The 50,872-nt window shown below is 32.4% G+C and carries 62 protein-coding genes, 3 tRNA genes and 1 pseudogene; 36 read left to right on the top strand and 30 right to left on the bottom strand.

Annotated features, from left to right (window positions below; genetic code table 11):
- The 4 genes from HA149_RS06235 to HA149_RS06220 form a co-directional block, all read right to left on the bottom strand.
- Positions 1 to 1,601 (bottom strand): M10 family metallopeptidase C-terminal domain-containing protein (locus tag HA149_RS06235; protein WP_209114061.1); only part of this gene is annotated, 1,601 nt, incomplete at its 3' end.
- Between the two features lie 59 nt (positions 1,602 to 1,660).
- On the bottom strand, positions 1,661 to 2,677 hold the full coding sequence (locus tag HA149_RS06230; RefSeq protein ID WP_209114059.1) for an HlyD family efflux transporter periplasmic adaptor subunit: 1,017 nt from the start codon (positions 2,675 to 2,677) through the stop codon (positions 1,661 to 1,663).
- Positions 2,677 to 5,646, bottom strand: coding sequence for an ABC transporter transmembrane domain-containing protein (locus HA149_RS06225; RefSeq protein WP_209114057.1), 2,970 nt, complete (start codon positions 5,644 to 5,646; stop codon positions 2,677 to 2,679). The genes HA149_RS06230 and HA149_RS06225 overlap by 1 nt, the downstream gene beginning before the upstream one ends.
- Before the next feature lie 8 nt (positions 5,647 to 5,654).
- Positions 5,655 to 6,365 (bottom strand): peptidylprolyl isomerase, encoded by a 711-nt coding sequence (locus tag HA149_RS06220; RefSeq protein WP_209114055.1) that lies wholly within the window; start codon positions 6,363 to 6,365, stop codon positions 5,655 to 5,657.
- A gap of 307 nt (positions 6,366 to 6,672) precedes the next feature.
- Here HA149_RS06220 and HA149_RS06215 point away from each other — a divergent pair, with 307 nt between their 5' ends.
- Complete coding sequence (locus tag HA149_RS06215; RefSeq protein ID WP_209114053.1) at positions 6,673 to 6,840, top strand: hypothetical protein; 168 nt, start codon at positions 6,673 to 6,675, stop codon at positions 6,838 to 6,840.
- 385 nt (positions 6,841 to 7,225) lie between these two features.
- Here HA149_RS06215 and HA149_RS06210 read toward each other — a convergent pair whose 3' ends face one another.
- The 3 genes from HA149_RS06210 to HA149_RS06200 are packed head-to-tail and all read right to left on the bottom strand — an operon-like array spanning position 7,226 to position 9,207.
- Positions 7,226 to 8,101: a S1C family serine protease gene (locus HA149_RS06210; protein WP_209114051.1), complete on the bottom strand. Its 876-nt coding sequence runs from the start codon at positions 8,099 to 8,101 to the stop codon at positions 7,226 to 7,228.
- On the bottom strand, positions 8,102 to 8,797 hold the full coding sequence (locus tag HA149_RS06205; RefSeq protein WP_209114049.1) for a hypothetical protein: 696 nt from the start codon (positions 8,795 to 8,797) through the stop codon (positions 8,102 to 8,104).
- A 2-nt stretch (positions 8,798 to 8,799) separates the two neighbouring features.
- Positions 8,800 to 9,207: a hypothetical protein gene (locus tag HA149_RS06200; RefSeq protein WP_209114047.1), complete on the bottom strand. Its 408-nt coding sequence runs from the start codon at positions 9,205 to 9,207 to the stop codon at positions 8,800 to 8,802.
- A gap of 141 nt (positions 9,208 to 9,348) precedes the next feature.
- Between HA149_RS06200 and HA149_RS06195 the strand changes: the two genes are divergently transcribed.
- On the top strand, positions 9,349 to 10,152 hold the full coding sequence (locus HA149_RS06195; RefSeq protein WP_209114045.1) for a CsgG/HfaB family protein: 804 nt from the start codon (positions 9,349 to 9,351) through the stop codon (positions 10,150 to 10,152).
- 11 nt (positions 10,153 to 10,163) lie between these two features.
- Here the strand turns inward: HA149_RS06195 and HA149_RS06190 are convergent, their stop codons facing one another.
- Both HA149_RS06190 and HA149_RS06185 read right to left on the bottom strand, forming a co-directional pair.
- Positions 10,164 to 10,922, bottom strand: a complete 759-nt coding sequence (locus HA149_RS06190) for a hypothetical protein (protein ID WP_209114043.1) — start codon at positions 10,920 to 10,922, stop codon at positions 10,164 to 10,166.
- 5 nt (positions 10,923 to 10,927) lie between these two features.
- Positions 10,928 to 11,731, bottom strand: a complete 804-nt coding sequence (locus HA149_RS06185; protein ID WP_209114041.1) for a hypothetical protein — start codon at positions 11,729 to 11,731, stop codon at positions 10,928 to 10,930.
- A gap of 536 nt (positions 11,732 to 12,267) precedes the next feature.
- Between HA149_RS06185 and HA149_RS06180 the strand changes: the two genes are divergently transcribed.
- The 4 genes from HA149_RS06180 to HA149_RS06165 all read left to right on the top strand — a co-directional run bounded on the left by HA149_RS06180 (position 12,268) and on the right by HA149_RS06165 (position 14,046).
- On the top strand, positions 12,268 to 12,483 hold the full coding sequence (locus HA149_RS06180) for a hypothetical protein (protein ID WP_209114038.1): 216 nt from the start codon (positions 12,268 to 12,270) through the stop codon (positions 12,481 to 12,483).
- Positions 12,484 to 13,119: 636 nt separating this feature from the next.
- On the top strand, positions 13,120 to 13,452 hold the full coding sequence (locus HA149_RS06175; RefSeq protein WP_209114036.1) for an AIR synthase: 333 nt from the start codon (positions 13,120 to 13,122) through the stop codon (positions 13,450 to 13,452).
- Positions 13,453 to 13,546: 94 nt separating this feature from the next.
- A complete protein-coding gene (locus HA149_RS06170; RefSeq protein WP_209114034.1) occupies positions 13,547 to 13,798 on the top strand; it encodes a hypothetical protein in 252 nt (83 codons plus the stop codon).
- Positions 13,798 to 14,046 carry a DUF1651 domain-containing protein gene (locus HA149_RS06165; RefSeq protein ID WP_209114032.1) on the top strand — a complete coding sequence of 83 codons (249 nt, stop codon included), beginning with the start codon at positions 13,798 to 13,800 and terminating at the stop codon, positions 14,044 to 14,046. Before HA149_RS06170 ends, HA149_RS06165 begins: the two co-directional genes overlap by 1 nt.
- On the opposite strand, the gene HA149_RS06160 is transcribed toward HA149_RS06165, so the two are convergent.
- A complete protein-coding gene (locus HA149_RS06160) occupies positions 14,043 to 14,243 on the bottom strand; it encodes a hypothetical protein (protein WP_209114030.1) in 201 nt (66 codons plus the stop codon). The genes HA149_RS06165 and HA149_RS06160 overlap by 4 nt on opposite strands.
- A 530-nt stretch (positions 14,244 to 14,773) precedes the next feature.
- Here HA149_RS06160 and HA149_RS06155 point away from each other — a divergent pair.
- Genes HA149_RS06155 through HA149_RS06135 form a run of 5 tightly spaced genes read left to right on the top strand, consistent with a single transcriptional unit; the run spans position 14,774 to position 17,190 of the window.
- Positions 14,774 to 15,787 (top strand): DUF3427 domain-containing protein, encoded by a 1,014-nt coding sequence (locus HA149_RS06155; protein ID WP_348535642.1) that lies wholly within the window; start codon positions 14,774 to 14,776, stop codon positions 15,785 to 15,787.
- The gene (locus HA149_RS06150; RefSeq protein WP_209114026.1) at positions 15,784 to 16,101 is read left to right on the top strand and encodes a hypothetical protein; all 318 of its coding nucleotides are present in this window, start codon (positions 15,784 to 15,786) and stop codon (positions 16,099 to 16,101) included. The genes HA149_RS06155 and HA149_RS06150 overlap by 4 nt, the downstream gene beginning before the upstream one ends.
- Positions 16,098 to 16,409 carry a hypothetical protein gene (locus HA149_RS06145; RefSeq protein ID WP_209114024.1) on the top strand — a complete coding sequence of 104 codons (312 nt, stop codon included), beginning with the start codon at positions 16,098 to 16,100 and terminating at the stop codon, positions 16,407 to 16,409. Before HA149_RS06150 ends, HA149_RS06145 begins: the two co-directional genes overlap by 4 nt.
- Complete coding sequence (locus HA149_RS06140; protein ID WP_209114022.1) at positions 16,406 to 16,936, top strand: hypothetical protein; 531 nt, start codon at positions 16,406 to 16,408, stop codon at positions 16,934 to 16,936. The genes HA149_RS06145 and HA149_RS06140 overlap by 4 nt, the downstream gene beginning before the upstream one ends.
- Entirely contained in the window at positions 16,927 to 17,190 is a 264-nt protein-coding gene (locus tag HA149_RS06135; protein ID WP_209114020.1) for a hypothetical protein, read from the top strand. The genes HA149_RS06140 and HA149_RS06135 overlap by 10 nt, the downstream gene beginning before the upstream one ends.
- Positions 17,191 to 17,830: 640 nt before the next feature.
- Here HA149_RS06135 and HA149_RS06130 read toward each other — a convergent pair.
- Positions 17,831 to 18,199 (bottom strand): hypothetical protein, encoded by a 369-nt coding sequence (locus HA149_RS06130; protein WP_209114018.1) that lies wholly within the window; start codon positions 18,197 to 18,199, stop codon positions 17,831 to 17,833.
- A gap of 220 nt (positions 18,200 to 18,419) precedes the next feature.
- Between HA149_RS06130 and psbF the strand changes: the two genes are divergently transcribed.
- The 3 genes from psbF (at position 18,420) to HA149_RS06115 (ending at position 19,926) form a co-directional block, all read left to right on the top strand.
- Positions 18,420 to 18,716, top strand: a complete 297-nt coding sequence (psbF, locus tag HA149_RS06125; protein WP_209114016.1) for a cytochrome b559 subunit beta, long form — start codon at positions 18,420 to 18,422, stop codon at positions 18,714 to 18,716.
- 12 nt (positions 18,717 to 18,728) lie between these two features.
- Positions 18,729 to 18,914 (top strand): hypothetical protein, encoded by a 186-nt coding sequence (locus tag HA149_RS06120; protein WP_209114014.1) that lies wholly within the window; start codon positions 18,729 to 18,731, stop codon positions 18,912 to 18,914.
- 493 nt (positions 18,915 to 19,407) lie between these two features.
- Entirely contained in the window at positions 19,408 to 19,926 is a 519-nt protein-coding gene (locus tag HA149_RS06115) for a hypothetical protein (RefSeq protein WP_245154704.1), read from the top strand.
- 103 nt (positions 19,927 to 20,029) lie between these two features.
- On the opposite strand, the gene HA149_RS06110 is transcribed toward HA149_RS06115, so the two are convergent.
- Positions 20,030 to 20,105, bottom strand: a tRNA-Pro gene (locus tag HA149_RS06110).
- 111 nt (positions 20,106 to 20,216) lie between these two features.
- On the opposite strand from HA149_RS06110, the gene HA149_RS06105 reads away from it, so the two are divergent.
- Both HA149_RS06105 and HA149_RS06100 read left to right on the top strand, forming a co-directional pair.
- The gene (locus HA149_RS06105; RefSeq protein ID WP_162512805.1) at positions 20,217 to 21,485 is read left to right on the top strand and encodes a hypothetical protein; all 1,269 of its coding nucleotides are present in this window, start codon (positions 20,217 to 20,219) and stop codon (positions 21,483 to 21,485) included.
- Positions 21,485 to 21,715, top strand: a complete 231-nt coding sequence (locus tag HA149_RS06100) for a hypothetical protein (protein ID WP_245151931.1) — start codon at positions 21,485 to 21,487, stop codon at positions 21,713 to 21,715. The genes HA149_RS06105 and HA149_RS06100 overlap by 1 nt, the downstream gene beginning before the upstream one ends.
- A gap of 69 nt (positions 21,716 to 21,784) precedes the next feature.
- Here HA149_RS06100 and HA149_RS06095 read toward each other — a convergent pair whose 3' ends face one another.
- Both HA149_RS06095 and HA149_RS06090 read right to left on the bottom strand, forming a co-directional pair.
- Entirely contained in the window at positions 21,785 to 21,955 is a 171-nt protein-coding gene (locus HA149_RS06095) for a hypothetical protein (RefSeq protein WP_187151526.1), read from the bottom strand.
- A gap of 179 nt (positions 21,956 to 22,134) precedes the next feature.
- Positions 22,135 to 22,389, bottom strand: a complete 255-nt coding sequence (locus HA149_RS06090; RefSeq protein WP_079323697.1) for a poly-A polymerase — start codon at positions 22,387 to 22,389, stop codon at positions 22,135 to 22,137.
- A gap of 220 nt (positions 22,390 to 22,609) precedes the next feature.
- Between HA149_RS06090 and HA149_RS06085 the strand changes: the two genes are divergently transcribed.
- The 5 genes from HA149_RS06085 to HA149_RS06065 all read left to right on the top strand — a co-directional run bounded on the left by HA149_RS06085 (position 22,610) and on the right by HA149_RS06065 (position 25,535).
- Positions 22,610 to 22,762, top strand: coding sequence for a hypothetical protein (locus tag HA149_RS06085; RefSeq protein ID WP_158078493.1), 153 nt, complete (start codon positions 22,610 to 22,612; stop codon positions 22,760 to 22,762).
- A 7-nt stretch (positions 22,763 to 22,769) separates the two neighbouring features.
- Complete coding sequence (locus tag HA149_RS06080; RefSeq protein ID WP_162512804.1) at positions 22,770 to 23,171, top strand: hypothetical protein; 402 nt, start codon at positions 22,770 to 22,772, stop codon at positions 23,169 to 23,171.
- Between the two features lie 97 nt (positions 23,172 to 23,268).
- Positions 23,269 to 23,436 carry a hypothetical protein gene (locus HA149_RS06075; protein ID WP_157806745.1) on the top strand — a complete coding sequence of 56 codons (168 nt, stop codon included), beginning with the start codon at positions 23,269 to 23,271 and terminating at the stop codon, positions 23,434 to 23,436.
- A gap of 216 nt (positions 23,437 to 23,652) precedes the next feature.
- On the top strand, positions 23,653 to 24,381 hold the full coding sequence (locus tag HA149_RS06070) for a response regulator transcription factor (RefSeq protein WP_209114012.1): 729 nt from the start codon (positions 23,653 to 23,655) through the stop codon (positions 24,379 to 24,381).
- Positions 24,382 to 24,383: 2 nt separating this feature from the next.
- Complete coding sequence (locus tag HA149_RS06065; RefSeq protein ID WP_245154703.1) at positions 24,384 to 25,535, top strand: sensor histidine kinase; 1,152 nt, start codon at positions 24,384 to 24,386, stop codon at positions 25,533 to 25,535.
- A 67-nt stretch (positions 25,536 to 25,602) separates the two neighbouring features.
- On the opposite strand, the gene HA149_RS06060 is transcribed toward HA149_RS06065, so the two are convergent.
- Complete coding sequence (locus HA149_RS06060) at positions 25,603 to 26,916, bottom strand: carbohydrate porin (RefSeq protein WP_209114008.1); 1,314 nt, start codon at positions 26,914 to 26,916, stop codon at positions 25,603 to 25,605.
- Between the two features lie 350 nt (positions 26,917 to 27,266).
- Here HA149_RS06060 and pstS point away from each other — a divergent pair, with 350 nt between their 5' ends.
- Positions 27,267 to 28,253: a phosphate ABC transporter substrate-binding protein PstS gene (gene pstS, locus HA149_RS06055; RefSeq protein WP_209114063.1), complete on the top strand. Its 987-nt coding sequence runs from the start codon at positions 27,267 to 27,269 to the stop codon at positions 28,251 to 28,253.
- Positions 28,254 to 28,299: 46 nt separating this feature from the next.
- Here the strand turns inward: pstS and chrA are convergent, their stop codons facing one another.
- From chrA to HA149_RS06040, 3 genes are read right to left on the bottom strand one after another with little or no spacing between them, the layout of a single operon-like run.
- Positions 28,300 to 29,526: a chromate efflux transporter gene (gene chrA / locus HA149_RS06050; protein WP_209114006.1), complete on the bottom strand. Its 1,227-nt coding sequence runs from the start codon at positions 29,524 to 29,526 to the stop codon at positions 28,300 to 28,302.
- Positions 29,527 to 29,556: 30 nt separating this feature from the next.
- Positions 29,557 to 30,816, bottom strand: coding sequence for an organoarsenical effux MFS transporter ArsJ (arsJ, locus tag HA149_RS06045; RefSeq protein ID WP_209114004.1), 1,260 nt, complete (start codon positions 30,814 to 30,816; stop codon positions 29,557 to 29,559).
- A gap of 11 nt (positions 30,817 to 30,827) precedes the next feature.
- On the bottom strand, positions 30,828 to 31,850 hold the full coding sequence (locus HA149_RS06040) for an ArsJ-associated glyceraldehyde-3-phosphate dehydrogenase (protein ID WP_209114002.1): 1,023 nt from the start codon (positions 31,848 to 31,850) through the stop codon (positions 30,828 to 30,830).
- Positions 31,851 to 32,015: 165 nt separating this feature from the next.
- Between HA149_RS06040 and HA149_RS06035 the strand changes: the two genes are divergently transcribed.
- Positions 32,016 to 32,288, top strand: a complete 273-nt coding sequence (locus tag HA149_RS06035; RefSeq protein ID WP_162512603.1) for an ArsR/SmtB family transcription factor — start codon at positions 32,016 to 32,018, stop codon at positions 32,286 to 32,288.
- 18 nt (positions 32,289 to 32,306) lie between these two features.
- On the opposite strand, the gene HA149_RS06030 is transcribed toward HA149_RS06035, so the two are convergent.
- The 8 genes from HA149_RS06030 to HA149_RS05995 all read right to left on the bottom strand — a co-directional run bounded on the left by HA149_RS06030 (position 32,307) and on the right by HA149_RS05995 (position 35,994).
- Complete coding sequence (locus HA149_RS06030) at positions 32,307 to 32,513, bottom strand: hypothetical protein (protein WP_025890999.1); 207 nt, start codon at positions 32,511 to 32,513, stop codon at positions 32,307 to 32,309.
- Between the two features lie 114 nt (positions 32,514 to 32,627).
- Entirely contained in the window at positions 32,628 to 32,873 is a 246-nt protein-coding gene (locus tag HA149_RS06025; protein WP_162512596.1) for a hypothetical protein, read from the bottom strand.
- Positions 32,874 to 33,217: 344 nt separating this feature from the next.
- Positions 33,218 to 34,501: a VapE domain-containing protein gene (locus HA149_RS06020; protein WP_162512597.1), complete on the bottom strand. Its 1,284-nt coding sequence runs from the start codon at positions 34,499 to 34,501 to the stop codon at positions 33,218 to 33,220.
- The gene (locus HA149_RS06015) at positions 34,494 to 34,934 is read right to left on the bottom strand and encodes a hypothetical protein (protein ID WP_162512598.1); all 441 of its coding nucleotides are present in this window, start codon (positions 34,932 to 34,934) and stop codon (positions 34,494 to 34,496) included. Before HA149_RS06015 ends, HA149_RS06020 begins: the two co-directional genes overlap by 8 nt.
- Positions 34,922 to 35,179, bottom strand: a complete 258-nt coding sequence (locus HA149_RS06010; protein WP_162512599.1) for a hypothetical protein — start codon at positions 35,177 to 35,179, stop codon at positions 34,922 to 34,924. The genes HA149_RS06015 and HA149_RS06010 overlap by 13 nt, the downstream gene beginning before the upstream one ends.
- A complete protein-coding gene (locus tag HA149_RS06005; RefSeq protein ID WP_079330318.1) occupies positions 35,179 to 35,451 on the bottom strand; it encodes a hypothetical protein in 273 nt (90 codons plus the stop codon). Before HA149_RS06005 ends, HA149_RS06010 begins: the two co-directional genes overlap by 1 nt.
- The gene (locus tag HA149_RS06000; RefSeq protein WP_156858212.1) at positions 35,420 to 35,656 is read right to left on the bottom strand and encodes a hypothetical protein; all 237 of its coding nucleotides are present in this window, start codon (positions 35,654 to 35,656) and stop codon (positions 35,420 to 35,422) included. Before HA149_RS06000 ends, HA149_RS06005 begins: the two co-directional genes overlap by 32 nt.
- 266 nt (positions 35,657 to 35,922) lie before the next feature.
- Positions 35,923 to 35,994 (bottom strand) — tRNA-Pro (locus HA149_RS05995).
- A gap of 141 nt (positions 35,995 to 36,135) precedes the next feature.
- On the opposite strand from HA149_RS05995, the gene HA149_RS05990 reads away from it, so the two are divergent.
- From HA149_RS05990 to HA149_RS05970, 5 genes are all read left to right on the top strand, one after another.
- A complete protein-coding gene (locus tag HA149_RS05990; RefSeq protein WP_209114000.1) occupies positions 36,136 to 37,437 on the top strand; it encodes a hypothetical protein in 1,302 nt (433 codons plus the stop codon).
- A 215-nt stretch (positions 37,438 to 37,652) separates the two neighbouring features.
- Complete coding sequence (locus HA149_RS05985) at positions 37,653 to 37,814, top strand: hypothetical protein (RefSeq protein ID WP_209113998.1); 162 nt, start codon at positions 37,653 to 37,655, stop codon at positions 37,812 to 37,814.
- Between the two features lie 5 nt (positions 37,815 to 37,819).
- On the top strand, positions 37,820 to 38,059 hold the full coding sequence (locus HA149_RS05980; RefSeq protein WP_209113996.1) for a hypothetical protein: 240 nt from the start codon (positions 37,820 to 37,822) through the stop codon (positions 38,057 to 38,059).
- Positions 38,056 to 38,457 carry a hypothetical protein gene (locus tag HA149_RS05975; RefSeq protein ID WP_209113994.1) on the top strand — a complete coding sequence of 134 codons (402 nt, stop codon included), beginning with the start codon at positions 38,056 to 38,058 and terminating at the stop codon, positions 38,455 to 38,457. Before HA149_RS05980 ends, HA149_RS05975 begins: the two co-directional genes overlap by 4 nt.
- A gap of 448 nt (positions 38,458 to 38,905) precedes the next feature.
- On the top strand, positions 38,906 to 41,182 hold the full coding sequence (locus tag HA149_RS05970) for a PriCT-2 domain-containing protein (protein WP_209113992.1): 2,277 nt from the start codon (positions 38,906 to 38,908) through the stop codon (positions 41,180 to 41,182).
- Between the two features lie 386 nt (positions 41,183 to 41,568).
- On the opposite strand, the gene HA149_RS09590 is transcribed toward HA149_RS05970, so the two are convergent.
- Both HA149_RS09590 and HA149_RS05965 read right to left on the bottom strand, forming a co-directional pair.
- Complete coding sequence (locus HA149_RS09590; RefSeq protein WP_280634146.1) at positions 41,569 to 41,694, bottom strand: hypothetical protein; 126 nt, start codon at positions 41,692 to 41,694, stop codon at positions 41,569 to 41,571.
- On the bottom strand, positions 41,681 to 42,271 hold the full coding sequence (locus HA149_RS05965; protein WP_209113989.1) for a tyrosine-type recombinase/integrase: 591 nt from the start codon (positions 42,269 to 42,271) through the stop codon (positions 41,681 to 41,683). The genes HA149_RS09590 and HA149_RS05965 overlap by 14 nt, the downstream gene beginning before the upstream one ends.
- Before the next feature lie 620 nt (positions 42,272 to 42,891).
- Between HA149_RS05965 and HA149_RS05960 the strand changes: the two genes are divergently transcribed.
- Genes HA149_RS05960 through HA149_RS05945 form a run of 4 tightly spaced genes read left to right on the top strand, consistent with a single transcriptional unit; the run spans position 42,892 to position 44,277 of the window.
- Complete coding sequence (locus HA149_RS05960) at positions 42,892 to 43,365, top strand: hypothetical protein (protein WP_209113986.1); 474 nt, start codon at positions 42,892 to 42,894, stop codon at positions 43,363 to 43,365.
- 10 nt (positions 43,366 to 43,375) lie between these two features.
- The gene (locus tag HA149_RS05955; RefSeq protein WP_209113984.1) at positions 43,376 to 43,558 is read left to right on the top strand and encodes a hypothetical protein; all 183 of its coding nucleotides are present in this window, start codon (positions 43,376 to 43,378) and stop codon (positions 43,556 to 43,558) included.
- Positions 43,551 to 43,991 (top strand): hypothetical protein, encoded by a 441-nt coding sequence (locus HA149_RS05950; RefSeq protein WP_209113982.1) that lies wholly within the window; start codon positions 43,551 to 43,553, stop codon positions 43,989 to 43,991. The genes HA149_RS05955 and HA149_RS05950 overlap by 8 nt, the downstream gene beginning before the upstream one ends.
- A gap of 37 nt (positions 43,992 to 44,028) precedes the next feature.
- Positions 44,029 to 44,277 carry a DUF1651 domain-containing protein gene (locus HA149_RS05945; RefSeq protein WP_209113980.1) on the top strand — a complete coding sequence of 83 codons (249 nt, stop codon included), beginning with the start codon at positions 44,029 to 44,031 and terminating at the stop codon, positions 44,275 to 44,277.
- Between the two features lie 97 nt (positions 44,278 to 44,374).
- Here HA149_RS05945 and HA149_RS05940 read toward each other — a convergent pair.
- Positions 44,375 to 44,448 (bottom strand) — tRNA-Pro (locus HA149_RS05940).
- Positions 44,449 to 44,715: 267 nt separating this feature from the next.
- Between HA149_RS05940 and HA149_RS05935 the strand changes: the two genes are divergently transcribed.
- From HA149_RS05935 to HA149_RS05925, 3 genes are all read left to right on the top strand, one after another.
- Entirely contained in the window at positions 44,716 to 46,398 is a 1,683-nt protein-coding gene (locus tag HA149_RS05935; RefSeq protein WP_209113978.1) for a hypothetical protein, read from the top strand.
- 468 nt (positions 46,399 to 46,866) lie between these two features.
- Positions 46,867 to 47,379: an adenine phosphoribosyltransferase gene (locus tag HA149_RS05930; protein ID WP_209113976.1), complete on the top strand. Its 513-nt coding sequence runs from the start codon at positions 46,867 to 46,869 to the stop codon at positions 47,377 to 47,379.
- Between the two features lie 351 nt (positions 47,380 to 47,730).
- The gene (locus tag HA149_RS05925; protein ID WP_209113974.1) at positions 47,731 to 47,901 is read left to right on the top strand and encodes a hypothetical protein; all 171 of its coding nucleotides are present in this window, start codon (positions 47,731 to 47,733) and stop codon (positions 47,899 to 47,901) included.
- 89 nt (positions 47,902 to 47,990) lie between these two features.
- On the opposite strand, the gene HA149_RS05920 is transcribed toward HA149_RS05925, so the two are convergent.
- The gene (locus HA149_RS05920) at positions 47,991 to 50,156 is read right to left on the bottom strand and encodes a tetratricopeptide repeat-containing sulfotransferase family protein (RefSeq protein ID WP_209113972.1); all 2,166 of its coding nucleotides are present in this window, start codon (positions 50,154 to 50,156) and stop codon (positions 47,991 to 47,993) included.
- A 337-nt stretch (positions 50,157 to 50,493) separates the two neighbouring features.
- Between HA149_RS05920 and HA149_RS05915 the strand changes: the two are divergent.
- A pseudogene (locus HA149_RS05915) lies at positions 50,494 to 50,872 on the top strand (porin); the annotation flags it as partial.

Here is a 50,872-nt window from a genome sequence, read left to right as displayed (position 1 = left end):
TCTACATTATTAGATGCTGTGTAGGTGACAGAAGATTGAATTAAATCTGTTCCGGCAGAGGAACCTTCTGTTACTGTATCGCTGGTACTGTCTACAACATAAGTGTCATTGCCAGCTCCTCCGACTAAAGTATCATCTCCGCTGCTGCCATCAAGAGTGTTATTCCCAGAGTTTCCGGTAAGGGTATTATCTAAAGTATTACCTGTTCCATCAATATTCCCAGAACCAGTAAGAGTTAAATTCTCTACATTATTAGATGCTGTGTAGGTAACAGAAGATTGTATTAGATCAGTCCCTTCTGATGCAGATTCAGTAACGGTATCACTGATGCTATCAACGACATAAGTATCATCACCTGTGCCTCCGATTAAAGTATCGTTTCCAGTCCCACCATTTAAAGTATCATTTCCGGCTCCACCGGTAAGAGTGTCATTCCCAGCACCGCTTTGCAGGTTATTATTCTTGTCATTTCCAATTAAAGTATCGTTCCCATGCCCAGTAATACAATTTTCAATATAAGTATCAGCAGCGATATGGAGGTTTCCTGTTAATCCAGCTATGTCAGAGGTATAGAGCTTTGTGCTATCTTTATCTGTCGGACGTAAATCGACTTTATCATTAGAAGTCATCTCACTAAGATCTAAAGTATCAGTACCAGATCCATCAACTATGCAATATGAATTAGTCCGTATTTTGGAAGAAAAAGTGCTCCAAATTTCACTTGTTGAGGAACTTATATTTGTGTTAAAACCAAAAGTGGTATCCCCACTAAATGCATTAGATACGCCGTAACCAGAGTAATCACTATAAATATCATCAAGGGCTATCCAATCTACTGCGCTGGGCGTCATCAAATAAATTCCAGAGGCACTAATTGAGGTATTCTGAGTTTGACTAAAATATGACATCATAGTTGCTTGCCAAGAGTCATTTACATATTTCGCATCTGAAGAATATGATCCGGTTCCGTTGTAATTTCCTTGATGTCCTAAACCTAAAACATGACCTATCTCATGATGAATAGTTTGGAGATAATAACCTCCTTGGTAAACACTAGCCCAACCTGGTTGAATATTTATTCCCGCCCAAGAAATTTTTCCATTAGTTGATGTGGATACAGCCCAAGCACCAGTATAGTATTCATCTACAATGTCTATATCTGCAGTATTCCCTGACCAGTAATTTAATTCGTGAAAATCAATACCTAAGGTTTCTTCATATAACTTGAACGATTCCCTATAAAGGTCAGCTACTCCGTAATAAAGACGATCGTAATCATAAGAATTATATCCCAAATTGTATGTAATCTTGCCTGGATATGAGCCACTTCCTAATTTAGGATGATCTCCTGAGGTACTTAAATTCCATTCTCTTGTTGAAGATGAGTTTTCTGTCCAAAAACCAGATGTTAAATAGTTGGCCATTGTTTGAAAACTTGCTTCGCTCAATGAAGAGCTAGAAGTACTGCCTATATCTACTTCTTCTCTTAAAGAACAGCATCGACAATTTACCCCATGAATTAAATCTGGTAATTTATCCAAGTTGTATGTTTTGGATTCACCTAAACTTATTTTTTTTGACTTTGAAGAATATTTAATCAATCAAAAGATTTTAAACTCCTTACTAATGATTCTACCTAAAAAATTTGTTACTAGAAATTTTATTTACGGTCTGATTTTATTCCCCGTAAAGAATCAATTGCTTTCTCTATTGAATTAGTTAATAAAGTTATAACTGGTTTATCTCGGACAATAAGATTAACTGAAATACTTTGACCTGATTTTAATTCATATTTATTTCCATTTAATTCTATGTCTTGTTCATCCAATTTTACTAAAGCTGGAAAACGGGGTTGAGAATTTTGTTGGTCTACAGGTAATGCCTCTGCACCAACTGAATGCAACACGCCTTTTATTGAACCAAATTGCGTGTAGGGAAAAGCATCTACTCTAATTTCTGCGTTCATATTTGGTTTTACATAACCAATATCTTTGTTTGTGAGGAATATTTTAGCCTCTAAGTCACCCTCAGGTATTATTAATAAAATAGTTTCTCCACCGGTTACAAAATAATCAATATTTGATGGAATTAGATTAAAAACTGTACCGTTAATAGGCGATGATAATTTGGCTTTTATTAATTTAACCTCTAGTTCTTTAATTTTTGATTTTATAACAGAAATCTCAGACTCAATCTCCTCTAATAAACCTTTTTTCTCAAGATAATAGATCAAGGAAATTGCTCCTTTTTCTTTAATTTGATATAACTTTTCAACAATTTCTTTTTTGATTTTTCTTCTATTTTTTAGACTTATTAAGTTAGCTTTTAAACCTTCAATTTGCGCTTCAATTTCCCTAGTATCCAATTCAATTAGAGTTTGGCCTTTTTTAACTCTTTCGCCTTCTTTCACTTTAATTGATTGAATTATGCTGTTGAAGGGAGCTTTTATAGGCCGTTCCGCACCTTTCGCTTGCAGCTCGCCTCTGACGTTGACTACTTCATCTATTCGAGCGATAAAAGAAAAAATTACTCCAAATCCAACACTCCCAATTATTGCCCAAAGAAGTGCACTGCTCCAAAAAAGTGAAGATTGGTAGCGAATCTCTCCCACGCTAAATTCTTTTGAATTTTTCTCCGAGATAGGTGAATTATTTTTCTCGTTTTTGTTATTGTTCACTAAATATTTGCTTTTTGCTGTCGATAAATTGTTGCATAACGACCATTTGCATTCATTAATTCATAATGGCTTCCCTGCTCAACTATTGCACCTTGGTGTAAAACTATTATCTTATTTGCCATAGTTAAACTGCTAAGTCTATGGGTAATGAATAAAACTGTTTTCTCCTTAAAAAATTGTGCTAAATTACCAATTACTTTTTGCTCAGTATCGATGTCTAATGCACTCGTCGCTTCATCTAAAATTAGTAATTTTGGACTTTTAAGTACCACTCTGGCAATAGCTATTCTTTGACGTTGCCCACCGGAAAGATTTGCACCTCTCTCACCTACTGAACTGCTGTAACCTGCACTCATCTGTTGTATAAAATCATGCGCACATGCAATTTTTGCAGCCTCTTTTATTTCTTCAAAACTAGCATTAGGTCTTGATAAAGCAATATTTTCCTGAATTGAACCATCAAATAGTAAACAATCTTGTGGAACAATTCCTATTTGAGACCGTAATGAATAAAGGTCTATTTTTGAAATATCTTGTCCATCAATGTAAATTACTCCTTCAATAGGATCATAAAATCTTGTTAATAACTTCATCAAAGTACTTTTGCCAGATCCACTACTCCCTACTATCCCAACAAAGCTACCAGCGGGCATATCAAAATTAATATTTGAAAGTTGTAATGCTCCATGAGAACCAAACCGAAAATTTACATCTTTGTAGCTAAGACTGCCTTTGATGGGTGTTAATGGAGGTAGATTTTCTCCTGTAATTTCTATCTCTTCTTTTTGGTCAACAATGTCAGATAATCGTTCAAGTGAAATTATAGTTTCCTGGAAATTTTGCCATAAACTTGCAATTCTTAATAAAGGGCCAGTTACATAGCCAGAAAGAATCCTAAATGCTATTAATTGTCCTATGCTCATCTTTCCTTCCAACACAATTAAAGCGCCTGCCCAAATGACTACAAGTCCTGAGAGTTGTTGCAGAAATGTACTTGCTGCCCCTGCTGAAGTACTTGTAATAGTATTGCGAAATCCAGCTTGAATTTGACTCCCATAAAACTTTTCCCATCTCCATTCACTTTGTAATTCCATTCCTTGGCCCTTTAAAGTTTCCATACCTGTAAGGCTTTCAACTAAATGGCTATTTACGCGAGCACTTGATTCGGCCTTTTTTCTAAGTTGTTTTCTTATGATAGGGGAAACAATCAAGCTTAAAAGTATAAAAAATGGGACGACTCCTAAAGAAAAAAAAGTAAGTTTCACCGAATAAGTTAACATTACGACTATATAAATAACTGAAAAAATCGCATCAAGGATAACCGTCAAGGCTGTTCCAGTAAGAAAATTCCTAATCTTTTCTAATTCATTAATTCGACTGCTAACTTCACCTACGGGACGCTTTGAAAAATAGCTTAGAGGTAGTCTCAATAAATGATGAATGATTTTGGAACCTAGGGAAATATCTATTCTATTAGTTGTGTCTGCGAATAAATAAGTACGAAGAGAGCCCATTAAAGCCTGAGCAAATGCCATTGCGATTAGAAGAGTTCCAAGAACATTGAGACTTTGGATATTTCCTTGATTGATAGCAGCATCTATGATTTGTTGAATTAATAGAGGATTAAATAAACCTAGTAATTGTACAAAGAAACTAGCTATCACAACTTGAATTAGGCTATTTTTATGTTTTTTAATAGCAGGGAGAAACCATTTCAATCCAAATCTTGCTTTTGGAGAAGTTAAAGTTTTTTCTATAAATAAAATTGAAATTTGATCGTTTTTATTTACATCTAATATTTCTTCAGTGTTCTTCCAATTTTGGCCATTTATAGGATCACCTAAAAGAATTTTCTTAGCTTTTCTCTCCCATAAAACTACTGGATGATTATCTTTAATTATTAGAGATGGTACAGGTATCCTTTTTATCAATTGCTTTGAATCAGGCCTTAAAATTGAACTTCTTAAACCGATTAAATCAATAATTGCAGCAAGTTCTAAAATTCCTAATTGGTTGTCTTTGGAGTTATGTAATTGATTTTTAATTATGTTTTTTAGGATATCTTTGCGAAAAGGAATATCAAAAAACTGAGAAATCATCCTTAAACAGGCTAGAGATTCTTCTAGAGTTCCTTTCCCAATACTATGAGGGTATGAAATTTTTGTTTCTAATCTGCCATACCAATCTTCCAAAGATTCTTTTTCTTCTAGAAGAGTTTCCCTTTCTTCATTAATTGAATTTAGGCTCTTAGTTCTCACTGTATTAAGTTCCTCATTATTAATTTCTAGAGTTTGCCAATTACTTGGCAGTGCAATCAATCTTGCAGGTAATTTGCCATTGATTTTTAATTTTGTTCCAGATTTTATTAATGAGCCTGGAGGAAAGCCATCTATGTTACAACTACTTACTAACCAATTTTTATGATCATTTTCTGAAAATTGGAATTCATTATAAAAATTATGAGCCTTTAAATTCAAATCACTTTTTAAAAGTTCTTTGGCCCGTTTAAGAATTGATTTTGATTTTTCAAATGATGAATTATTTGTTGAAGAGAGAACTGAGAATAATTCGTTTAATGAGATTAAGGAAAATAATTCTAAGTAGTGTTTTTGTTTTTTTATTAAATTGAAAAAAATAGTCGTTGGTAATATTGATAACCTTACTTTCGAAGAGGCTGCGATTATTTGATCATTAACACCTCTTAGTATTTGCTCTGCTCCTACTATTTGGTGTTTTGAATATTTTTCTACGGTAAAAGGTTCCCCTTGTTCATCTAAACTTAGTAAACGAACTTGCCCTTCTTCGACAAAGATAATCCCAGGTAAATCTTCATTAAACTGATTAAGTTTTTGGCCAGGTTCTAAACTTAGTGAATAAATATGATTGTAAATTTCATTATTTAAACCAGCGGATAAGTTAAAAACATTATTCCAAGGATTATTATTTTTTCGTGAAGGTAGCTTAACCATTTATATCTTTATAAAAAATTAACGCTATTTTTCTTTAAATCGTTATCTACCAATTTCTCAATAAATTCTTTCCCTAGCTCGTTAGATAACAATGTCGATAATTTGTCATCCAATGGAATACTTCTTAAATAATTTAATTTTATTATTACCCACCATGACTCAAGTTTTTTAGGAGGCCAAATTTGACCTTTTTTACTTACTTCTAATATTTTTGCAAGGCTTGGATGAGCATTGCCCAAAGGTACTGGACCAATATTCCCAGAAGTCATTTTCTCTGGTCCTTCTGAATATTCTCTAGCAATTGTTTCGAAACTGGATTCCTCTTCTTTTATTCGTAGATAAAGCTCGTCTGCAAGATTTTTACTTGTTACTCTTATAAGGGAATAATTTACTTTGTCTAACATAGACTTTCTTTCAAGATAATAGTTTGAAAGTTTATCTTCAAATTTTTTTGAGCACCACTTGGTCCATTTCCACTTTCTTGATATAAATTCTTTCCAGGGTTCTTCATTAAACCCATTTCTATTTTTCCACTCTTTTAAATGTTTTTCTGATTGAATTTGATTTATTTTGCACCATTCTTGAATTTTTTCTTTAATCTCAGCCTCATTTGGTTCGGGAATACTTTTTAAATTCAAATCAATTATTTCTTCAAATTTTATTTGCCTTAACAAACCCCATTTTGACAGTTGATTTATTGATATTGTTTTTTTATTCATTCCTTTAATGTTTTGGTTAGGATTATGATTTTGTTAAATTTAAATTATTTAACAGATAAAGGAGTCCTCTTCATTTTAATTCTATTTTTAAATTTTACTTAATTCAAAAAAACTTACTCAAATTTTATTCATACATTTAATCCAATCGGCAGATATCTCTTTCATACAAACTGCCTCGCATTCAAGATTATTCCTGCAAAACCTTTAAAAATAATTTGTTTTTGTATTTTTATTGACCTTTTTTTTTCAATTAATCCCTTGAGGGGTCTGACCCAAATAAGCAAATTTTGCAGCTAAAAGAATCTTAATGATGCATTTACAACCTGATACACACTCCCCACAACCTATGCAGGTAGCAGTTTCAAAAGACGAAAAAGCAAAAGTTTCTACTAGAAAAATTATTTTTTCTAATAAAACAGCAAGTAAGAAATTTGAGAAGGCATTAGTAGATTTTGACTTTAAAAAAAATTTTTAATCTTTTCTGCAAGAGATGGAAAATTTGGTGGTTCTAGTATTAGATAAACTCTTCCTTAGCTTTCTAAATAAAGATAGTCTTCTAATATTTTACAGCTGAGTAATCTTTAGATTGTTTTGGTGCTTTTGTAGCCTAGTCTTCTAGCCGTTACGGAATTCTTATAGGCTTCCAAATGAAAGATTTTGGTTTCATCTTTAATTATTAATAAAATTTTTGATTTCATGAGATTGGTTCTGGTGGTATCAGTATCGGCTATTTTTTGGTTTCTTATTTTCAAATAGTTTAAGTTTGTTTCTATATATAGTGCTCTTTGCCTAGTAGATTTTTGGGACTCGAAATTACCCAGAACTGCAACCCATAAAGAACCTTTTTTAAAAGTAATTAATCAATTGAAGAAAAAATAATCAAGATCAGCCTCATAATTGTTATTTTTATCTTGAATAATTAATTTCTTAGTTTTGCCCTCATTATTCTTTTTCATTAAAAATTTTTTTTGTTTTTGAAATTTTATTTGATATTCTTTTTTTCTTAATGCATAATCTGGCAAAAATTTCTTTACAAATCTATTTAGAACTTTATTTGAAATCGCAAAATTTAAACCTGTATTAAATTCGCTTTTCCCCCACGTATTCATTCCAACTACGCAACCAGATCTCTCAATTAAAGGACCACCAGAATTCCCTCCATTTATAGCAGCATCAGTTTGGAGCACAGTACCTTGTTCTCTAATAGAACTTATAATACCTTTACTTATTGAATATTCGAGGTTATCTGGAGATCCTATTGCAACCACCTCTTTCCCAATTATTGTAGGATTTTTTTTAATAATAACTGGCTTGCCGGATATGCCTTTAATTTTTATAAGCGCTATGTCATTAATATCAGCTTCTCCCTTTCCATCGAATAAAACTTTTGCTCTATCCATGTTCCCATCCAGCCATTTAATAAAAATATTTTCATCAGTCTGTATTACATGACTATTAGTTAAGATGTAGGTTTCCTCATTATGATGAGAAATTACGAATCCTGAACCAACATAATCATCTTTATCTATTGTTGAATAAATAGTTACAACTTTATCTTCCATAATTTTATTAACTTCTTCTACTGAGAATTTTTGATTTTCACAAATATCAGAGTTATTAAAAGAGAGTAGTATATTTTCATTAATTTTTTTATTCGCAAATGTATTTGAATTTGATAAACCTATGAAAAAAATTAAAAGATATAAAGTCTTTTTAAAATCGAAATACTTCTGCATTTAATTATTTTTATCGAATTTAACTAATCTATTACATATCTCTTTATCAATATAATTTAAATTTGTTTTATTTATTTTCCCATAATCCTTCCATAGCTTAAAGTATTTTTCTTGTAATACAGGATTGAAGCAAATAATAGATTTAGCAGGCAGTATTGATTTACTCTTATTAATATCAACAAGCGTAGAATTATATATGATTTTTGAAAAATGTATTTCTGCATAGTTTTCATTAATTATTTCATTAATAAAAGCCTTTTTTTTCTCTCTTTCATTTTTTATTTTTAATTCATTTTCCAACTTAATACTTTCAAGTTTTTCTTCTCCCATGACTAATAATTCTTTATCTTTCTCGAGACTATCCATACCCTTATTGCAAAGTTCAGGTCTATACCATTGCCCACAATTATTATTGATCAAATTCTGAGACTCAGCTAATTTCTTTTTCAGAAACGTATTTTTGTTTATTTGGCTTTGAATATCTTTATTATTTTGTTGACTTTCAATTGTTTTTTTTATTTTATTATTTTCGATTCTGTTGACTATATCAATTAAGTCACTAATGCTATAGTTTTGATTTTTTAAATTTGATTTGTCAATAATATATTTTTCACCGTTCTCTTTTTCAATAATCAAATTATTTGATGAACATGATCCTATTAAAAGCAAAGATAATAATAAAAAAACAAATTTCATTTTTATATAGAAGAATCAATGGCTACAGAGAAACGAGCATCAGATTTTTCATTATTAAACATGATTTTTGCAGTAGAAAATGACCCGTCATTTTTTTGATATTCAAATTGATGAATCCAAACTGTCTCAGGATTTTTCTTATAGTTGCTTAATTGATATTCCTCTTCAAATTTTTCGTATGAAAAAATATCTTTAAAAGAAACCCCTTTACCTCCTTTATGTTTATCAATAATTAATCTGTCATTACTAATAGTGACTTTACATTTGTTTTTGGGAAAATTACACCAAGCCGAGAATTTCTGACTTTTTGAACTTATAGGTACTAAGTCAGCATTGACTTTATTAGATATTGATAAATTAATAGAGAAAAATGATATAAGAAAAGTAAATATTAATTTTGAGGATTTCATTTTTAAATTAGATACTTAATCTTTATAAATAATAAATCCACAGGAGCAGAGAAATAAAAAAGTAACATATTATTAAGGAGGAATTTTTTTTCTGGCACCTTATTAAATTAAGATAAAAATTTAAAGTAATCATCAAAAATTATGAGAAAAAATCTTTTCCATAATCTTGCTTTAACGCTCTCATTGGCGTCGTCTTCATTTTTAGCTAGTTATCCTACTAGGTCCAATGCTGAGGGTATTATGTCATCTTCTCCAATAACTGTTGTTGTTGCAGAGTTTATCAATGAATCTGATGCTAATTGGTGGAAAGAAAAATATAAGTCATCATTTAAAAATATGCTCACCAATGCTTTAAGTAATACAGGTAATTTTACAATCTTAGAAGAGGATGAAGAGGCTATTGATAGAATGACAAAAAAAAGATCCCTAGGAATCATCCCGGGTTTTGGAGGATCTAAAAAGGAAGATGACTCACTACAGGCAAAATATATTATTAAGGGTTACTTAAGTGAATATACTGAGAATGAAATTTCTGAGTCTACACAGGTAGACTTTGGTGCATTTGGTGGAGGCAGAATGAAACAAATGTTTGGGAAAATGGGGATGAATGCTTCACCAGGAGGAACTCAAAAAAGTATTAAAGAAGTTGACCTCACTTTCAATGTTGTTGTTATTAATCCAAGAACTAAAGTAAGAGCATTTACTAGAACAATTCAAGGTTCAGCAAAAGAAGAATTTTTATCTGAAGATGTAGATATGGGTTTTGTTAAATCTCAAAAAAAAGTTGAAAATAAATTCCCTATAAAGAGAGCTGTTATGCAAGCTATGGAAGAATCAGGCAAATACTTAAACTGTGTTTTATATCTTCAAGATGATTGCATAGATGAAATGGATGCAAAAGAAGCTGCTAGACAGGCTGGAAATGATGCAATGGATTTATTTTGATTATTAGGAACTTAATTTTTTAAAGATATTTGAAGCTTTTTAATTTTTGAGAATTCTAGGATATTATCCAATGGTTTTCTTGTAAGCATTCTTACAGCGATAATATTTTCTGCAGTATTACCAGCTTTTTTTCTATAAATAATATTTTGATTTTGTCCTTCAACGATATTTAGTGGAAGCCTAAGAGGTGAGAGTAGTTCGAATCCGTCTGAATCTAGAAATGAAATTTCAATATATTTGCCATCTTCAGTAAATAGTTTCTTAAAAGAATTTATTGTTGTATTTCTATCTCTTTCAACTTGAGTATTAATAATTAAATTCGAATTACTTGGATTAAATTTGATCATTGACTTAACAAATATTCCTGAACCATCATCAAATTTAATAAAGTTATTTCCCGAAATTTGCCTGTCGAGAATTTTACTTATTTTCTTTTTTTTATCAATTATATTTTTTTGTTTTTCTTTTTCTTGTTGTTTAAGAATTCTTCCTTGATTATCAGCTTGTTTATTTAAAAATTTATTTTTTTTATTTCTTACATCATTGCATGAAGGTAATTTTCGTTGATTAGAAGATTTCCCAATAGTACAATCTTGTATGATTCCATATTCATTATATTCTTGTGAAATAATGTCTCTATTTTGATTATCAAAATAATTACCATCAGCAGATTCAAAATTGTTAGTACCAGTTTTTATATTCCAATTTCCACATGCAGAAGAAAGAAGTGAAATTGAAAATATTAAAAAAAGGTTTTTAAAATTTTTCATTTTTTTTAGAAAGACGATAACATTTCAAAAGCCTCTTCTCTTTTAAACCTTTCTTCTTCTATTTGAGCAAGTTGATCTGACTTTTTTTGTTCATTAGCTTTTTGAATATCGTCTAGTAGTTTGTTATCACAAATAGCGACAGCTTTATCTCTTGCAAAATAAAGAGCAGAAACTGTTCTTTCAATATCTGAGAAGATAGATATTTCATCTATTGCATTATTAACATAAGCATTTAATTTTCTTGCCATTGGTTGCGCCTCTTCATACATCTTTGCTGAACAATAGCCAATTAATCTTTGCGACATTCTATTGGATTCTCTTATGTGTTTTGTAGAAACTTGTGGTTCAAGAATACTATTGATTTCTCTCTGTTGCCCTAACCTCATACCTGTAAAATTTTGAATTGCCTGACCCATGGCTGCAGCTTTATTTTGATCATCAAGAACAAATAAAACTATTCTGGGTTGAAAGTTTCTAGTGACAAATCTAATAGTATATCTATGATTAGTTAGTTCTCTTTGCAGTGGATCCTTTAACCAGTTAGGCCCTTTTTTTAATTTGTCTTTTGGATTTACTTCAAAATATTTTCTCCATAATTCTGAAGATGAATCTTTTTCGATGATAGTGCTAATGCTCTTTTTTGCATTTGATACTTTTAGAATTTGCTGGGGTAGAATTTTAGTGCTTGGCGCATTTTTAGATAAAAGCATTAATTTCCCCTTTGAAAAAATTGCTTTACATCTTTCTTGATAGGATCCTTGTAGTAAAAAACCACATTTCCCTTCATATACAAAAGTGTTTGCTTTCACTGGATATGAACTCAAGTATAAACAACCTAGTAAAGATATCCTCGATATAGTTTTTATAAAATTCTTCATAATTTCATTTATTAATCTCTAAATCAAGTTCTAATTATTATATTTCCTTGCATAATTTAATAAAAATTTTATTTAAGTTTTATTAATTATGCTTTTTTGAGAAATTTATTTAAATAATTCCGTCCAACTTCTGTGGCCTTTTTAGTACAAATCCTACATATTCCAAGGAAATCCTACGGATACTTTTGAGACTCTATTTTGGTATATCTGAGATCCCTTGCTATAACTCCATTTATAAGCACTTTTTTCTTCTAAACCCTTATAAGACTTTCTGATACTTAATGGATTTTTTCCTAAATTTTCCTTTAAGTTGACCTAGTGCTACATAAGGTTTTAAAAGTTGATCAATATGATGGTGGTCGTAGCGAAGAAGAAAACCAGTATTTTTAGAAGTTATTTTTAATTTGAAAAAAACATTTGCATAATTTCTTGTAACTGATAATTTTAGTAGGCTTCAATAAGTTCAAATGAAAGATCAAAGAATTGAAAAATTAGTGGCTGTTGCAGTAAACATAACTAAGTTGCTGGTAATAATTTATCTAGGCTTCATAGAAGTATTTAAAATAATCAAATCACTTCAAAAGTTGATAGATGCTGAATTAGATATTTCTCGAAAATGGGCTTCACAAAATTATTCAATTCTAAAAAAACGACTAGCGGAACAAAAAATAGCGGGAGTTTAAAAATTATTGCTATAAATTAGTTGAGGCTAAACCTCGTCAGCAAAATCTACATTTCCTGCAAGACATAAATTGATTCAATATAGTTGCTAGTCGATTTAATAACCCTTCTATTAGTTGGAATTTCTGGAAGGGTTTCTTGTTACTGATATTTATTGAGTAAGCGATTATAAATTACCAACAAAATTATTACTCCACTTATGCCATAAGCTGCATGATAAGGGTCGTGATGATTCTGCCAAAGATCGATTAAAAATTCCTTCAATACTTAATAGCTATTACCAATGAGGATAGCAACCAAATCTATCTATTTATATTAAGGTAGGCTTATATTCTAAAAAAATTTAATAAAATTCTACTAAGTATAAGGAAAAACCCCATAAGAAAACCTCCTAAAAAGGAGGTCATTTACCCTAGTTTTTCCTAAGTCAAATTAGGCAATCGCTGAAAAGTCAGTCGGGGCGAAAGGATCTTTGCTCTTAATAGTCCTATACTTATCAGAGCATATTGGAAAAATTTTAAAGAATAAAAATTTGGTTTCGGGAATTTTAATTGGTATTGGAGCAGCCTTTTCATGGGTTGCATTTATTGATATTTAATTAAAAAATAATTAATCTAGGTACTAAGTGGAGTTGCAAATTGAGTTCTTTAACTATTACTAAGACTGCTTCAAATGAATTGCTAAGGCAATCAATTTATCGTGGTACACCTGGAGAAATTTTTTTATATTTGCAACCTGATATTCTTGATGATGGATGGATGTTTCTGAGAGTTAATATTTGGGAAAAATCAGGAATTCCGATCGCAAGAACTGATGGCTTAACTGTCTACGCTCCAGAATCTCAAAAAGCTTTACTAGATGAACTTACACTTGATCATTATCAGGATTTATCTGGAGGAGGATTCTTGATTAGTACTCCTAAAGGAGCAACAAAAAGTTCTTGTGGTTCGGGTTTTAAATTTAATAAATAAAAACCTATTTAAAAGAAAAAAATGATTATTTTTAATGACTATTAACTCGCAAGGTAGAGCTTAATTTTTAGTATTAGAAAAATTATTTTTTTTAATGGAAGAAGAAAGAAAAAAGTTAGAAAAGATTTATCAAGCTCTTAATGAAGAAGATACTGATATAAAGAAATGGAATCAAGCGCTTATTCCAAAAGCGATATTATTATTCCCAACAATAGCTTTTGCTTTAACTTTTCTGAAAATAAATACTGATAAATCAATAATAGATTTACTAGGTTTTATTGCTATCGGTGTTTTATTAGTTTTTGGAGGCATCTTTTTGAATTATCTTTTATCCAAAGGTAAGTAATGGAAAAATTTACCCTAATTAACAAAGAAAGAAACAGAATAAAAGTATTTGAACCTTTCGAGGATGTATCGAAACCATCTCCGAGTATTGATGCAATAATGGTTAGTTATGGTTGTGTATATAAGAGGAGTAGTAAACCAATTATGAAAGGTTCGAGAGTAGAAACTGTTGAAGCTGCAAGAGAAGAATATAAGAAATTACTAGAGGAGGGTTGGAAGAAAACTTCTATATTTAATAGTTATTTTTAAGCAGCATCATATTCTTCATCTTCAAGTTCTCTCATAAATCTTTTATCTAATAAGTAGTTGTCCATAAGTTCTAGATTGTATCCGTTTTCTTTAATTGCTTTATCGCTGTCTAATAGCTTTCTTATTTGGGTATATACAAGCTCTTGATCGTATCCACTTTCTCTAATTTCTTTTAGCATTTCGTCTGGAATTTCCATAATCGTCAACTCCTATGTGACAGTGTTTTAGAGGAAAATAAGCCTAAATAAGCCAGTAATAGAAGTATTTAAAGCAAATTAGAGCCTATATACGCATACTTACGAAGATAGTGGAAGAAAACAAGTATCTTCAATAGCTACTTCTAAGGCACTATAAAAGTAATCCACGATCGCAACAACTGTATCCTAGCTACCCCTCTAGCTCCCCTTTCGCAATATGAGACTAGCTATATTATTTCTAATCCCTTGGTATGAGTGATCGGGGCGACAGGATTCGAACCTGCGACCTAGTGCTCCCAAAGCACTGGGCTGTATTTTTAAGAATTACTTGAGAATCTAGCTATAGACTTAATAAAATGTAGATATTGGAGAGAGTTAGAGTCTCATTAATTTATATTGTTTATACATCTATATACATGTTTAAACGTTGTAGATCCCCTTCTAGATCCCCCCTGTACGACCTAGTGCCTAATAAAAAGAGGTTTTAGATAAATTATTTGACATAAGATCTAAAATTAAAACAAATTATTTTGGACGTTATGGAAGGAAACGAAATAAGTAATAAAAATATTTTCCCAAAAGAATTATTTTTTGTTGGAGAAAAATATAGTAAAAGAGATATAGATTTTATATCTAATAAAAGAATTTATAAATCATCAGGAGTGATCCTTTGTTTGGACACTCTATTGTTATTTGTAACATTGGATAAATCTGATAAACCAGATTCACAAAAATATAAGGATTTTTTTAAAAATAGAAGAGAGTTTTTCTGGGAGAGCCAGGATCCCAAGAAAAGCAAAAGTTACGGATCAAAAGATAATAAATATATGAAATTAATGCTCAAAGGTGAAATCCCAACTATTTTATTTGCTCGGATAAAAAATGGACCAAAAAGTAAACCTAATAAATTTATTTACTGTGGGGCATTAAATGCTGAAAGTTATGATACTGCAGCAAATAATTTAAGACCATTCGGAGTAAAATTCAGAACCCTTGAAATTCCTAAAGAAACTAATTCAGATATCAAAGAACTTATTGATTGGAGGCCTTTAAAAAAATCTTCTTTAATAGAAGCAGAGCATCTTGCAATTGCTCAACCAGTAAATAATGAAATAGATCTTGATGACCCAGAAGGTCAAGGGAGAATAACAAACCAAGAGTTGAAAAAAGCTATTGAAGTATATGCCATGAACAAAGCTTTTGATCACTATAAATCTCAGGGGTATGCAACTTTTGATGTGTCAAGTAAAAGAAAAATTGGATATGACATTAGATGTGAAAGACCAGGATCTACAAGATATGTCGAAGTAAAGGGAACTCAAAATGATGGATGGTGTGTATTCGTTACTGCAACCGAAGTTGGTAAAGCAAAATCAGAACCTAGAGATCTTTTTATAGTAAATAATATTAAGCACCGATACGATACTGAAGAGTATGAATATAAGTGTGAAGGCGGTGGAGTCAAGATTATTTCACCCTGGAAACCTAATTCATCAAAGCATTCTCTTAAAGTAATTGACTATAAGTTTTGTCCAGAAAAATGAAAACTCTATTAATCCCACTACTAGCTGCTATCGCTTTACCTACAGCTGTTGGTGCTGAATGGAAAATCGACGGTAAGTTTAAAACAAAATTTTTAGGGTGCTATGGTGACATTTGTCAGAGGAAAATTGAAAGAGTTAATAACAGGCCAGGATGGGAGTATAAGCAGATAGAAATTATTGATTGTAAAAATTTAAGAACTAGATTTGCTAATGAAATATCAATAGAACCTAAACCAACTCCTCCATGGAGTGATGTAATTATTGGAACTGTTGGATTTAATGAATTTAAAGATATTTGTTCAAAAAATAAATGAGAAAAATTCTTTTATTATTTTTATTTGCATTAATACCTTCAGCTAAAGCGAGTGTTATTTATATCGTTAATCATGGAAGAATAAATATTGAGTCAAGATGCCAAGATGGAAAGGCTAATCATCAAATTTGGAATATGGATGATAGAGGTAAAGTTCGTGAGTTAAATTTAAAAGGTCATGGAAATGATTATTTCAAAAATCCAGAATTAATTCCAAGCGATATTTATAAATCTGAAAAAGGATATTTATGCAGCCAAAGACAATTAACTAAAAAGGAAAGAGAAGCCTACGATAATAAGTTCAAATGAAACGCTTACTACTTGCACCATTGTTATTGGGTTTAATTCCTTCAGCTAATGCAGCAAATACCTGCAAATTTGTAAGTGAATATTATCCTGATGTAACTATTGAAATTAAAAATCAAAAAGAAATAACTAGTGGTTTTGGAAAAATAAAGTTTAAAAATAAACCAATGTTAGATTTTTCTACAGGACTAAGTAATGGTTATGGAGGTCAATATTTTGTTATTCGTAATTTAGAAAAAGATGCTGAAGGTAATACAGAATCCGTTGCTTATGGAAAAGTAGTAAGTATGGTTGGGGATCAAATTACTAGAGGAACTCCAACCGATAAACAAAAAACTGGTCGAGTTAAAATGATGTTTCCTAATTTAGGTACTGGATATTATTATTCTTTATCTAACTTTAATGAACCTGAGAAAGATGGTCGTTTTGCTGGCCGAACTAAAGCAATGACAGCATTGCTTCGTGCATCAGAAGGCTTCTTCATACCTGACAAAGTATGTGAGAGGTTCGTCTACTTCAAGTGGAATTAATGAAATATATTTTTTATCCTTCAAGAAAAATTGCTGAATTACAAGAATTTTTATGGCAAAAGACGGAAAAATATAATGGCACTTCAGTTTATACGTTGTTATATATCGTCTATATAATTTTTATTTGGATATTCCCTTTGTGGCTTTTTCTGCATCTCACCTATATAAATAATATTGATCTTGGTAAAGCAAATTGGGGGGAGTTAGCGTTCTGGTTTGGTTATTGGGGATATTTGTTAGCTGGTAAAAAATAAAAAAACACTTACCACTTGGACCTCTGCAATAAATTAAGCACCTTTTGAGAAAGTTTAAACATTCTAGATCCCCCTACAGATCCCTTTTCTTATGTGAGAATGAACATGCAATAAAAAAGACAGGCTGGGAAACCTGTCTATACCTTGGATTATTAGAGTCGGGGCGACAGGATTCGAACCTGCGACCTAGTGCTCCCAAAGCACTGGTCGCCCTATTAGCATCACTAGGTTTTTAAGCTATAACGTATTTCTTACTAGGTTCTGCGTGCTTTGTCTTGTTAAATAAAGCAATATTTGACCGTAGTTTGACCGCAAAACATTAATTAAGAAAAATTTAACTAGCATTTGATACTAGATTTTGATTTATTTAAATCAATAAAAATTTGAAAGCTGGGATATAGTTTTAAGAAATTATGGGCGCAAATTTTGGAATCCTTTGATTACTACGAATACCTAAATTCAATATCATTTCATCCACCTGTAATGATAATAACTACATTAGTATTCTTTTATATAAGAAGAAAAATTTTATTAGCTGGCAAAAAACATTAGCAATCTATTTAATATTTATATTTTTGAATGAGTCAAAAATTAAATAAAGAAAGCAAGTAATAAAAACAATTACATATATAGATTCCATTTAACTTACCGTTGTTATTGAACTGCTTAATCCATAAGTGAGAAAAATAAAACTTGCAAAAGTAACTCCAATCATTACTGTTGTGTAGAGTTTATTTAATTTGAAATTATTACTTGCAGATGAGAAGTCTGCTATAACCAAATTTTTCATTGAATATTTATCTCTATTTCTTAAATTGTTGCTGTTAACCAAACTGCCTAAAATTGGATTTGTTGAAACTTTTATTTCTTGATTGATAACAGAATTTAAACCTTTATCTTCATTAAAGAATCTTGGAAACATGTATGCATGCCATAAAGCTATTATTGCCACCCAAAAAACTACAGTAACTCCTGCAAAACCAAAAAGTAAGAATCTAAAAGTTTCCATATTTGTTTTTTAATTAATTAAAATCTACATCAAATAAATATCTAAATATCTCAACCCAAAAAAATATACTTTAAATAAATCAATTAATCATTTCATGATGTTACTAATGATTAGAGGCAATGTTATTAGGGGTTTTTCTTTAAATATAAGTTAATGATCAAATCATTTATTTAACTAAAAAAGACAAAATAATAATCAAATTTATTATTACTTTTTAGAAATGGATTTCAGGATTTTACTTGTTATTGCCCCAATAATATTCTCATGGATATTTACAGTCTTTTGGTTAGGTAGGTGGGATGTATTTAGATTAACGCCATTAGGATTACCAAAGAGGGGAGTAGCTCCTTTTAAAAATTATCAAGTATGGGAAGATTCAGCATTAATTCCTGATACTGGCAGACCAGCAGAAGGTTATCCAGTATTTACCGTAAGAACCGCAGCAGTTAATGCCCTAGGGATTCCAACCGTTTTCTTCCTTGGAGCAATATTGGCAATGCAGTTTAAAGCTTATTAATAGGAAATTTTTATGGATATTAGATTTTTAATTGTTGGAGCACCATTTTTAATTGCATTTTTTTATACCTTATTTTGGCTAAAAAAATGGGGTGCTTTTAATTCTACGAATAATAATTTGCAAAAAAATATTTCTCTTAAAAATGAATCAATAGAACAAAGTTATATTTTAGAGAATATCTTTTTAACAAAAAATTAATCAAATTTTCCTTACCCTTAAATTAATACCTTCTCATGATTCCAATAGAACAGTATCTATTTTTTGCACTTTCTCTTTATGCATTTTTTTATCTTTCAATAACTATAGTCAGTACTTTAATTAGCTTTTCCTAAGCAATAATTACATAAAATATTAAACACTTATTTGTATAAAATTAATCTTCCTGTATTTTAAAACTCATTATATAAATATATAAGTAGATATTAGGGCAATCTACTAACCGCTAGCTTTGATAAAGCGGTTCGTAATGAGAACCTCCCTTTGACCTCATTTTCTTTTTCGCAATCTTAGAAAATGAGGTTTAAATATTTTTTTAATATTCATGAATACTAAATTAAATTTTTAATTAAAACTCTAAATTATTAAATATTATTCATTCTTATGTATATTATTTACTTTATAAAAAAGAGTTTTTTATTTATAAAGAATATGTAGATATTTGGCGAATCTGCAACGGTATAGTTTCCGTCTTTTGAACCTAGCCAAAGAAAATATTCCTAACTACGTTTTAGTTATTTTAGTAGTTAGGAATATTTTACTTATTACATCTTTTAAAGTAATTTTTTCTGAAAATCAAATGATCAATAAATCAAGTAGTGAATCTACATTAGAAAAAATTTATAAGAATTTGGAATCTGGAATGCCAGAGAATAAATCTATCAAAAAGTATGCTCTGCCTAATGCTAGACAGTGGCTTGGTGGAAGATTCATTGCTATATGGGTTTTACCTATTTATTTTTTAAGAAAAATTGCAAAGTTTTCTGCTTCTTCAGCCTTTGTTAAGCCATATTCTCCTTCTGTAAATGGGCCATCTTATAAGCAACCAGAAACCCTATTTACTTCTTTACGAAGTGTTTTCAGTGGTGAAGATCATTTAAGATTTTTTGATCATAGATTTATTGGTATTTGGGTATTGCCTATTGCTTTGACTGGAATTGTTTTTGAAATTCTATTAATAGCTCCTACTAATAACACTTCACCTTTCAATTAGGCATATTTGACCCTAATTTGACCGCAACCATTGCGGTCATAATATGGGTATTAAAAAAGCGAGTTGGGAGACTCGCTAGTATAACTTGGTTTTTAAGAGTCGGGGCGACAGGATTCGAACCTGCGACCTAGTGCTCCCAAAGCACTAAGTCCCCTCTAGTGAGACAAAGGTATCTATGCTATAACTGAAGTCATACTATGAATAAGACTGCACGAGACTGCACACTTTTGCATTTATAGGTTGTAATTCCACGGATTTCCGTAGAAAATAGGACAGCACTAGGTTGTTTTATGTCTGCAACAGAAAGTTGGGTTAAAGAGTTTAGATACGCTATTAAGAGCAAGATTGGTTCTGGTTGGCAAGTTTCAAACGATAGAGGAAATATGCGTCTTTTAGTAGGAAATAAGAAAGAAGGATTCTCATCAATAAACCTTCCTTTTGCATGGCAGAAAGATCAATGGCCAGATGCTTTTGACTTTATAAGGATTGGTGCGGAAGCATATTTGGAAAGCAATAAGAAAATACCTTTAAAAACTGCTTTCAAATTAACTAAGCAAACTTCTACAGAAATCCAACTTGATTGGGAAAGAGCTTTAGTTAATTACAGAAAAGCAAACTCTTTCGCTATTGGAGAAGCTACTTGGAAGAAAAAGCACTTGCCTGTTTTAGAAGGAGTTATGGAATATATGAATCGAACCAAACACAAACCAGAAAATGCAAAGACTTTATGTAAGAAAGTTCTTAATGAATATAAGCATGGCCAATATAAAAAATTAATTGGTTGGCAATTTGGAACTCAAATGAGAAGACACATGAGAATTTCTCTAAATAAGTTTCTAAATTATTGCGTTAGGGAGGAAGACTTCCCATCTTATTGGCTTCCTCCAGAACTTTCTATGGAAGAAAGGTTGAGCAATAACCAAGTCAAAACAAATAAGAGAATAGGTTATCCATTAACTGATTTTCAAATCAATAGATTGGTGGAAGCTTTTGACTTTAACCCAGATAATGAGCAAGCACAAAAATGGAAGTTTGCTGTCCAACTGTGTGCAGTATTTGGTCTAAGACCAGAAGAGCTTAGACATTTGGTAATAAGAAACAAACATAGTAAAAAACCAGAACTTTGGTGTACTTATCAGAAGCAAAATTCTAGGGTTAGAGAAAGACAATTATTAGGTTTAAAGGTTCTAGATTTAGATGGAACTCCTTTTGATTGGTCAGAAGGATTAATCGGAAGATTAGCAGCGGGAGAAAAATTACCAGAAATACCAAAAGGAAAAGGAGGGCAGAACCTTGGTCAGTATTTAAGAAGAAGAAGTGTTAGTGGCTGTTGGGAAGTTTTATGCCATGAAGCTCAATCAGAAGGTCTTGAGTTAACTCCATATAGTTTCCGCCATAGATATGCTTATGTTGCTCACACTAGACCGCAAGATGATGGAACTATGAGATCACTAACTCAAATTGCGGAAGCAATGGGACATGACCCCGATACAAACTTGAAATCTTACGCTAGATTCCAAAATAAAAATCTAACCAAAGTATTTGATAGGGTCGGATAATGAGCACTTATCTAGAAGAAAGAATTAATTGGTATGACGAAAATTATCGTAATGGTAATGCTCTAATTTCTGATGCTCAGTTCGACCAATTAGAAAACAACTTAAAAAGAGTTAGTCCTAATTGTGATTACTTCACTAATAAGAAAGCTCTTCCACTTCCTTCCCTTCCCACCGAATCAGAATTGATGACTTATTGTGATTTCTTTAAGAATATAGCTGATACAAATTAGATTTGGATAAAAAAAAGAGGGTTTAAATAAACTAAACTCCTCTCTTTTTAATCAGTTACAAATAAGAATTTAATCTATTGAGTCACTCAATTGCATGTCTTTTTGTGCTTGTTTGATTCTTACTTCAAAGACTGATTGTCTATATGGAGTTACTTCTCCATTTTTTGTTGCTAAGAGCTGTGCTTGATGAAGCCTATTTGCTCTTTTGATTTTGTCTCTTATTTGTAAGAGGTTATTCATGGTCTTATGCAGTTAATGAGAATCCCGTTCCCTATTCCCATGTCATGCGTCCAGTTATATAAATATTGGATGAACGTAAAATAAAAATAACATTCAATAATTATCATGGCGAGAGTGATTCTTACTAAATTACCGTACTCTATAAAAAATCTTTAAAAATAGTTTTTAATAAAATAATTCTAAATAGAAAGTTTATCTAGAGGTAAAATATTTTGGACCATGATTGTGTCATGATAGTCTTCATTATCTAATGTTTTGTAAAATCTCCTAGATTGAGGCGATTTAAGAGAATCATTATAATTTTTGATTAATACCGAATCATCCAAAAGAGATATATTTTCTCTTTTAAAACTTTCTTCATAAGAATATTTGATATGTCCTATCTCTTTTTCTTGATTAGAGCTTTTGGGTGAAGTTGAATTTTTTGAAGTCATTATCTTATTATTCTTTTTTATTTAATGTCTTCAATATTCAAGGGGTAAAAATATAGGAGACTTCCTAGAATTTAAGATTATTTGATTAAGAAGTTATTAAGCAGAAAATAAATTTGTTTAAAAAACTTCTAAATTTCTAAACTAAATATTTTTCTAATAGTCAAAGTTTATTTAATAAGAATTTAATTCAAAGTTAACAATAGAGACCTATAAGATAAACATGAACAAAAATCAACTTATTAACTTCATTACATTTTCAATTCTTGAAAGTAAAAGAGTTGAAGACAGATTATGTAGAAAAGAAATTCATAGCTATCTTACCCAACTAAATAAAAAACAATTAAAAGCAATTACAAGTGAATTTATCATTTAAAAAAAATATGAAAAAGCTACTGGCTGTATTTATTTTTATTCTTACTTCTTGCAGTACAAAAGATGAATTATCCATTACCCAAGAAGAATTATCCATTACAAAAGATGAAATTTCGATTACGAAAGGTAAATCATCCATTAATGATAAAAAAAAATTATTTTATGTAACTAAAGAAACGGCTGTTCGTCTTTGTGGAGGTAAATCCAGAATAATTGAAAGTAAAAATGAAGAAATAATCAAAATAGAAGTAAAGGATTTTTCAAATGTTGAAAAAGAAAAATTTGTTCAATTTACTCTTGTTGAGACAGATAGAAAAGGTGGTAAATATAAAATTGTTAATTGTTATCCAAATAAAGATCCGAAAAAATCGGTAATTAAAACAATCATGACTAATTACAAGTTAAATTAGTCTTGGGTCAACTAGATCAAATGAAAATATTTAAATGAGATTTAAAGATGCTTTAAACTAAATAATCTATAAAAAAAGAGTAGAAATATTTTTTATTATGCATCCAAGCAAAGTAATCAAAGATCCAAAAATTAATGATACTTATTACGATCCAGATGTTGATAAGCTTTATCAATACGTAAAAATTGGTGACTTTCCACCAGAATGGGTTGTGACGAATATAGATGAAGATGACGATTATTATTACGCTTCGATGGGATATTAGTTTTAATATCTATTATTAAATTCAATAAATTTGTCTCTTTAAAATTATGTGTGAGGAAGATTAAAGAGACAATCTAAATTTAGATAAAAGGGTTTAAGGGAAAATTAAAAAGGAAATAAGATTTAATGAAAAAAATAATAATTCAATGTAAATTAAATATGAAATAATTACATCAAATAAATTTGATTATATAAAATTAATTTGTTGGGTTTTCAAATGACTATTAAAGATCATAAAAGTTTGCAGGGCTCAAAAATTCTTCTTGTAGAGGATGATAAGAGTATTAGGCTGACAGTTAGTGAATCATTGAAAGGCGAAGGTTTTGAAGTTTTAACTTTTAAAGACGGTTTAAGTGCTTCAGATTTTATTGGCGAAAATACTAAAAATGATGTTGACCTTATAATTCTCGATTTAATGTTACCAGGGTTAAATGGATTAGAGTTATGCAGAAAAATAAGAAATGAAGAAAATTATACGCCCATATTAATTTTGAGTGCCAAAGATAATGAATCAGACCGGGTTCTTGGATTAGAGGTTGGTGCTGATGATTATTTAACAAAACCTTTTGGTTTAAATGAATTAATTGCCAGATCAAGAGCATTAATAAGAAGATCTAAACGTAACAAAAAAAATATAGAAAAAACAGAGACAATTATCGAATTTAATCACATAAAAATGTTTTTAGAAGAATGTAGGGTAACTTCTTTTGATAGGGAAATAACATTATCACCAAAAGAATTTAAATTATTAGAGTTATTTATGAAAAATCCTAAAAGGGTATGGTCAAGAGATTTAATTCTGGAAAAAATATGGGAAATTGACTTTATTGGTGATACTAAAACAGTAGATGTTCATGTTAGATGGCTTAGAGAGAAATTAGAAGAAGATCCCTCAGCGCCAAAACTTCTGAAAACTGTAAGAGGTTTTGGATATAAGTTTGGATGAGAATGAAAACACTACAACAGGTATTAACTTTCTTTTATGAGAAATGGAAAACCAAGGTTAAAGGATTTTCAAAAAATAATAAAAATATTGAATTTACTAAAAATAAGAACCAACAAATTTTTGATTTTCCATTTGATAAAGTTAAACCACAGCAACTTTTATCTTGGTTAGATTATTCATCTCAAGGATGGATTATTTTGTCATCTGAATTAACAATAAAATTTATCAATCAGAAAGGTTTATCTCTCATTAAGTTTATTAAATATAAGGATGTTATTGGAAAAGCAATTAATGATATTAATGAGCTTGAAGTACTAAGAAATAAGATTTTATATTCAAGAAAAAAAGATTTCCCAATCAGCCTAGATTGCACTATTTCGGGGGAACCCATTTCTGTAAATATTGTTAGAGCAAGGAAAAAAAATTATTTAATATTGTTGGAGAGTAAATTATCAATTGAATCCATAAAAAAAAGACAGAATCAATTAATCAACGATGTGTCTCATGAACTGAAAACACCTCTTACATCTCTTATTTTGATAGGCGAAAGACTGGAATCAGTAGTATCAAAGAAAGATAGATATCTCGTTAAAAGACTTAAGAAAGAATCTAAAAGATTAAGAAAAATGGTTGAAGAAACTTTAGAACTTTCTAAGCTAGAAAGTAGCGAGGCTTTTAATAAAAATAAAAAAATATCTATTTCAGATTTAGTGATGGAATCTTGGCAAACCTTAAAACCACTTGCAGAAAAAAAAGATATAAAAATAAATCTACTGATACCAACAAAATATTTTATATCTGCAGATATTGAAAATTTAAAAAGAGCTTTTATAAATATTTTGGATAATGCTATTCGTTATTCCCCAGCTAATGAAGAAATTCAAGTTGAAATTTTTAAAAGAGATAGCTCGGTTGTTATGAGAGTTAGGGATAAAGGTATTGGATTAGAAGAAAATGAATTTAATGATATTTTTTCTCGTTTTTATAGAGGTGATCCATCAAGGACTAAATTCAAGAAAAGTGGAAGTGGTTTAGGTCTTTCAATAACAAAAAAAATAATCAATAACAATAAAGGTTTTATAAAGGCTTTTAATCATAAGGATGGTGGAGCAATTTTTGAAACTATCTTTCCATGTCTCGATAAAGATTTATAGGATGGGAAGAAAAAAGGCTCCATTATGGAGCCCAATGTTTTTACTCTTCTAGGAATTTTGTAAAAAATTAAAAAGAGAATGATACAAATGCACCGGCTCCAGTAGTGTCAACAGTTGTACCTGTCGTTTCAGAAATGTATACAAAAGGTGTAATACTCATACTGTCGTTAATTGGATATTCGTAAGAAAGATCATACGCATAAATTTCCTCCGCATTTTCAGCTATTTTCCCATTAGTTCCAATGTTTGCGCTTAATGTCCCTTCGCCTAATTCAGTACTAATACCAAAAGCCCACTGAGTTGTGTCTGAACCTGAATCTGGAGTGCCGGCTTCAAATCCACCGCTAAAGGTAGTTGGTAATTCTTCAGGACTATAATAGGCAACTAAGCCGTAGTAGCTGGCAGTGTCTTTATCTGAGTAAGCTGCAGTGAAACCATATGTATCTGTCTCATAACCAATAGCTAGGCCATAAGCGTCAGTACTTTCTTTCGTGAACAAACCATTACTACCACCATCTCCTCCAGATGCACCAAATCCAATTTCCCAACCATCTCCAAATCCAGATGAAGCGCTGAATGAAACATCACCACTCAAGTCAACAGAGTTTGAAGCACCGCAATCTCCTAAATTATCAACCATGTTATTCATGGAACATGCATTAGGCCAAGTCTTGGATGCATCCATAGAATCACCAACAGCCACCTCCCAAGAACCTAATGGGAAAGTGTAGTTAATGTCATCAATCTTTAGCTCGTCAGCGTTAGATGAACCCCAGTCTAAACCAGTCTCGTCAGCACCAACATTTGTTAAACCATTTCCAGTTTCAATCTCAATGTTTAATTTATCTTCTCCAGTGAAGCTTGTATTTAAGTCAACTTCAACGATATATTCAAACTGAACAGTATCATTGGATTCAGTTGCTGAATCAGTTGCACCTATAAGGAACCCTGCTGAACCACTCATAGTGGTTGTATCACTGAAAGAACCAGCTTCTATTGTATTTACACGAGCTTCGAGTCCATCCACTCTTCCTTTCATAATTGCTAACTCAGAACCAAGCTCATCACTTAGTCTATTTATCGCAGCTCCGTTCATTAAGCCTTCACCGCCTGCAATTAGATTGTTTAATTCAGCAGCAGCTTCTAAACGAGAGACTGATTTTCCATTAAATTTTGGACTATTTGTTAGATCCTTTAATGAATCGTAAGCCCAATCTCCTGGGAATAAAGTATCTGATTTGAAATTATCTAAAGATACTAGATTATTAGAGTTTGAATAATCACTAAGATCTGTTGAATTGATCTCAGCTGCGTTTATTGCGAAACCTGATGCCAAAGAAATTAAGGCAGGAGCAGCAATTAATTTTTGAAAAAGTTTCATGAACCTCAACACGTAAAAATGGATATAAATCCATATTTATGAGAACGGATTAAGGTTAAGAAACGGGTAAGAAATAAAGTCAAAAAGAAAGATTTAAATAGACCTTAAACTACCCTTAAATTGAGAAAAAAAAATTACATATTTTTCATGATTGTTTGTATAAATGTTAAAAATCAACCTAAGTTTATTTTTAAATATTTTCAAAACCAAACGAAAAAAGCTCTAATCAAGATTTAGTTTAAGAGAGGGTTAAGAACTAATTAATTAAAAGATAAACTTTTAATTTAGATAGTATTTGTGTTCAAATTAAGTGCTATAAAGATGTTGTCTTTCGTTAATTCATGAAATCAATGAACATAGCTAAGAAAGCTTTGGTATTTACTTCTGCAGTAGCCATTGCTGCTGGTACAAGTGTTCCTGGTACAAGTGTTTCTGCTAGAACAAGATTAAGTGGTGCTGGAGCATCATTTCCTGCCAAAATTTACACTAGATGGTTTTTTGATCTAGCAAAATCAGGCGGACCAAGAGTTAATTATCAAGCTGTCGGCTCTGGTTCTGGAAGAAAAGCATTTATTGATCAAACTGTTAACTTTGGTGCATCAGATGATCCAATGAAAGATAAAGATATAGCAAAGGTTACCAGAGGTTTAGTACAGATACCTATGGTTGGTGGAACTATTGCTTTCGGTTACAACTATGATTGCGATTTGAAACTTTCCCAAGAGAAAGCAGTACAAGTTGCTATGGGAATGATTAAAGATTGGAAAGAATTAGGTTGCAAACCAGGGAAATTGACCTGGACTCATCGCTCTGATGGGTCAGGTACAACTAAAGCTTTTACAAACTCTATGGAAGCGTTTTCGAAAACCTGGACATTAGGTACTGGTAAGTCTGTAAAATGGCCGGCAGGCGTTGGAGCAAAAGGTAATTCTGGCGTAGCTGGAGTTATACAAAATACTCCTGGTGCAATTGGTTATGTTAACCAGTCTTATATAAAAGGTAATGTTAAGGCCGCTGCACTCCAAAATCTTTCTGGAGAATATGTAAAGCCTACAGTTGAAGCAGGAGCAAAAGCTCTTAATGGTATTACTTTAGATGAAAATCTTGCTGGTAAGAACCCTAATCCAACGGCAAAAGGAGCGTACCCTATCGCTTCATTGACATGGATACTCGCCTATGAAGAAGGTAATGGTAGAAACACTAAAGCAATCAAAGAAGCCTTTAATACATTGTTAAGTGATGAGTATCAAGACAAAGCTCCATCACTAGGATTTGTTCCTTTGAAAGGCGAAATTCTTGAGAAATCAAGAGCTGCAGTAAAAAGAATCGGTAAATAAATCGTAAGACAAACATTTAAAAGGGGGAATTTATTTCCTCCTTTTTTTATGCAAAAAAATATTTTGATAAACCTAATATTAAAGAAAAGAGAATAAGTATGTATGTTGGAACTAATTTTAAAAACGATAATACTGTGGAGATTAAAACTATCAAAATAGAGCTAATTAAAAAGAATTTTGATGAAAAACTATCTTCAATTAAATTAAATCCAGAAAAAATAACTGCTCCAGGAATTGTATTGATTACTCCTTCGATAAAGTAATTAATCGATTTAATTCTGTTTTTTATAAAGCCTTTTCCAAAAACAAAAATCAATAAAAAACTTGGTAAAAAAATTGCAAAAGTTGATATAAATGCATACTTTAAAGCTTCATTTATTCCTCCGACCGAAAACCCTGCTTTGTATCCAATAAAACTTGTAATTAATAAGACAGGACCAGGTGTTATCTGGCCAATCATTATCCCATCTATAAATTCATTATTTGTTAACCATCCTTGTGAGACAACATAATCACTCATTAGAGGAATGATTACTAGTCCCCCTCCAAAAATAAAAAGTCCCGATTTGAAGAAGAAAAAAAACAGATTAAGATAATTTATTAAAAACTTTGAGTTTAAAGAATCCTTCAAAAAATTATAGAATTTAAAAATATCTAAAAAGAGTGTACTACTCAAAAATGAGGTTGTTGAAAATATAGATAAAGGGATCAAGCTGTAAAAATTATCTTTGAATTTCCGTAATAATATATTTATCAATCCTGCAATGGTAAGAATTGTTATGAGTGGAAATTGAATACTATTATATTTTGCAAATATAAGTAGAAATAATATTGAGCTAGAGAATAATACTCGATCTAACTTTAATCTTTTTTTTAATAGAACTAATGAAAATGAAAAAATTATTCCTGCAATAATAGGAGGATTAAAATAAATTAAATCACTTAGAAATTTTGATCCAGAATAAATTTGCCAAAAAAAGCTAAGAACTAATACCGAAATGAATCCTGGGATAATGAAACATATACCGGATATCAATCCACCAAGATAACCATTAATTTTAAGACCTATATATATTGCTAATTGAGTGGATATTGGCCCTGGAAGTAATTGACATAAACCAATACCTTTTTCAAAAGATTGGGTAGAGATTAATTTTTTATTATTTATAAGTTCATCTTCGAATAAAGAAATATGAGCATATGGTCCTCCAAAACTGAAAATACCAATTTTTAGAAAAATTTTTGCAAGTTCAATTAAGGATATTTTTGCCATTTAAATACTCTAATTTCTAAAAATTAGTTTTTATGGTGATGATAAGCTTTGTTTGATTGATGGTAATTTAAGACTCGAAATCCAAGATAATAATATTAGAAGTGATGAAAAATAAAGACAATATTGAAGACCAATACTCGGATTTCTCCCAATCATAAATAGTAAGCCAGATAGTAATGTTCCAACTAGTCTTCCAGCAGCATTTGCCATGTAATAGAAGCCAACATTTAAACTGACTTTTTCATTATCAGAGTAGGCCAAAATCATATAAGAATGTGTGGAGGAATTCATTGCAAAAACAAATCCAAAAATAGTAAGTCCTAAAATTATTGCTATCGATGGAGAACTTTCTCTCCATAATGCGACTCCTATCAAAGATGGTATGACCATTAATAAGGCACTCCAAAATTGGATGGCTTTACGATCTGGACTTTCTTTCTGGCCCCACATCTTTCTAATTGCTGGAGCCGAAGCCTGAACAATTCCATAACCTATTACCCAGGCCCCAAGAAATAATCCTATCTCCATGTAGTCCCAACCAAATGCCATATCTAGGAATACTGGAAGAGCGACAACAAACCAAACATCTCTTGCTCCAAAAAGAAAGAATCTTGCTGCTGAAAGAATATTTATTGCATTTGATTTTGAAAAAAGATCATTAAAAGCTGGTTTGGTTTTCATCTTGCCAATTTCTCCAGGCAAAATTAATGTCAATAAAAAGGCTAAGCAGAGTCCAAAACCCATAATTCCTACAGCATTATTGAATCCAAATAACTTATATAAAAGTCCACCCAAGAAAAAGCCAACTCCCTTAAGAGCATTTTTAGATCCAGTTAAAATAGCAACCCATTTAAAAAGTTGTTTTTGGCCAGTATCATTGCCATCATTTGACTCTGGAACTACTGTCTTAACAGCACTTTTAGCACTCATTTTGTTTAAATCTTTTGCTATCCCACTGACTGCTTGAGCAACCATAACGTATACGACACTAAATATTACTGGCCAATCCTCCTTAACTGGAATAAGCATGAAAAGAGCAATGATTTGAAGGATAGTCCCAATCCATAAAGTAAGCCTTAAACCATATCTTGCTCCTATCCAACCACCATATAAATTAGTAATTATTCCAAAAAACTCATAAAAAAGGAAAAGTAAAGCAATTTGTAGAGTTGTGTAACCTAGCTCATGAAAGTGACCAACAACTAATAATCTTAATGCGCCGTCAGTGAGCGTGAATGCCCAATAGTTTGCTGTTACAACACTATATTGTTGAATATTAGATAACTTCATAAAGACATAAATTAAATCTCTTTTTTGATTACATATTCAGTAAGATCTGCAAGTCTGCAGCTGTAACCCCACTCGTTGTCATACCAAGCGTATATTTTTAATAAATTTGAATTAACAACCATCGTTGATAAACTATCAACTATTGAACTTCTAGAGTCATTTACATAATCTGCAGAAACTAAAGGTCTTTCTTCGTAGCCAAGAATTCCTTTTAAATAAGTTTCTGAAGCTTCTTTAAGTGCCAAATTTACTTGTTCAACTGTCACTTTATTATTTAATTCAAAAACCGCATCTGTTAAAGAACCATTAAGTAGAGGAACTCTTACAGCATGGCCATTTAATTTTCCTTTTAATTCTGGAAAGATCTCAGCGATAGCTTTGGCAGATCCAGTAGTAGTAGGTATTAAACTTTGCATACATCCTCTTGCTCTCCTCAAATCACTTTTATAAAAATCTACTGGGACTTGAGTGTTCGTTACATCGTGAATAGTTGTAATAGCGCCATGTTTAATTGAAAAATTTTCATTAATTACCTTTACTATCGGAGCTAAACAATTTGTAGTGCAGGATGCTGCAGTTACTAATTTATGTTTGGAAGGGTCATAAAGACTTTGATTTATGCCATAAACAACATTAAGTGATTCAGCTTCTGCAACAATTCCCTTAACTGGACAAGCTACTATTACTCTTTTCATCCCTAGAGATTCAAAATAGGGATTTAGTTTTTCTGGCTTTTTATTCTTTCCTGTACATTCCAAAATAATATCTACAGAAGATTTTTCCCAAGGAACATCAAGGTAATTTTTAAAAGATGTGTAAGCTAATTTCTTTCCATCAATTATTATTTCTTTTTCTTTAACCTTTATATCTTTAACCCATCTGCCATGGACTGAATCAAATTCGAGTAGATGTGCAGCGGCATTCGAATCTCCTGCTATCTCATTAATGTGAGTTATTTCTATATCAGCTCTATTCCATAATGCTCTGAAAACTAATCTGCCAATTCTTCCAAAACCATTAATTCCAATTTTCATAACTTTGAAAACTCCTATTGAAATTATACATCAAAATATTTTGATGTATCAAGATGTTTTGATTAATGAAATCTTTTTTATTTAAGCTATATTTAGGAAAATTTAATTAATTTAAAATTGTTAAAAGATATTAGCAAAGTAAAAAAAGAAAATATATCTAAGTTGATGGTTTCATTTTCTGATCCTTTTAGGCTAGAAATAATTGACCTAATGATGGATGGAGAAGTTTGTGTTTGCGATATTATGAAATTAACTAATTTATCTCAATCAAGAATTTCATATCACATAAAAATTTTGAAAGAAGCTGGTCTTATCTCAGACAGACAAGAAGGTAGATGGGTATATTACAGCCTAAATAAAGAATCTCTCTTTTTGATCAAGGAATGGATAACTTCTTTGACAGATTATTCTTCAAATAAAAAACGTTGCTGCGAATAAATTATATTTTAGATTTTATTAATTTACTTCTGATTCCCTGTCATAAGTCATTCCTGATTGTTCCATCCACTCAGCTTTAGTTTTGCAATTTTGTTTGTGATTAAAGATGTGAAAACCTTCAATAATAATCATTATGGATAGAAGCAAAACAGGAATAAAATAAACAGGTGAAGATATTACTTCTTTATATTTGATTTGAGCTATGAATTCCCTGTATTTAAACATCTCCTTAGTTTCTATTTAATAAATAATATTCACCTATGGTTAAGTAAAGTTAAAGAAAAAATCTTTTTAAAAAATTTAGTTTAAGGATGTTTACTTAAAAAAAATAAAACCTTTCTAAATGAACCTTTTGATAATATTATTTCTTCTTACTTGAATATTTGCTGTAATTTTTTCCGCTAAAGTTGGCAGATTTGGTGGCTCCAGCATTAGATAAACTCTTCCTGATTTTTCTAAATAAACATAGTCTTCTAATACTTCACGGCTAAGCAATCTATATAAAGTTTTGGTTGATTTATAACCTAACTTTTTAGCTGTTTGGCTAATCGTATAAGCTTCCAAATGCAATGATTTTGGTTTCATCTTACAAAATTTACATTAGGTGTAATTAGCTGCTATGAAGGGATTCTATTCCATTTACCTGATCAAGCATTTGTAAAAGTGTGTCTAACTATGCAGACTTTTCCCTAGGAGAATTTTGGGGTCCGAAATTACCCCCTCCCGTACAAGAAGAAAGAACCTATATTAAAAATTAATGTTGCCTTATGTCTTATGTCATTCCTAATAAACTCTAGAAATTAAAAAACACAAAAAATAATTATCTTTTGTGGAAATAGATAAGACATAAGACATTCTCTTAAATACAAATCGGTTCAATTCTTTTTAGTGTCTTAGATAAAAATTATTCTGCCAAGACACATAAGGCATTAAATCTCATAATGTCCTTTATTAGGCAAATTTATGATTCTTGGCTCCTTTTTCTTTTGCTCAATAGACCATTCTGGATGAAACCAATAATAAGGTTTTCTCCCACCAAATCTGTATTGTTTTTTTTCATGGCCTAATTTTCTTAAGCAATCTGCGGCTTCCTTTACATCTTTATCTGTTATATGTTCATCATTTCTACAACCGCTATTAACCAAAGCTTCAACTGTCGTAAATCTATATTTATTGTGCTCTTTATTCGTCCATTCCTCTATACGTGAGTAGAAAGGGTGTTCTGCTTCGAAATTTAAATTTCTTATATTTATTTCCTCTTTATATTCATCATCCAAATCCAATATCATTCCTTCTTTATAGGCCAGCAAAGCAGCTTTCCAGATTCGATCTCTATCTTTTAAAACCTTTTTATTATTTATTAATTTCCCTTCTAGATTTATTACCCAATACCTTCTAGAACCTGTTGGATCATTTAGAAAATCAGTTCTATTACAACTTGAAACCATTATTGATGGTCTTGGATAAGAACCAATACTTCTTCCATAAGGTCTTCTAAATGTATCAATCGGACTTGATAGAAGAGCTTTTAATGTTGCTGCTTTTTCTGAATTTGGTGAGATCCTATCTAATTCTGCAATTTCAAAAATCCAACATCTTTGCAGCATCATTGCCAAATCTTGAGGCTTTGGTTGCCATGTATCAGCAAAGAACTCATCAGAAGCTAAATATCTCCAAAAAGTAGATTTTCCTGTTCCTTGCTTACCAACTAAAATGCAACAATTATCAAACTTACAACCACGATTTTTGACTCTTGCAACTGCTCCAATTAGGGTCATTTTAAGCATCTGGTCATATAACTTAGAGTCAGTTCCTAAGTAGTCGGAAGACATTGTTTCTATGTCAATTGGTTTAATTGATTTATTATCTGCAATTCTTTCAAGATATGCATTGACAGGGTGATATGTATTCTGACGAGCAGCTGTTAATAAACCATCAAAAGCAGAGTCTTTTCTAATGTTATATCCATACATATTTAGATAAGTTGAGAAGCTTTCAACAAAATCTATTTGAATAGTTTGTCCATCAAATTCCGGTTCAAGAGTTAGAAGATTATAGGTTAATCGTGGAGAACAATTATCAACTAAAAGTTCTACTAAATCTCCAGAATCAATCTTCTTTTTTCTTTCTCCTTCATAACCGCTTGGAAATTTAATTTTATTTAGAAATCCAGTACTAATAATTTGGTGTTGTCGTGTAATAGCATCAGTCACAAAATTCTCTCCTTATTCTTTTTTCTCTTTTTCTTTTAGGTCTATTTGGTGTATGTCCGTAAGTTACTTTGTTGCATCTAAGTGTAGTTTCTGCTCTATCTTTAGCGTAGATTTTCTGTTGTTCTTCAGAGAAAATTTTCCAATATTTACCATCATTTCCATGAAATCTATGGCACTCAGGCAACCCATCATAAACACCTTTATATTTATAAAATTCTTCAATTAGGGCTTGTTGTCTTTCGTATTCTTTTAAGTATTTTGGTGTTATTGGCTTACTACTATGAAAGCCATCTAACTTAAGCCAATTACAGAATTGATCGTCTGATCGAAAGGTTTCATAGTACCTTCTACGCCAACCATTCATTGCTTTTTTTCTTTCTTCTTCACTATCAAAATGCTCTGGCGCTATCCATTTACCATTTACTTTTTCCATATTCGCCACCAATCTTTTTTTATTCCAAGTTGCTCTAATAAATTTGCTATTTGCTCATGATATTTAGTTTGGATATATTCTAATATCTGAACTTTGGTTTGTAATGCACAACAATAAGCATTTGCTTGGACTAGCTCTTCAAATAGATAATCAAAAACCTTTCCATTATCACCAAGTTCAGTTGCTTTGTTATGACACCTATTTTTAAAGGTGCTTTTAAGTATTTTAGAGGGAATCGTATCCACTACTTAACCTCCTTTGCGACGAGGTCTTTCATCATCTCTTTCTTATATCTAGCTCCCTTTTGCTTCTTAGTTTCTGCGGAATGTTTAAGTAGTGCTTTTCTGCACTCCTCTAATCCATAAACACATTTCCCTTTTTCCTTTCCTTCACCTACTCGATAGAAGTGTTCTCCCGCTACAAATACATTCGCTTTTTTTAACTTATAAACAGTTCTTTCACTGCAATATAGATACTCAACTAACTTAGGAAGCTCTATCCAGTTTGTAGTAGTCATTAACCTTTGAAGGATTATTCTTCAACTCGTTATATGCAGTAAGAACAGAAGGATTCGTCATCACGAGAAATCCATTTACATTCACACCAGATTTCTCAAAGCAAATTAAATCCATTGCAATTCCAACTGAATCGTGATGAGTCAAGTTAGAAGCTTGGAGCTTCTTTCCTTTGAAAAACTTTGGTGGTCTGTTGCGTGTTCTCAATATATATGGAGTTGTTTGTTGATAATCCCCGCACTTATCGAAGGTGCATCAAATAAAGTCGAAGGTCACTACTGTGGGCTGTTTGAAGGTCGCAAATATCTGACAACTTTATTATTGCCGAGATCTGAACTAATTCAACCTAAAGTTGCACACATGGTTTCGAAGTTCCGTGGCTTTTTTATTACAAATCCAACATATTCCACGGAAAAGCTACGGATACTTTTGAGACTCTATTTTGGTATATCTGAGATCGACTGCTATGACTATCGGGGCGACAGGATTCGAACCTGCGACCTAGTGCTCCCAAAGCACCCGCTACGCAAAATGCGACAGCCCCCATGAGAAACAAGTGAGGCTATAGCTTATGAGTTGGTATGACTAGGATTAATATGAGTCTCAATATTGCATCTTACTGTTGCAAGGTATAGCATAGGTATGCAAAAGCTCGCTCAAATCTCGCTCACAAGCAACCTAGTGCCATGACGACACCACCTCGCAAAGATCCATGGGTTGAATCGTTAAGAGGAATAATAAAATCGACTTGTGGTTCGGCTTGGAGAATAACCAACGGCAAGGGTAAATTTAAACTTGATGTGAGACTAGATGACAATAGTAGAAAATACAAAACTTTTAATATTCCATGGGATAAAGCTCACGCAAGGAGAATCCAGGAAACTGTTGAGCAAATACATTTATTAACTACCCAAGGATTTTCTATTGATGAAGCGTTTAAGCGAGCAGATATTTCCAAAGACCCAAAAGTAAGAAAAAAACCAAATCCTAAAATTCTATTGGATGCGTTTGCTCAATTTGAATTATTTAAAGTTGAAACTGAGGGGATGAAGCAAAAAACATGGAATAAAGAATATGGAGGCGAAAAGAATACAAGTATTAAACCTCCAAGAATAAAGGCAACAGGTAAAACATATAGTCACTTAGTTAATGTTGCTGATGCTGAAAATGCTGAGGATTTGTTTGTAAGACTTGCTCCTAAGGTAAGCACTTCGGGCACAAGAATTAGACAGCAGGTTATTAGAAATATGGCTGCATTTTTACGTTGGGGTACAAGTTATGAGAGTAATTATTTATTAGACAAAAAATATAAGCCACCATTTGAAAAGGGTGGTGCGGGTACTTTTATTGGTAAAAAATCAGGTCAGGATATACAAGATGAGGAAGATACAAAAAGAGTACCTATTAAAGAGAATGACATTAGGGAGTTAATAGCGAGCCTACCTATTAATCAAAAACATAAATTAAATGCCAGTAGAGCAAAAGCATGGAAATTTGCGATTGAATTATTATCGGCATTTGGTTTAAGACCTGAGGAAGTACCAAATGTTGAGCTACGCAATGGTGCTTTATGGTCCATGTGGGTTAAGAAAACTGATGGGGGTACTGGTAAGCCTAGGAAGTTATTTTGTTTTACTGGATTCGATAAGGAGTGGGATTTGATTAATAGATTTAAAAAAGAAAAGCTACCTGATGTTAGTGAATTTACTGGCTTTGGAGAATCTTTATCTAATTACCTGGAGCGAAATAAAACCTGGATGGCTATGAAAAAGAAAAATGGTTATACCATGAGAAGTTTTAGGCATGGTTACTCCTACATAACTCATAAAATTACTAATTTAAGCTCCAACGAAATCTCAAAACACATGGGCCACACCGAAGAAACCCACATTAAACATTACGCTAGGTGGTTCAGCGAGGAGGATTTAGATGCAAGTTTTAAAAAGGGAATGAAGTATATAAAAAAGCAAAATGATGATGAAGAATAATAGTTAATGGTATGTGTAGGAAAAAATAATAGTAAACAGTTGTCAGCAGGGTTTTGCAGGGTTATGCTAATTGCAACAGTTGTGGTGTTCTGGATTAAATTACCAGGTGACCAACCTCTTTCTTTTTAAGATGTCGAACTATCAGCAGAAAAATTATCGTAACGTGGACCTGCTAGGTGGACTGATGATGTTAATGTTCATTCCTGAGAATTTTGATGGCAAAAAAGGCTAACAAATACTCGAAACGAGACAAAATCAGTTCTGAAATCGACCGCTTATTTAAAAATCAAAAGGGGTTAGTTTTAGAGCAGGGTAATTTTGCCTGGACTCGAGAAATGTTAGATGTCGCAGAAAGCAAAGGAATAAAGATTAACTAAGAATAGTGAGTCTAAAAAAGAATAATAGTGGAGCTATCTGGCTTAAGACACCTGATGCTGTTACAGCATGTGGCGTAAGTCGTGACACCCTGCGTAGGCGTAGGATGGAGGGCTTTTTCGTTGAGGGCACACATTACCTCCGTACATCCCCAGGGCGATCTGGGTGGTACTTATGGAATGTTGAGAAAGTCCTAGAGGTCTTAGGTAATTGGAGAGCACCACAAGCTAATGGGGTTACAAAATGACCCCAATTACTTCTATAGCTACTATTGATGATTTGATTACCTCACTACTTAAAGTGGGGTATCAAAAATCAACAGAATATCCAACAAAATACGGAACATTTTTTGTACATCAATGTACTGGTCAAAATATTCCAACAGTTAATGTAATTATTCTTCCAAAACGAAAACCAGACATTTTGGATGAAGTTTATGAGGATGGGGATGTTTGCTTTGGTGCTTTTGTTAATGCCAAATATTATCCTCACATAACTCATTGGGAGGTACATGAGGCGTTAGGTGGTTCGAATATGAAAATAGATTGGGAAATATTAGAGAATTACACCCTAGAGAAAGTTGATGAAATATTTAAGCATGAGCAACTTAAGTGGCTACATAAAGAGGAGAGCCATGCAGAATAAGGATGATTTTGAGGCCAAGCGTAAGGAGTTGGAGTTGATGTTATCGGTAGAGCATCAAATGTCAGACACTTCCAAAAACAGGCTGATTTTAAAATTATTAGACCTGTTGGAAAGTGAAATTGATACAGATTAAATTTGCGTAGCTTCACATTATTACAAGAGTGCAGCAGCCTTATGCAGGTTGCTTATCTCTTGTTGTGATCGCTTTTTTAATGAAATGGATTAATTAATTTGAGTGTAATAGCACTTATTACATTCCCAATGAATCACGAAGAGAGAGCGAAATATTACATGAAAGAGGTTAGGGGTGCACCTGTTACCGATCACATGAATTTTAGATGTCAAAAGAGGCTTGCTGTTTGGCTAAGAACCCAGGCTATGATTGAAAATCGTGACGTGAGCATGATAATTCGAAGATTAATTACCATAGCTGCTGAAATGGAGGGTTATGACCCACATGGTGCATAAATTTGAAACTGCGTTAGCTAGTGCACCTGACTCCTGGAAATATACTCCTGTTTTATTTAAGGGTGGATTTCTTAAGGCTTGGGATGACCAATTTTTTACTATTGAAGAGGCTATAGAAAAAGGTACAAATTATATTAATCCCGATAAGCCAGATAATTCTCCAATAACTTTGACAGGTTTAGGAGTGCACCTCAATCCAATTACTGAAACGTGTGGATTTGATTTTGATGGAGTTGGTTCAAATAGAAACTTTGAGCATCATTTTGGAAGATCGCCCAAAGATTTACCACCAACAATAACTACAACAAGTGGTAGGCCTGCTAGATGCCAAATGTTGTTTAGAGTGCCAAAACATTATTGGAAGTTTATAAAGGGCAAAACTATAGAACTAGAGGGTTGCTCCAAAGTTGAATTGCGTTGGGGTCATGGTATTCAATCGGTTGTAACTGGTAGGCATCCAAATCAGAAAAAGGATGGGCAGGGTTTTTATAGTTTTGTACCTGGGCGAAGTCCTAAGGATGTTGAGTTAGCTGAGTTACCTGAGTGGGCTTGTGAGCAATGGGTTGAGATTACTAGAAATTCAAATAAAAGAAATAGACCTTATTTGAAAAAGGAAACTAGGGAAGAGTTGGAGAGAGATAGTGAGCGAATTAAACCATTTTTAGAAAAATATTATCAACCTGCTACTAAATACCAGGACTATGATGATTGGTTACACGTTGGGATGTCTTTGCATCATGTAGGCAATGCCCAGGGGGATGAATTTAAGCATTTTGATGATTGGCTTAACTGGTCCGAGGGGATGACTAATTTTGATGAAAATGAATGTTATGACAAATGGGATAGTTTTGGAAAATCTGATAATCCTAGAAAATTTGGAAGTTTCTACGAAGTTGCCAAAGAAAATAATCCTGACATTTTCGAAGAAGAACCACCAAAGGTAGATAAGAAACAATTATCCAGGGAAGAAAAAATAAAATTAATTGAAGATACTATGAACGAGCTATATCAACTTGAGGTTGAGGGTGCTGATTGGAATAAGGTGCAATATCTCAAAAGTGTTTTAGGTGGTTATCACATTAATAAAAATGAAATCCAAAAGCGTTTGCTGATGATGTTTGCAGATAAAAATGGACTTAGTTTTGCTACTCCAAAAGAATCTAAACGCAGGCATAGGACATTTTCCTCATCCATTACTAAACAGGAGGCAATGGAGGTTTTACAACCTGGTTTTACTATCGAGGGTAAGGATTGCTTATTGATGGGGGAGAGTGGTGCAGGTAAGACTCTTGCAGCATTAGGGTTAAGTTATGCTCTAGCAACTGGTTGTCCTATTCTTGATGACTTATATGGAATACCAGAACCAAGGCAAGGGGCAACAGTTTGGGTCGGTTCTGATGGCGGGGATGGTGCTTTTGGAATGGTTAAAAAGTATGCCGAAATGCTTAACGTGCCTCAGCTAGATTACTGGGATGATAATTTTACTTTTATTGGTGCGGATGCTGAACAGGAGAAACCTAGTTGGGGTTTTACATTAAATGGATTAACTGAAATTGTAGAAACACTAGAGGCAGGGCATCCCAATGGGCAACCTTATAAATTGCTCGTGGCTGATAGTTTAAAAAAGATTCTTGAAATTGCTGATATAGATTTCGGTATTGGTCCTGTTGGGTTGGTTATGCAAATCGCCCAGGCTATTGCATCAAAATATAATTGCGTTTGGTTATGGCTGCATCACACTAAACCAGGAGCAGCAAAAGGAGGTTTCGGTATTGCATCAAGTGGAGGTAATTCCAATATCTACCAAATACCCTATGCGGTTCACAGATTGGTAAAACATGAACATAAGGAGCTAGGGCAAATTACTGAGTGGAATGTTGAAAAATTTAGGGGCGAAAAATCCAGGAAATTTAGATATGTATTATCTGATTATTTATTTGATCTAGTTGAGGATAATGTTGCTGATGCTGATGATAAAACCACCCAAATCCTAAAAGCTATTTTTACTGAAAGTATTACTCCTGAGGGATTAAAGACTGATGGTACGACTCCTGAGATTATTGCCAATAGTATCAATATGAAAGAAAAAACCCTTAGGAATAGACTTGGAATACTTAAAAATGATCTTAAATTGGTGGGCTACTCTAGACCCTGCTATTACCTAACAAAACAGGGGGCAAAGCAATTATCAGTAGATTGCGTATCTATTCGGGCTGAGGTTGAAGATTATATAAAGAGTGAATGGGGGAGGGTATAACTGTATTAAATAAAATCGGGATTAACTTTTAGAAATTAGTTTTATACCAATAGATTTAAGCCAAATATTGATTGGGATAATTGTGGGATAACTTCGGGATTAATTTTCCTGGTATCCCATTTTCCCATTTTTATCCCGATTAAATCCCATTTGTACCACTAAGTATAAATAAAGAATATAACTGGCTTTTTATATCTATATTTAGTGGTTCTTCCCATTTTTTGTCTGTTATCTATACCCCCACCCTATTTGGGCTGCGTCACTCAGTTTTTTGGCATTGTAAAAATTCGATTTTATGATTTAGAAAAAGCTAGGAATGATTGCTATGAGTATGAATCGTGAGATAGAGGCATTAAAAAAGAGGCTCGCTCGGGTTGCTCCGATTGCTAAGCCTCCAAAGTTATCAATGAATGTTTATCAGGAGGGCCAGGGAGAACCGATTGAGTCGCCCTGGGTATTAAACCTGATGGTAGAAAATCGGCCCATTCAAGAGGATATTTAAGCAAAAGCATTAACAGCCTCTAGTTTTTGTTTGTCGCTCACATCCAAGTATTTTTGGAGGGTTGTGAGGGACTTGTGGCCCGAAATTGATTGCAATGTTCTGAGGCTTATGCCCTTTTCATTGCCTGAGGTCAATGCGGTTCGCCTGAATCCATGCGAGCTAAATTTGGTAATTTTGGCCTTTAATGTAGCCTCATCCAATGCGTACATGAACGCCCTGGTTGATATTGGTTTATCAAAGCCATATCGCCCTGGAAACATATAGTCGTTACCAGTTAACTTTTCGCCTTTTAACCTTTGGCAATGCCTTTGGTACTCTTTAAGAGTTTTGATGAATTTAGGAGCTAGAGGAATATCCCTGGTATCCAATCGGCCTTTGGTCACGAAGTATGGAAATGTCATTTGATCTTGTCTGAAACATTCCCAAGTTAGTAACGTAGCCTCCTGGATTCGGCAGGCACAATTTCTACAAACTAATGCAAGTATTTGATGCTTATAACTAGGCAAGTGATGTATTACCTGGTCTAGCTGCTCAGGAGTAAGCGTTTTGCTTTTTCCTGACCTCTTCGCATCATGTGATGTGGTCATAATTAATTAAGTTTTAGAGGTGCTTTTTACGAGGTAGTTTTTACTTCGTATTACTATAATTTTACGAAGTCAGATAGTGTAAATAAACCAAAAGTTAGTATTATTTAGTTCAGTATTGTTTATTAATTATGGTGTTACAGATCACAAATAAAAATATTAATATTACCTATTAATTATAAAGAATAAATAAGGAGAAACTATTTGACAACAGGGGGTCTGGTAGGAATTATTTGAAACTCAGATCGACCTACGGGGTACTTAATTAATAAGTTAAATATAACATAGTTTGAATATAATTAGCAACATTTAGTAGCTAGAAAATGTAATAGTCCATATTACATAAATACAACCTAAAATTGTTATATAGCGAATGTAATTAAAGTGGAAATTGACCACGATTTTGACATTGAGAACTTCAACAGGTCAGCCAGGTGCATGAAGTGTGCCAGGCAGTTATTTCCTGATGCTAAGCAACAAGAGTCATGGGCATTGTACGCATGGCAACAATGGCAAGATCACAATATTCCACCTGAGATTTCACGCAACAAACGTAACCCGAATTGGGCCAAGGCCTTAGAAATTTGGGAAAAGCGTAAGCAAACTAAATTAAGGTATTATCCATGATTAATTACTTAGAGCAATGGGTCAATTTTTATCAAACTGAGTTTCCTGCAAAGTCAGTACCACCTATGCCAAAGAGTTCGCAAGAGTTAAATATTACCGAGAAACTAGCATTAGAAAATTATGACCAGGGGAGGTTATTTCAGAATTTATTTGGCAATAGTGGGCTAGGTGTTGGATTACCAGGGGATGTCCAACTAAGGTTGCAAAGAAATGAATTATTACCACAAGATGCACCAGCGTTAAGGGCTGCGAATCTACCGCACTATGCTCAACAATGTGAGGACCTTGGGGATGCTATTGAAAAGCAACAGGTTATTGATGAGACAGCAAAATTACAGGAAATAAATGCAGCTAAGGCAGCAAGATTAAAGGCTTGGCAAGAGTTAGACCCCATGAGCAAACTAGCTGCAAATCCTCCTAGTGCTCAGGCGGTTGCTCAGGCACGAGCAGCGTGGGGAATATCCGAGTAACTGCCAACTAATGACTAAGAAAATAAAACAACAGAAGTATAAACCTGGTTCTATAAATGACCTCAAGGAGCAGCTAGAAAATGTTGAAAATAAACTTAGAGCAGAAATGAGTTGGTTTAGGGATGAGATAGCACCACTAAAAAATAAACAACGACAACTACTGCACGAAATCGAAAAATTAACTGATGGCTAAACCTGGAAGATTACCAAGAGAGGAGCAAACATTACCTCCGAATATACAAAAGGCATTAGCTGCTAGGGCTAGTGGTTCGAATTGGAATGAAGCAGCAGAAGTTGGAAAAATTACACCAGTTAATTTAAGGAAGTGGAGAAAACATCCTGATGCAGCGGGTTATTTACAGCAATGTATCCAACATAATATTGAGGATGCTAATAGTTATATCGCTGACCATGCACCTGCATTAGCTGCAAGATTAGTTGAGTTAGGGTTGGATAGAACTACTAGACCCTATGCAGCAATCCAGGCAATAGCGGAGAGTTTCAAGATTATGAGTAATAACATTGCAGATAGAGAAAATAAAGAAGAATTGAGAACTATTAAAGCTGCATTGGATAGGTTAGAGGGTGGTACTACTTTTGATATTTACGCAGAATCAGAAGAATAAATTAATACTATATATATAGAGAAAAATTTAACGACTTTTGGAGAAATTTACTCTTATCAATAAGGATAGATCGAGGATAAAAGTATTTGAACCATTTGAGGATGTATCGAAGCCTAGTCCTAGTATTGATGCAATGATGATTTCCTATGGGTGTGTTTATAAGAGAAGTAGTAAACCAGTTATGAAAGGCAGCAGGGTAGAGACTGTAGAGAGTGCCAGGGAGGAATATAAAAAATTACTAGCTGAGGGTTGGAAGAAAACCTCAATATTTAATAGCTATTTCTAGTGATACTGAGCGACATGAGGTTGCAAAGTTATGCAAGGTATTGCAAATCCTCGCTCAAAGCTCGCTCAGTCTTATTTCCGATTTCGTGAGAACCCAATCGGGGCGACAGGATTCGAACCTGCGACCTAGTGCTCCCAAAGCACCCGCGCTACCAAGCTGCGCCACGCCCCGCTCATAAGATCTTAGTTCATAATAGACATCTATAAAAGACCAAATTCCTAAATTTTTTATAAAAATCACTTTTGAGGCTTGAAAATGAATTTTGTCGCTTGAAATAAGATGAATTAATCCAGCTTCGCCTTCAAGATAAAGAATTTCCCATACTTTTTAATCTCAACAAACAATTGTAATCAATGACTCTTATTTATTGATTTCTCATATCTATTAATTAATAGTATTATTAAAAAAATAATTTATCAAAACTTAGAGATTTATGAAATGAAGTTTGCCTTTTATTTTTTCATAATTGCTCAAATTTTAAACTTTCTAGGCGTATCTGCGGAAAAAGTTACAAAAGATACTTCTGAATTTTATCCAATTAAGTGGGAAAAAGTACGTGAAAATGATCAAAAACCTTTAAAAAAGATTATTTGGAAATCATACAAAGACGACAAAAGTTATTTTGAAAGAACAAATTTAAAAAAAAATGCAAAGAAGAATCTTGAAAAAACTCAAGAGGCTTCAACTTGGCGCAATCGTACCTTAAGGTTTTCCTTTGAGGAAATTGATATGCCAGATGCGGGCGAAAAAATGGGTTTGTATAGTATAGGGGCTTACGATCAACTAAATCCTTCGTTTTATGGAGGTATTACCCTTTACGGTGCGGCGACGGGACGCCGTGGAGGGTTCTTTACTGGTGGCTATACCCTTGGCGTGGAACGTCAGTTATTCGATAATTTGATTTTCGATGCGGGAGCCTATGTGGGTGCCGGAGGCGGAGGTGCTGCGGCGCAAGGAGGAGGGCTGATGATCCGCCCCCATATCGGTCTCAAATATGACTTTACTTGGAGCGAACTTGGCCTGAATTATACCTATATAGACTTCCCATATGGAGATATTTCAAGTGATGCAATTGCGCTTTCACTTGATATTCCATTCAGTTCATTGACGTTCAATTTGGAAGATGATGGACTGACTGTGGCTGATTACTTCGGAGTTGATTGGAGCAATGTGAGCCGCCATCGATCTCACCTAGCCGCCCGCGTTCGTGCCTATTCTCCCGCCAGCGGAAGCAAAACCACCTCGGGTGGGGTACTTAATAATTCATTGGGGCTAGTCGGTGTAGAGTACGCTTATTTTCTTGATGATAACTGGTTTACTACCTTTGAAACTGCTGGTGCCCTATCAGGTGGGGTAGGCGGATACGCAGAACTTTTAGCTGGGATAGGCTATCGCCTCCCCTTAACCAAAAATGATCGTCTTGCCCTACTCCCCGCACTAACTATTGGCGGCGCAGGTGGCGGGGGGGTCGATACCGCCGGAGGATTTGTTACCCGAGCAAATATAGGATTGGAATACAGACTTTCTTCTGATCTCAGTCTAATTATGGATGGCGGCTATCTTACCGCTCCAGATGGTAATTTTGACACCTCATATCTCGGATTAAATTTGGCATATGTAATGGAAATTTTTGCTCAGGATCAAAAAGGAGCGCCTTTAAGAAAAACAGACCCTGTAAAAACTATCAAATGGCGCTTCCGACCGGCGCACCAATGGTACTTTGATGCTCAACGTAAGGGAGGCTCTTCACGCGACATGCAACTTTTAGGAGGCAAAATTGATTGGATGGGCGGAGATTGGTGGTATCTTACAGGACAAGGATTAAGCGCGTATGGAGGAGGAGCAGGTGGCTATTCAGAGGGACATTGGGGTGTAGGCATTCTTGGACCAACCTGGAAGAACCTGCGACTCTACGGCGAAATGCTCATTGGTGCCGGAGGGGGAGGAGGCGTTGATAGCGGTAGCGCTCTATTGTTCAAACCTAGTATCGGATTGGAGTACAATCTAAATAAAGATTTGAGCCTTCAAACTGGCATAGGAAAAGTCATCTCTAAAGAAGGTAATCTGGATGCAAATACCTTTGAAGCTAGTTTGGTTTGGCGTTTTGGGACTCCAAAATAAGGCCCTCAATCCTGGAACTAGGATGGCAATAAACTTGGGCCATTAAATCTTAAAAAAAGACCAAGTCGTGATCGTATACAAATATTAATTTATTGCGAAGGCACCCGCGCTACAAAAATTTTGTCCCTTTCTTTCGCTTAATGACTCATAATAAAATTAAAAAAGTCATTTATTGCAATAAGTCTCGTTTGTAAAAGGTATGCTCCCAAAGCACCCTCGCTACCAAGCTGCGCCATGCTCTACTTAAAAGAACCTAGTTCATAAAAGAAATCTATAAAGACTAATAAAATAAGTTTTTTTATAAAAAATCTTTTTTTAGGCTAGAAAATGATTTTTGTCACTATTAGTAGATATAGAATAAAGGAAAGATGGTTTTTTGGTTTTTATATTTATCACTCTATGGAAATATCTGATAATTAAATTATTTTGAAGAATTATCATCATAAATAATGTTTGAATTTTGAAATTATGAAAAATCTAGAGAGTTTGATTAAAACATATAATGATTTCCCCAAAAAAGGTATTGCTTTCAAAGATATCCTTGGAATAATTCAGGATATTGAAGTTTTTAGGGAACTAATCCTTAAGATGTCTTCAAGCAAAATAATAAAAAGTTCTGATGCGATTATCTCAATAGAGGCTAGAGGTTTTATTTTTGGCTCGGCAATTTCCCTTCAAGCATCGAAACCAATGTTAGTAGCAAGGAAGCCGGGAAAACTTCCCGGGGAACTCATAAAAGGAAACTACTTTTTAGAATATGGGAAAAGCTCTTTATCAATACAAAAGGAGTCTCTTGAGAAATTTAGTTCTTATGCAATTGTTGATGACTTGCTTGCTACCGGTGGCACAATTGAATGTGTAGCTGATTTAATAAGAAAAAGTGGTAAAGATGTATGTGGTTTAGTTACAGTTGTTGAACTTATGGAGCTTGAGGGAAGATCTCGATTTAATTTTCCTGTCGAATCTATGCTGTGTATTTAAGTAAATTAAAACATTAATTTTTGAAATTTATGATAAACAACTTCTCTATCTTCCTTAACCTAAACTATACCTAATGAACCTGCTGTGAAACCAATTATCAAAAAAAATACAAATTCTGCCAAATCCCTTGGCAAAGAATTAACCAATAAATTAAAATGAGTCATTTGACCTTGTGCTCCTCAGGTTTATAAAATTTTTAAAAATATAACTAAGAAATTCTTTTATTGAGGTAATATCTATTATTTTTTTCTTTTTTCTAAAGATTTTGAACTGAATTCAAAAAATGTTTGTTGTACAAATTATTTATTAAGTGTATTTTTGTTATTATAAGTTAGTCTCAACTATCTCTTGATGGAATATAAAAAAAAGTCATTAGCAAGTCTTGATATAAAAAAAGATTATGAAGAAATAGATACACGTTTAGCATCTGGTTGGTACGTTGATGATTTTCATATTTCAAAAAAGAAAATTTATAAAACAAAGAAAACTTCTTTCAAAATTTCAAAGAAAATAAATTCATAATCTTTTTTTAATATCTTAATTGAAGATACTAAAAATTGATTTTTGCAATCTAGCTGTAATTTTTGAAATTTTTTAGAAATTATAATTTATCAGTATTCAAAGTAACTTAACCATTTTTCAAGATATTGATTCGAATTTTTAAAATATTTTTCGTAATTTTTCCACTTATTTATTGATGATTTGTAAAGTGGCTGAACAACTTGTGAAGAAGAGGGAGTATTTATTTTCCCTCTTTCATTTGCAGTATTTCTATAATTTTTTATATTGTCATCCCAAGTAACATCCAAGAAATCTAAAATTTTTAAAATATGTTTATCAAAATCCTCTATTAAATCTTCGTATTTAGATGTGATGTAATTCATTTTTAATTTTTCCTTATAGTCCAACCAAGTACTCATGGTCAAATCATAAATTCTCGAAGCTGATTCTATGCTTCGGAAGTTAGCCATCGCATTGTTAGGTTCGAAAGATTGTTGAAAGCAAGATAAAACAGTATCGTATGGATTTCTATGTGTGAAAATTATTTTTGAGTTTGGAAATAATAAATTGACGAGAGGTAAGCAAACAGTTTGAAAAGGAAATTTATCAATCAATATCTTTGCGTTTTTATTATCACAATTATTATGCAAAATTTCCAAATAGTGATTGCGTAAATAATCTAGATCTTTACTAGTTAACTGATGGAGTTTATCAAGAGAACATTTGAATTTTGACTTTATCATTTGTTCGACAGAATTAATTAATGGTTTTTCCTCTAAAACATCAATTTCAGGATGGCTTCTTAGAATTGTGTCTAGTAATGTAGTACCTGATCTAGGGAAACCTATAAGAAATACTGGTGATTCTTTAATTATTTTTGTATCTTTGGTTTTTACCAAAAAAGCATCTTTGTCAATATTTTTTCTATATGTGTGTATGTAATTTTGAAAAATTTTTGGGTTGGTAGTCTCATATTTTAAATTAAGTTGACTTTTCTCAAAACATTTAAAGGCTTCATCATAATTTTTAACTTTTTCTTCAATAAATGCTTTAAAAGACCAATAAAGGAGATTTGTAGAATGATCAGTATTTTTTATCCATTCATTAGAAACTTGGTCAATATATTTTTTTGCTGTAATGAAATCCTTTTCTCTAAAAAAGATTCTAGCTTTAAACATAAGTATCTCATTTATGACATTTTCATTTTGGTTTAAACTTTCAATTTTATTTTTTAATTTGCTTATCTTGTTCGTTTTCTCGTAAAGTCTGAAAAGATTTCTGTATGCATAATTGTATTTTTCGTTAATTTCAATTGCACTAAGAAATAATTCTTCTGCCTCTTTTAACTTATCAAGATCTATTTTAATTGACCCTAAATTAACGTAGGCTAATTCAAATTTAGGATTGAAATTAATTGCTTTTTGGGTAAACTTTTCCGCCTCAATGAGATTGCCCTGCTTTGATAGAAGAGAACCGAGATTATTATACGCAATAGAAAAATCTGATTTTATTTCAATAGCTTTACGGTAACAGAGTTCTGCCTCCTTGTTATTTTTTTTATTGGAAAGAATGTTACCTAAATTATTTAGTGCCATTGGCGAAGATGAATTTATACTAAGTGCCTTTCTTAAGCATTGTTCTCCTTCATCAAATTTCTCTAATTCATTTAATACTGCTCCAAGGTTAGTAAGGGCAAAATCAAAGCTGGGATTAATTTTAAGAGCAACTTTTAAGAATTTTTCTGCTTGCTTAGGGTTTCCTGAATCTTTCAAGACGCAGGCTAAATTGACTAGTGCATTAATATCTTTTGGGTTTATTTCTAAAATCTTTTTTAAAAAAAATTCTGCTTTTTGGAGATTACCTTCTCCTACTAATATTCCGGCCATAATGGAATAGGACCTTAAATATTTGGGATTTAATTCAATAGCTTTATTCAAAATATTTTTAGCAGTATCACTTCTACCTTTTGCCACAAGAACATTTGCTAAGTTTGGGTATGCCTCTATACGGTCTGGGAATTTTTTAATTGATTCTTCAAATAACAATATTGCTTTATCAACCTGTTTTATTTGAGAATAAATACTTCCTAAATTATTAAATATCCTGGGATCATAGATTTTATTTTGAATTAAAAAATTATATATTTCTGACGCTTCTTTGATTTTTCCTTTTGAATGTAATGCTAATGCATTTGAAATCAATTTATCTTTCTGCAAACTACTGGCTTTTTCTTTTAACTTTTTTTTGGTTCTATTGTTATTCCCAAATCCTTTCATGCCTTTTTCTTAGTTATAGATTTAAACTTAACTTCGAATTGTTATTAGTGCTTCTCAAAAATCACAAAATCTTGTGAATTTCAACATTTATTGTTTGAAAATTCTTTTTCAGGGACACAAATATTATCGTCACATTCTCATAACTAAATTTTATGACTTTATTTTGTCTAGCTTAAATCGCAGTTGTATCAAATGATTTTGAGTATTTAATTTAAATTTTTTTCAAATAGAATTTATAAATACAAGATATGAACAAAAAAGTATCCGCTGATACTTGAAAAAATGATAATTTTTACGTTATCTTAAGGTGTCCTTTAAATTTCGTGTGAGGAAATTTATGAAGCTTTTTAAGAGCTTGCTCGTGGCACCTGCAACATTAGGCTTATTAGCCCCTATGACAGCATCTGCTAACGAAGTTACAATCAATGATTTTAATGCTGCAGAAGAAATTGCAGTTACAAATAGTCGTGTTGACGGCTTAGAAGCTAGATTCAATGATCTTGAAGCTGGTTCATTCTCAGAAACAACTACAGCATCTTTCGGTGTTGATTTTCTTGTTGGTGCTGTTGATCAGGGTACATCTGAAAAAACAGAATTCGCCTACCAAATGGGTATTGGCTTAGAAACTAGCTTTACTGGCGAAGATTCATTAGCTGCAACTATTGACATAGGTAATGCTTCAGGTACATCATCTCTTTCTGGTACATCTGGAATGA

Origin of the sequence: Prochlorococcus marinus XMU1406, from assembly GCF_017696055.1 — a bacterium.
GTDB classification, from domain to species: domain Bacteria; phylum Cyanobacteriota; class Cyanobacteriia; order PCC-6307; family Cyanobiaceae; genus Prochlorococcus_A; species Prochlorococcus_A marinus_W.
The sequence above is the reverse complement of the archived record's forward strand: the minus strand, read 5'-3'. Positions and strand labels throughout refer to the sequence as shown.

Excerpts from the sequence above, each read along its gene's own strand:
- HA149_RS05990 (WP_209114000.1), top strand. The coding sequence starts at position 36,136 with ATGACGACACCACCTCGCAAAGATCCATGGGTTGAATCGTTAAGAGGA.
- HA149_RS06150 (WP_209114026.1), top strand. The coding sequence starts at position 15,784 with ATGAAAACTCTATTAATCCCACTACTAGCTGCTATCGCTTTACCTACA.
- HA149_RS06100 (WP_245151931.1), top strand. The coding sequence starts at position 21,485 with ATGAGCACTTATCTAGAAGAAAGAATTAATTGGTATGACGAAAATTAT.
- HA149_RS06160 (WP_209114030.1), bottom strand. The coding sequence starts at position 14,243 with ATGGAAATTCCAGACGAAATGCTAAAAGAAATTAGAGAAAGTGGATAC.
- HA149_RS06060 (WP_209114008.1), bottom strand. The coding sequence starts at position 26,916 with ATGAAACTTTTTCAAAAATTAATTGCTGCTCCTGCCTTAATTTCTTTG.
- HA149_RS06140 (WP_209114022.1), top strand. The coding sequence starts at position 16,406 with ATGAAACGCTTACTACTTGCACCATTGTTATTGGGTTTAATTCCTTCA.
- HA149_RS06015 (WP_162512598.1), bottom strand. The coding sequence starts at position 34,934 with ATGGAAAAAGTAAATGGTAAATGGATAGCGCCAGAGCATTTTGATAGT.
- HA149_RS05950 (WP_209113982.1), top strand. The coding sequence starts at position 43,551 with ATGGCTAAACCTGGAAGATTACCAAGAGAGGAGCAAACATTACCTCCG.
- HA149_RS06040 (WP_209114002.1), bottom strand. The coding sequence starts at position 31,850 with ATGAAAATTGGAATTAATGGTTTTGGAAGAATTGGCAGATTAGTTTTC.
- HA149_RS06215 (WP_209114053.1), top strand. The coding sequence starts at position 6,673 with ATGATGCATTTACAACCTGATACACACTCCCCACAACCTATGCAGGTA.
- HA149_RS05925 (WP_209113974.1), top strand. The coding sequence starts at position 47,731 with ATGGAATATAAAAAAAAGTCATTAGCAAGTCTTGATATAAAAAAAGAT.
- HA149_RS06120 (WP_209114014.1), top strand. The coding sequence starts at position 18,729 with ATGGATATTAGATTTTTAATTGTTGGAGCACCATTTTTAATTGCATTT.
- HA149_RS06030 (WP_025890999.1), bottom strand. The coding sequence starts at position 32,513 with ATGTTTAAATACAGGGAATTCATAGCTCAAATCAAATATAAAGAAGTA.
- HA149_RS06180 (WP_209114038.1), top strand. The coding sequence starts at position 12,268 with ATGAAAGATCAAAGAATTGAAAAATTAGTGGCTGTTGCAGTAAACATA.
- HA149_RS06195 (WP_209114045.1), top strand. The coding sequence starts at position 9,349 with ATGAGAAAAAATCTTTTCCATAATCTTGCTTTAACGCTCTCATTGGCG.
- HA149_RS06085 (WP_158078493.1), top strand. The coding sequence starts at position 22,610 with ATGAACAAAAATCAACTTATTAACTTCATTACATTTTCAATTCTTGAA.
- HA149_RS06080 (WP_162512804.1), top strand. The coding sequence starts at position 22,770 with ATGAAAAAGCTACTGGCTGTATTTATTTTTATTCTTACTTCTTGCAGT.
- HA149_RS06105 (WP_162512805.1), top strand. The coding sequence starts at position 20,217 with ATGTCTGCAACAGAAAGTTGGGTTAAAGAGTTTAGATACGCTATTAAG.
- HA149_RS06205 (WP_209114049.1), bottom strand. The coding sequence starts at position 8,797 with ATGAAATTTGTTTTTTTATTATTATCTTTGCTTTTAATAGGATCATGT.
- HA149_RS05955 (WP_209113984.1), top strand. The coding sequence starts at position 43,376 with ATGACTAAGAAAATAAAACAACAGAAGTATAAACCTGGTTCTATAAAT.
- chrA (WP_209114006.1), bottom strand. The coding sequence starts at position 29,526 with ATGGCAAAAATATCCTTAATTGAACTTGCAAAAATTTTTCTAAAAATT.
- HA149_RS09590 (WP_280634146.1), bottom strand. The coding sequence starts at position 41,694 with ATGCTTTTGCTTAAATATCCTCTTGAATGGGCCGATTTTCTACCATCA.
- HA149_RS06025 (WP_162512596.1), bottom strand. The coding sequence starts at position 32,873 with ATGAAACCAAAATCATTGCATTTGGAAGCTTATACGATTAGCCAAACA.
- HA149_RS05930 (WP_209113976.1), top strand. The coding sequence starts at position 46,867 with ATGAAAAATCTAGAGAGTTTGATTAAAACATATAATGATTTCCCCAAA.
- HA149_RS06200 (WP_209114047.1), bottom strand. The coding sequence starts at position 9,207 with ATGAAATCCTCAAAATTAATATTTACTTTTCTTATATCATTTTTCTCT.
- HA149_RS05975 (WP_209113994.1), top strand. The coding sequence starts at position 38,056 with ATGACCCCAATTACTTCTATAGCTACTATTGATGATTTGATTACCTCA.
- HA149_RS06070 (WP_209114012.1), top strand. The coding sequence starts at position 23,653 with ATGACTATTAAAGATCATAAAAGTTTGCAGGGCTCAAAAATTCTTCTT.
- HA149_RS05965 (WP_209113989.1), bottom strand. The coding sequence starts at position 42,271 with ATGACCACATCACATGATGCGAAGAGGTCAGGAAAAAGCAAAACGCTT.
- HA149_RS06130 (WP_209114018.1), bottom strand. The coding sequence starts at position 18,199 with ATGGAAACTTTTAGATTCTTACTTTTTGGTTTTGCAGGAGTTACTGTA.
- HA149_RS06225 (WP_209114057.1), bottom strand. The coding sequence starts at position 5,646 with ATGGTTAAGCTACCTTCACGAAAAAATAATAATCCTTGGAATAATGTT.
- HA149_RS06095 (WP_187151526.1), bottom strand. The coding sequence starts at position 21,955 with ATGAATAACCTCTTACAAATAAGAGACAAAATCAAAAGAGCAAATAGG.
- HA149_RS05985 (WP_209113998.1), top strand. The coding sequence starts at position 37,653 with ATGGCAAAAAAGGCTAACAAATACTCGAAACGAGACAAAATCAGTTCT.
- HA149_RS06165 (WP_209114032.1), top strand. The coding sequence starts at position 13,798 with ATGGAAAAATTTACCCTAATTAACAAAGAAAGAAACAGAATAAAAGTA.
- HA149_RS06145 (WP_209114024.1), top strand. The coding sequence starts at position 16,098 with ATGAGAAAAATTCTTTTATTATTTTTATTTGCATTAATACCTTCAGCT.
- HA149_RS05935 (WP_209113978.1), top strand. The coding sequence starts at position 44,716 with ATGAAGTTTGCCTTTTATTTTTTCATAATTGCTCAAATTTTAAACTTT.
- HA149_RS06210 (WP_209114051.1), bottom strand. The coding sequence starts at position 8,101 with ATGCAGAAGTATTTCGATTTTAAAAAGACTTTATATCTTTTAATTTTT.
- HA149_RS06170 (WP_209114034.1), top strand. The coding sequence starts at position 13,547 with ATGGAAGAAGAAAGAAAAAAGTTAGAAAAGATTTATCAAGCTCTTAAT.
- HA149_RS06075 (WP_157806745.1), top strand. The coding sequence starts at position 23,269 with ATGCATCCAAGCAAAGTAATCAAAGATCCAAAAATTAATGATACTTAT.
- psbF (WP_209114016.1), top strand. The coding sequence starts at position 18,420 with ATGGATTTCAGGATTTTACTTGTTATTGCCCCAATAATATTCTCATGG.
- HA149_RS06005 (WP_079330318.1), bottom strand. The coding sequence starts at position 35,451 with ATGACTACTACAAACTGGATAGAGCTTCCTAAGTTAGTTGAGTATCTA.
- HA149_RS05970 (WP_209113992.1), top strand. The coding sequence starts at position 38,906 with ATGACCCACATGGTGCATAAATTTGAAACTGCGTTAGCTAGTGCACCT.
- HA149_RS06090 (WP_079323697.1), bottom strand. The coding sequence starts at position 22,389 with ATGACTTCAAAAAATTCAACTTCACCCAAAAGCTCTAATCAAGAAAAA.
- HA149_RS06035 (WP_162512603.1), top strand. The coding sequence starts at position 32,016 with ATGGTTTCATTTTCTGATCCTTTTAGGCTAGAAATAATTGACCTAATG.
- HA149_RS06065 (WP_245154703.1), top strand. The coding sequence starts at position 24,384 with ATGAAAACACTACAACAGGTATTAACTTTCTTTTATGAGAAATGGAAA.
- HA149_RS06190 (WP_209114043.1), bottom strand. The coding sequence starts at position 10,922 with ATGAAAAATTTTAAAAACCTTTTTTTAATATTTTCAATTTCACTTCTT.
- HA149_RS05920 (WP_209113972.1), bottom strand. The coding sequence starts at position 50,156 with ATGAAAGGATTTGGGAATAACAATAGAACCAAAAAAAAGTTAAAAGAA.
- HA149_RS06220 (WP_209114055.1), bottom strand. The coding sequence starts at position 6,365 with ATGAATAAAAAAACAATATCAATAAATCAACTGTCAAAATGGGGTTTG.
- HA149_RS05960 (WP_209113986.1), top strand. The coding sequence starts at position 42,892 with ATGATTAATTACTTAGAGCAATGGGTCAATTTTTATCAAACTGAGTTT.
- arsJ (WP_209114004.1), bottom strand. The coding sequence starts at position 30,816 with ATGAAGTTATCTAATATTCAACAATATAGTGTTGTAACAGCAAACTAT.
- pstS (WP_209114063.1), top strand. The coding sequence starts at position 27,267 with ATGAACATAGCTAAGAAAGCTTTGGTATTTACTTCTGCAGTAGCCATT.